Annotated in this window: 49 protein-coding genes and 7 pseudogenes (2 of these 56 cut by a window edge); 40 read left to right on the forward strand and 16 right to left on the reverse strand. The window is 40.4% G+C overall.

The features are described from left to right. From JEU79_RS12810 to JEU79_RS12855, 10 genes and pseudogenes are all read left to right on the forward strand, one after another. On the forward strand, positions 1 to 280 hold the final stretch of the coding sequence (locus JEU79_RS12810) for a hypothetical protein (protein WP_198264422.1). The gene continues 806 nt to the left of window position 1, outside the view; 280 of the gene's 1,086 nt are visible here — the last part of the coding sequence; its start codon lies beyond the left edge, outside the window; its stop codon occupies positions 278 to 280. A gap of 292 nt (positions 281 to 572) precedes the next feature. Continuing rightward, a complete protein-coding gene (locus JEU79_RS12815; RefSeq protein WP_198264423.1) occupies positions 573 to 1,175 on the forward strand; it encodes a methyl-accepting chemotaxis protein in 603 nt (200 codons plus the stop codon). Between the two features lie 87 nt (positions 1,176 to 1,262). Further along, entirely contained in the window at positions 1,263 to 2,807 is a 1,545-nt protein-coding gene (locus JEU79_RS12820) for a dynamin family protein (RefSeq protein WP_198264424.1), read from the forward strand. 339 nt (positions 2,808 to 3,146) lie between these two features. Next, positions 3,147 to 3,530, forward strand: a complete 384-nt coding sequence (locus tag JEU79_RS12825; protein WP_198264425.1) for a DUF6394 family protein — start codon at positions 3,147 to 3,149, stop codon at positions 3,528 to 3,530. A 44-nt stretch (positions 3,531 to 3,574) separates the two neighbouring features. Beyond that, a complete protein-coding gene (locus JEU79_RS12830) occupies positions 3,575 to 5,485 on the forward strand; it encodes a potassium channel family protein (RefSeq protein ID WP_198264426.1) in 1,911 nt (636 codons plus the stop codon). Positions 5,486 to 5,490: 5 nt separating this feature from the next. After that, a complete protein-coding gene (locus JEU79_RS12835; RefSeq protein ID WP_198264427.1) occupies positions 5,491 to 6,633 on the forward strand; it encodes a hypothetical protein in 1,143 nt (380 codons plus the stop codon). Positions 6,634 to 6,834: 201 nt separating this feature from the next. Further along, on the forward strand, positions 6,835 to 7,311 hold the full coding sequence (aprB, locus tag JEU79_RS12840; RefSeq protein ID WP_198264365.1) for an adenylyl-sulfate reductase subunit beta: 477 nt from the start codon (positions 6,835 to 6,837) through the stop codon (positions 7,309 to 7,311). Between the two features lie 134 nt (positions 7,312 to 7,445). After that, positions 7,446 to 9,368: pseudogene (aprA, locus tag JEU79_RS12845) on the forward strand (adenylyl-sulfate reductase subunit alpha). A 313-nt stretch (positions 9,369 to 9,681) separates the two neighbouring features. Further along, positions 9,682 to 10,662 carry a YkgJ family cysteine cluster protein gene (locus JEU79_RS12850; RefSeq protein WP_198264428.1) on the forward strand — a complete coding sequence of 327 codons (981 nt, stop codon included), beginning with the start codon at positions 9,682 to 9,684 and terminating at the stop codon, positions 10,660 to 10,662. 57 nt (positions 10,663 to 10,719) lie between these two features. Then, positions 10,720 to 11,235 carry a metallophosphoesterase family protein gene (locus tag JEU79_RS12855; RefSeq protein ID WP_198264429.1) on the forward strand — a complete coding sequence of 172 codons (516 nt, stop codon included), beginning with the start codon at positions 10,720 to 10,722 and terminating at the stop codon, positions 11,233 to 11,235. Positions 11,236 to 11,288: 53 nt separating this feature from the next. On the opposite strand, the gene JEU79_RS12860 is transcribed toward JEU79_RS12855, so the two are convergent. The 3 genes and pseudogenes from JEU79_RS12860 to nhaA form a co-directional block, all read right to left on the reverse strand. Next, on the reverse strand, positions 11,289 to 11,747 hold the full coding sequence (locus JEU79_RS12860; protein WP_198265996.1) for a Na+/H+ antiporter NhaA: 459 nt from the start codon (positions 11,745 to 11,747) through the stop codon (positions 11,289 to 11,291). 251 nt (positions 11,748 to 11,998) lie between these two features. Further along, positions 11,999 to 13,027, reverse strand: a pseudogene (locus JEU79_RS28615) (IS3 family transposase); the annotation flags it as partial. Positions 13,028 to 13,038: 11 nt separating this feature from the next. Further along, a pseudogene (nhaA, locus tag JEU79_RS28620) lies at positions 13,039 to 13,811 on the reverse strand (Na+/H+ antiporter NhaA); the annotation flags it as partial. Positions 13,812 to 13,944: 133 nt separating this feature from the next. Here nhaA and JEU79_RS28625 point away from each other — a divergent pair. The 11 genes and pseudogenes from JEU79_RS28625 to JEU79_RS12925 form a co-directional block, all read left to right on the forward strand. Next, positions 13,945 to 14,142: pseudogene (locus tag JEU79_RS28625) on the forward strand (transposase); the annotation flags it as partial. A gap of 58 nt (positions 14,143 to 14,200) precedes the next feature. After that, positions 14,201 to 14,503 carry a transposase gene (locus JEU79_RS26515; RefSeq protein WP_246540267.1) on the forward strand — a complete coding sequence of 101 codons (303 nt, stop codon included), beginning with the start codon at positions 14,201 to 14,203 and terminating at the stop codon, positions 14,501 to 14,503. Next, positions 14,500 to 15,363, forward strand: a complete 864-nt coding sequence (locus JEU79_RS12885) for an IS3 family transposase (RefSeq protein ID WP_198263029.1) — start codon at positions 14,500 to 14,502, stop codon at positions 15,361 to 15,363. The genes JEU79_RS26515 and JEU79_RS12885 overlap by 4 nt, the downstream gene beginning before the upstream one ends. A 383-nt stretch (positions 15,364 to 15,746) precedes the next feature. Then, positions 15,747 to 16,484 (forward strand): annotated as a pseudogene (locus JEU79_RS12890) (IS3 family transposase); the annotation flags it as partial. 334 nt (positions 16,485 to 16,818) lie between these two features. Next, a complete protein-coding gene (locus tag JEU79_RS12895) occupies positions 16,819 to 18,183 on the forward strand; it encodes a cyclic di-GMP phosphodiesterase (RefSeq protein WP_198264432.1) in 1,365 nt (454 codons plus the stop codon). A 133-nt stretch (positions 18,184 to 18,316) separates the two neighbouring features. Then, positions 18,317 to 18,823: a hypothetical protein gene (locus JEU79_RS12900; protein ID WP_214660564.1), complete on the forward strand. Its 507-nt coding sequence runs from the start codon at positions 18,317 to 18,319 to the stop codon at positions 18,821 to 18,823. 140 nt (positions 18,824 to 18,963) lie between these two features. Next, a complete protein-coding gene (locus JEU79_RS12905; protein WP_198264434.1) occupies positions 18,964 to 19,284 on the forward strand; it encodes a hypothetical protein in 321 nt (106 codons plus the stop codon). 12 nt (positions 19,285 to 19,296) lie between these two features. Then, complete coding sequence (locus JEU79_RS12910; protein ID WP_198264435.1) at positions 19,297 to 19,578, forward strand: hypothetical protein; 282 nt, start codon at positions 19,297 to 19,299, stop codon at positions 19,576 to 19,578. Positions 19,579 to 19,783: 205 nt separating this feature from the next. Next, entirely contained in the window at positions 19,784 to 20,455 is a 672-nt protein-coding gene (locus JEU79_RS12915) for a hypothetical protein (protein WP_198264436.1), read from the forward strand. Beyond that, positions 20,455 to 21,105 (forward strand): hypothetical protein, encoded by a 651-nt coding sequence (locus JEU79_RS12920; protein WP_198264437.1) that lies wholly within the window; start codon positions 20,455 to 20,457, stop codon positions 21,103 to 21,105. The genes JEU79_RS12915 and JEU79_RS12920 overlap by 1 nt, the downstream gene beginning before the upstream one ends. A 159-nt stretch (positions 21,106 to 21,264) precedes the next feature. After that, positions 21,265 to 21,747 carry a substrate-binding periplasmic protein gene (locus tag JEU79_RS12925; RefSeq protein WP_246540580.1) on the forward strand — a complete coding sequence of 161 codons (483 nt, stop codon included), beginning with the start codon at positions 21,265 to 21,267 and terminating at the stop codon, positions 21,745 to 21,747. Positions 21,748 to 22,137: 390 nt separating this feature from the next. Here the strand turns inward: JEU79_RS12925 and JEU79_RS12930 are convergent, their stop codons facing one another. The 4 genes and pseudogenes from JEU79_RS12930 to JEU79_RS12945 form a co-directional block, all read right to left on the reverse strand. Next, complete coding sequence (locus tag JEU79_RS12930) at positions 22,138 to 23,043, reverse strand: CoB--CoM heterodisulfide reductase iron-sulfur subunit B family protein (protein WP_198264439.1); 906 nt, start codon at positions 23,041 to 23,043, stop codon at positions 22,138 to 22,140. A 15-nt stretch (positions 23,044 to 23,058) separates the two neighbouring features. Beyond that, positions 23,059 to 23,685: a 4Fe-4S dicluster domain-containing protein gene (locus JEU79_RS12935; protein ID WP_198264371.1), complete on the reverse strand. Its 627-nt coding sequence runs from the start codon at positions 23,683 to 23,685 to the stop codon at positions 23,059 to 23,061. A 70-nt stretch (positions 23,686 to 23,755) separates the two neighbouring features. Beyond that, positions 23,756 to 26,040 (reverse strand): annotated as a pseudogene (locus JEU79_RS12940) (FAD-dependent oxidoreductase). A 2-nt stretch (positions 26,041 to 26,042) separates the two neighbouring features. Beyond that, positions 26,043 to 27,341 carry a CoB--CoM heterodisulfide reductase iron-sulfur subunit A family protein gene (locus tag JEU79_RS12945; protein ID WP_198264440.1) on the reverse strand — a complete coding sequence of 433 codons (1,299 nt, stop codon included), beginning with the start codon at positions 27,339 to 27,341 and terminating at the stop codon, positions 26,043 to 26,045. 461 nt (positions 27,342 to 27,802) lie between these two features. On the opposite strand from JEU79_RS12945, the gene JEU79_RS12950 reads away from it, so the two are divergent. The 4 genes from JEU79_RS12950 to JEU79_RS12965 all read left to right on the forward strand — a co-directional run bounded on the left by JEU79_RS12950 (position 27,803) and on the right by JEU79_RS12965 (position 34,312). Beyond that, on the forward strand, positions 27,803 to 28,621 hold the full coding sequence (locus JEU79_RS12950) for a CbbQ/NirQ/NorQ/GpvN family protein (RefSeq protein WP_198265998.1): 819 nt from the start codon (positions 27,803 to 27,805) through the stop codon (positions 28,619 to 28,621). Between the two features lie 47 nt (positions 28,622 to 28,668). Then, a complete protein-coding gene (locus tag JEU79_RS12955) occupies positions 28,669 to 30,867 on the forward strand; it encodes a nitric oxide reductase activation protein NorD (RefSeq protein ID WP_246540268.1) in 2,199 nt (732 codons plus the stop codon). A 384-nt stretch (positions 30,868 to 31,251) separates the two neighbouring features. Continuing rightward, complete coding sequence (locus tag JEU79_RS12960) at positions 31,252 to 32,208, forward strand: substrate-binding domain-containing protein (RefSeq protein ID WP_198264441.1); 957 nt, start codon at positions 31,252 to 31,254, stop codon at positions 32,206 to 32,208. A 166-nt stretch (positions 32,209 to 32,374) separates the two neighbouring features. Next, entirely contained in the window at positions 32,375 to 34,312 is a 1,938-nt protein-coding gene (locus JEU79_RS12965) for a methyl-accepting chemotaxis protein (RefSeq protein WP_198264442.1), read from the forward strand. A 114-nt stretch (positions 34,313 to 34,426) separates the two neighbouring features. Here JEU79_RS12965 and JEU79_RS29095 read toward each other — a convergent pair whose 3' ends face one another. After that, positions 34,427 to 35,338, reverse strand: coding sequence for a 5'-nucleotidase C-terminal domain-containing protein (locus tag JEU79_RS29095; RefSeq protein WP_484637464.1), 912 nt, complete (start codon positions 35,336 to 35,338; stop codon positions 34,427 to 34,429). 15 nt (positions 35,339 to 35,353) lie between these two features. Then, positions 35,354 to 36,340, reverse strand: a pseudogene (locus JEU79_RS29100) (thiosulfohydrolase SoxB family protein); the annotation flags it as partial. 217 nt (positions 36,341 to 36,557) lie between these two features. Between JEU79_RS29100 and JEU79_RS12975 the strand changes: the two are divergent. The 6 genes from JEU79_RS12975 (at position 36,558) to JEU79_RS13000 (ending at position 42,733) form a co-directional block, all read left to right on the forward strand. After that, positions 36,558 to 38,765, forward strand: a complete 2,208-nt coding sequence (locus JEU79_RS12975) for a PhnD/SsuA/transferrin family substrate-binding protein (protein WP_246540269.1) — start codon at positions 36,558 to 36,560, stop codon at positions 38,763 to 38,765. A gap of 4 nt (positions 38,766 to 38,769) precedes the next feature. After that, a complete protein-coding gene (locus tag JEU79_RS12980) occupies positions 38,770 to 39,384 on the forward strand; it encodes a response regulator transcription factor (protein ID WP_198264444.1) in 615 nt (204 codons plus the stop codon). A gap of 250 nt (positions 39,385 to 39,634) precedes the next feature. Beyond that, positions 39,635 to 40,408: a class I SAM-dependent methyltransferase gene (locus tag JEU79_RS12985; protein WP_198264445.1), complete on the forward strand. Its 774-nt coding sequence runs from the start codon at positions 39,635 to 39,637 to the stop codon at positions 40,406 to 40,408. Between the two features lie 32 nt (positions 40,409 to 40,440). Next, a complete protein-coding gene (locus tag JEU79_RS12990; protein ID WP_198264446.1) occupies positions 40,441 to 41,682 on the forward strand; it encodes an AMP-binding protein in 1,242 nt (413 codons plus the stop codon). A gap of 61 nt (positions 41,683 to 41,743) precedes the next feature. Further along, on the forward strand, positions 41,744 to 42,295 hold the full coding sequence (locus JEU79_RS12995) for a hypothetical protein (RefSeq protein ID WP_198264447.1): 552 nt from the start codon (positions 41,744 to 41,746) through the stop codon (positions 42,293 to 42,295). A gap of 240 nt (positions 42,296 to 42,535) precedes the next feature. Continuing rightward, on the forward strand, positions 42,536 to 42,733 hold the full coding sequence (locus JEU79_RS13000) for a hypothetical protein (RefSeq protein WP_198264448.1): 198 nt from the start codon (positions 42,536 to 42,538) through the stop codon (positions 42,731 to 42,733). 75 nt (positions 42,734 to 42,808) lie between these two features. Here JEU79_RS13000 and JEU79_RS13005 read toward each other — a convergent pair whose 3' ends face one another. The 3 genes from JEU79_RS13005 to JEU79_RS13015 are packed head-to-tail and all read right to left on the reverse strand — an operon-like array spanning position 42,809 to position 45,178. Beyond that, positions 42,809 to 43,252, reverse strand: a complete 444-nt coding sequence (locus JEU79_RS13005) for an acyl-CoA thioesterase (RefSeq protein WP_198264449.1) — start codon at positions 43,250 to 43,252, stop codon at positions 42,809 to 42,811. Further along, a complete protein-coding gene (gene menC / locus JEU79_RS13010) occupies positions 43,233 to 44,294 on the reverse strand; it encodes an o-succinylbenzoate synthase (protein ID WP_198264450.1) in 1,062 nt (353 codons plus the stop codon). Before menC ends, JEU79_RS13005 begins: the two co-directional genes overlap by 20 nt. Further along, positions 44,264 to 45,178, reverse strand: a complete 915-nt coding sequence (locus JEU79_RS13015; RefSeq protein ID WP_198264451.1) for a 1,4-dihydroxy-2-naphthoate polyprenyltransferase — start codon at positions 45,176 to 45,178, stop codon at positions 44,264 to 44,266. The genes menC and JEU79_RS13015 overlap by 31 nt, the downstream gene beginning before the upstream one ends. A 500-nt stretch (positions 45,179 to 45,678) precedes the next feature. Here JEU79_RS13015 and JEU79_RS13020 point away from each other — a divergent pair, with 500 nt between their 5' ends. After that, the gene (locus JEU79_RS13020; RefSeq protein ID WP_198264452.1) at positions 45,679 to 46,707 is read left to right on the forward strand and encodes a transposase; all 1,029 of its coding nucleotides are present in this window, start codon (positions 45,679 to 45,681) and stop codon (positions 46,705 to 46,707) included. 287 nt (positions 46,708 to 46,994) lie between these two features. On the opposite strand, the gene JEU79_RS13025 is transcribed toward JEU79_RS13020, so the two are convergent. Genes JEU79_RS13025 through JEU79_RS13040 form a run of 4 tightly spaced genes read right to left on the reverse strand, consistent with a single transcriptional unit; the run spans position 46,995 to position 48,630 of the window. Next, positions 46,995 to 47,858: an IS3 family transposase gene (locus JEU79_RS13025; RefSeq protein ID WP_198263029.1), complete on the reverse strand. Its 864-nt coding sequence runs from the start codon at positions 47,856 to 47,858 to the stop codon at positions 46,995 to 46,997. Continuing rightward, a complete protein-coding gene (locus JEU79_RS13030; RefSeq protein WP_198263364.1) occupies positions 47,836 to 47,991 on the reverse strand; it encodes a hypothetical protein in 156 nt (51 codons plus the stop codon). The genes JEU79_RS13025 and JEU79_RS13030 overlap by 23 nt, the downstream gene beginning before the upstream one ends. Then, positions 47,972 to 48,154, reverse strand: coding sequence for a transposase (locus JEU79_RS13035; RefSeq protein WP_198264453.1), 183 nt, complete (start codon positions 48,152 to 48,154; stop codon positions 47,972 to 47,974). Before JEU79_RS13035 ends, JEU79_RS13030 begins: the two co-directional genes overlap by 20 nt. Before the next feature lie 26 nt (positions 48,155 to 48,180). After that, entirely contained in the window at positions 48,181 to 48,630 is a 450-nt protein-coding gene (locus tag JEU79_RS13040) for a hypothetical protein (RefSeq protein WP_198264454.1), read from the reverse strand. Positions 48,631 to 49,008: 378 nt separating this feature from the next. Here JEU79_RS13040 and nosZ point away from each other — a divergent pair, with 378 nt between their 5' ends. From nosZ to JEU79_RS13080, 8 genes are all read left to right on the forward strand, one after another. Next, positions 49,009 to 51,318 (forward strand): Sec-dependent nitrous-oxide reductase, encoded by a 2,310-nt coding sequence (nosZ, locus tag JEU79_RS13045; protein WP_198264455.1) that lies wholly within the window; start codon positions 49,009 to 49,011, stop codon positions 51,316 to 51,318. 102 nt (positions 51,319 to 51,420) lie between these two features. Continuing rightward, complete coding sequence (locus JEU79_RS13050) at positions 51,421 to 51,750, forward strand: c-type cytochrome (RefSeq protein WP_246540271.1); 330 nt, start codon at positions 51,421 to 51,423, stop codon at positions 51,748 to 51,750. A 191-nt stretch (positions 51,751 to 51,941) separates the two neighbouring features. After that, positions 51,942 to 52,679 (forward strand): c-type cytochrome, encoded by a 738-nt coding sequence (locus JEU79_RS13055; RefSeq protein ID WP_198264456.1) that lies wholly within the window; start codon positions 51,942 to 51,944, stop codon positions 52,677 to 52,679. Between the two features lie 273 nt (positions 52,680 to 52,952). Next, positions 52,953 to 54,143 (forward strand): hypothetical protein, encoded by a 1,191-nt coding sequence (locus JEU79_RS13060; protein WP_198264457.1) that lies wholly within the window; start codon positions 52,953 to 52,955, stop codon positions 54,141 to 54,143. A 46-nt stretch (positions 54,144 to 54,189) separates the two neighbouring features. Beyond that, positions 54,190 to 55,494 (forward strand): nitrous oxide reductase family maturation protein NosD, encoded by a 1,305-nt coding sequence (gene nosD / locus JEU79_RS13065; RefSeq protein WP_198264458.1) that lies wholly within the window; start codon positions 54,190 to 54,192, stop codon positions 55,492 to 55,494. Next, the gene (locus JEU79_RS13070) at positions 55,491 to 56,384 is read left to right on the forward strand and encodes a 4Fe-4S dicluster domain-containing protein (RefSeq protein WP_198264459.1); all 894 of its coding nucleotides are present in this window, start codon (positions 55,491 to 55,493) and stop codon (positions 56,382 to 56,384) included. The genes nosD and JEU79_RS13070 overlap by 4 nt, the downstream gene beginning before the upstream one ends. Next, entirely contained in the window at positions 56,384 to 57,451 is a 1,068-nt protein-coding gene (locus JEU79_RS13075) for a NapH/MauN family ferredoxin-type protein (protein WP_198264460.1), read from the forward strand. The genes JEU79_RS13070 and JEU79_RS13075 overlap by 1 nt, the downstream gene beginning before the upstream one ends. Before the next feature lie 2 nt (positions 57,452 to 57,453). Continuing rightward, positions 57,454 to 57,671, forward strand: the beginning of a protein-coding gene (locus tag JEU79_RS13080; protein WP_198264461.1) for an ABC transporter ATP-binding protein. It continues 637 nt past the right edge of the window; only the first 218 of its 855 coding nucleotides appear in the window; it begins with the start codon at positions 57,454 to 57,456; its stop codon lies beyond the right edge, outside the window.

Below are 57,671 nucleotides of genomic sequence, written 5' to 3' on the forward strand. Positions count from 1 at the left end.
ACGTCAGGCTTTTGAAGAAAAAAAATATAAGCTGGCAGAAGACAGATATAACTTGTTGATAGAGCAACTACCAGAGTTGCCGGACATTGTTGGTGAATTAGCCAATGTGTATAAGGTACAGAATAAAAAACAGCACTATTTAACGACCAATACACAATTTGTGACACGTTTGGTCAATCACAATCGTTTTAATGAAGCTTGGCGGGTGGTTTTTAGTACCGACAAACTGGATAAAGCTATCGCTCAAGAACAACGTAATATTATTAAGAGGAAACAATAAATAGGTCTTTGCAATAATTTATACAATATCTGGCTGTAAGGAGGTCAGATGTTATCTACCTATAACACTTTAGCCTAAGTGTTATAGGTATAAAGAATGTAAGGACAACGTTATAGCAACATAATAATAATGAGCAATTTTAATTGCTTTATTCGAAGATTCTAATATACTAAAGATATAAGTACCCCTATTGTTAAATTTTTTTACAAATGGGGGTAAATAAAAAATGAATAAAGCCATTAACCGTTAAAAATAAATACAAAGGGGTGGTTAATGCTTAGGAGAGAGAGAAATGCCTATCAAAAGGTTATACCATAAATTAACTGCTGAGGCAGATGCAACTGGTTTTGATTCAGAAACATTGGACGAACGTAGAAAAGATTCTGATGTTAAAGGTCAACGTTTACAATTAATTGTTTACACTGCCTTGTTTGCATTTATCGTATTGGCTGCTTATGGTTATTATTTGATTTTTAATTTGACCCATGATGTGCATTCTTTATCCAATGATGTGCGTCAGATTACCCGTTCGGTTAATCAAATGGCTATGTCGGTGAATACTAATATGGAAATTATTTCCAGTAGTGTGGACCAAATGCAGCGTAGTACCCGTTTGATGTCTGAGACTGTGGCGCAAACTATGCCAGAAATGGCGGGTAATACGACAAAAATGACCAAAACAGCGCAAGATGTTGCTGATCGTATTGATGGTATTAGTACCAATATTCAAACCATGAGTGTAGGTCTGGTGGCAATGCAACGTGATATGTGGAGCATGAATAAAAGTGTTTCAAATCCTGCAGAAAGTATGTTCGATAGCATGACCCCATGGGGTGGTAGACGAACCAACCGTGGCTCACCTGGACCATTAGCTTTTCCACCGCCAGTACGGTAATATTAAGGGTCATATCCAGAATATTTGATACAAAATTATTTCTTATCGTGCTGAGCATCAGCACAATAGCAAGGAGCAGAAGTAGCAATGTTTGAAGGCCCGAGTACATTATTAAAATCAAGATTACAAAGTTTACAAGATAACCTGGCTACTGAAAATCCAATACTGATCGATGCGGTCGATTCTTTTAAAGAATTAGACATTGTTGCCTATCGTCTAGGTTTATTGACGCCAGAAGAGTCATTTGCCACCACGATTTCATGGTGGCCACTTATTTCCGTTCTGGGTACTTTTTCTGCTGGTAAATCCTCATTTCTCAATAGTTATCTCGATGTTAATTTACAATTGACGGGCAACCAGGCCGTTGATGATAAATTCACAGTGATTTGCTATAGCCAGGAAGAACAAATTCGAGTCTTACCCGGTTTAGCTCTGGATGCTGATCCACGCTTGCCTTTTTATCAAATTAGTGAAGAAATCGAAAAAGTGTCTGCCGGTGAAGGGAGTCGTATTGATACCTACCTGCAATTAAAAACCTGCAAGAGTGATGTCCTAAAAGGTAAGATATTAATTGATTCTCCAGGCTTTGATGCTGATGAGCAACGCAATGCCACACTTAAAATCACCGATCATATCATTGATTTAGCTGACCTTGTCTTGGTCTTTTTTGATGCCAGACATCCTGAACCCGGTGCGATGAAAGATACTCTTGAGCATTTGGTTGAAGGTACTATACGTCGTAATGATGCGGGTAAGTTTCTGTTTATACTAAATCAAATGGATTCTACTGCGAAGGAAGACAATGCCGAACAAGTCGTTGCCGCATGGCAACGTGCTGTGGTGCAAGCAGGACTGTCTACAGGGCGCTTTTATTGTGTTTATAATGAAAAAGTAGCTCCCGAAATCCCCGATGAACACCTGAGAAGACGCTATAAAGAAAAACTCGATATCGACATGGGTGAAATTGAACACCGTATGCAAGAGGTGAGTGTAGAACGCGTCTATCGCATTATCGGTGCTTTAGAAAATACCGCCAACCAGATAGAACAACATGCAGTGCCAAAAATAAAAGAAGCCATGGAGTCCTGGTATCGTTCAGTACTGATCACGGATGGCATTCTTTATGGTTTGTTAATTATCCTATTAGTCACACTATCAATTTATGCGGGTTATTGGCCTGATGGTTCATTTCAACCCTCTTGGTTGGAGTCAGTGAAAAATAGTCCGGTACTGCAAGGTATTATTGCCGGTGTATTTGTGGTGGTTTTTGGCGGTATTCATTTTTGGGTGCGCCGTTTCACTGCTCGAAGGATTGTGAAAAAATTACCTACAGCGAATGGCCCGGGCAATATCGCAACAGCGTTCTTAAAAAATACACACCCTCTGCGTAGTGTTTTTGCCTTTAAACCCGCAGGTTGGGGTAGAAGAGGGCACAAGGCCATCGAGCGAGTGCGTAATTCAGCCGATAATTTTGTTAAATCACTCAATGATAATTTTGCCGATCCCTTGGGACGCAAAGAGGCACAACGTCTGGCTGAAGCAGAAACTCTGAAAAACAAACTTGATGCTGAAACACCTGGTGCTGAAATCGTTGAGCAGGTCGAAACAAAGACTAATTCACCTGCACAATAAATTAGGGACAGATCAAATAAGTCCATTTATCTTTACACTTGTAGGATGTGGTGAGTGCAACGAACCGCATCAAAAACGTTTGTTTAAAGCCTTTGATACGGTTCGTTCCTCACCACATCCTACATTTGAAGTGTAAAGTAGGTTGATCGAACCCATAAATAGCCCCTTTCTCTTTCGCCTTCGGGCGTTTTCTTTAGGCTACAATTTTTTTCTTATATGAAGGGGTAAAGTATTGTTCTTCACTCCTTCTTGCATTCTTATATAAATCATATCATTATCTGCTATCTTTAAGGTAATAGTTTAAGGTAAGGGTTTAGATGTTTTTATGGAATTGACACTATGAATTTTGAAAAAGTTTCTTTTGCTTTTTTTGTGGTTTTTGCACTGACGATTAACTTTGGTTTCTTTATTGGCGATATTGATAACCCCGCGCATCATCATGTTTATGAATTATTCGCAGCAATTGTTATTAGTCTAATTGCGACGGTGATTAAGTTGGGTGATCGTTCACATATTGGTGCGGTGCTTTTGGCAACTAGTTTGGTGGCAGATATTCATTTGTTTGCAGCGGCGCTTATCTGGGGGATTGCTGATCATGTGACCGATACTGGTGTGACACCTGAAATTATGGCAACTATTGTCTCTGTTTCTGGCGGTGCTTTAATTGCTAACTTAACCTCAGTTGTGCTATTGGTGATAGAAACCGTGATCGTAAGACGTTAAGGCATTAGTCAGATGATTTTTCAAAACGAAATGATAGATATGCGATGAATAGTCTGCTTTTTTTATTGCTAAAACGTATTCGTTTACCCATCATGCTGTTGATCATCAGCTATGCGATTGTTATTTTGGGCTTTGTGTTGATCCCCGGGCAAGATGATCAGGGGAATGTCTGGCACATGAGTTTCTTTCATGCCTTCTATTTTGTCAGTTTTATGGGCTCAACCATTGGTTTTGGTGAAATTCCTTATGAATTCACCAATGCTCAGCGTATGTGGACGGTTTTGGGTATTTATATTACCGTCACTATTTGGTTATATAGCATCGGTGCTTTAATCAGTACCTTACAAAATCCGGCATTTAAAAAAGTCCTTAAAGAAAACGAGTTTCGACGTAAAATAAAGAAAATAAAAGAACCTTTTTATCTCATTTGTGGCTATGGTGATACGGGTAAGCTATTAGCACATGAATTATCGGCTAATCATTTTTTATCAGTGGTTATTGATCTTGATCCAGAGCGTATTGAAAGTTTGGAAATTGATGAGCCGAATATCGATATACCTGCTTTGGCTGCCAATGCCTCTTTTCCTCAGGTGCTTGAAACTGCGGGACTGACCCATGAATGTTGCCAGGGAGTGATAGCCTTAACCAATAAGGATGAAGTCAATCTTAAAATAGCAATTACGGCACGTCTGCTTAATAAGGAACGTATGCTTGATGATCATTTAATGGTAGTCTGTCGGGCAGAAACTGCCGAAGCTGAGTCAAATATGGCCTCATTTGGTACTTCGCACATCATTAACCCTTTTGATATTTATGCGCGTCGTTTGGCTTTATCCGTGCGCTCACCGAGTGCCTATTTAGTTTACGAGTGGTTGACTAATCCTTATCACAAAGTGAGAAATGAACCGATCAAGCCCCCTAAAGGCACGTGGGTGATTTGTGGTTATGGTCGTTTTGGTAAAGCAGTCTCACGACACTTAAATTACATTGGTATTAAAACGGTTATTGTTGAAGCTGACCCGGATATCACCCTTTCACCAGAGGGGACGATTAGCGGTAGGGGAACGGATGCTATCACCTTAAGAGAAGCTAAAATTACCGATGCTGTCGCAATTGTGGCTGGTACTGATAACGATGCCAATAATTTATCGATTGTTTTGACCGCACAGGATGAAGTGAAGCGTTATCAAGTGGGGGCAAAACGAAATGAAGATTATTACGAACGTTATGGTTTAAATGACTTAAATGAACACAAGCTCCATTCTGAAAATAGTCAGTTGCTAAAGCTAAAACGTCAGAGTGGCCGTTTATTTGCTATTGCCAGGCAAAATTTTAGTCGAAATGAAGCGGTGTTTGAAAAAGCAGAACTGGATTTTATTATGCAACCTGCCAGTATTGTTGCTGGAGAAATTCTGTCGATTATTAAAACACCATTATTATCAACCTTTTTATCCTTAGCCAGAAGGCAAAAAGATCAATGGGCTAATATTTTAATTAGTCGATTGAGCAGTTTTATTGATGATGCGGCAACGACCTGGATGATTGAAATATCCGAACAACAGACACCCGCGGTGATGCCTTTTCTAAAAAAAGACAAAATTACTACGGGAAATATTCTAACGCATCCAAGGAATAGGGATAAATTCCTTAATTGTGTGGTCTTATTAGTACATCGGAAGAAAAACAATAGTGATGCGCATCATCATAAGCATTACAATAGGCATGCACTCACGAAATACGATAATTTTTTATTACCGGAAAAAGACTTTCAAATCTTTGCAGGTGATCAACTATTACTTTGTGGTGACAAAGAAAGTATGGGGCTAATGTGTTGGTCAATTAGCAATATTAATATCTATAATTATACCCACACAGGATATGAACTAGCCGATGGATATATTTGGCGATGGTTGTATAAATATAAATTACTACAACAAGAGAAAAAAGTAGGATGAAGCCTTTGCTAAAAGTGGCCGTAAAAAAATATTGTAAATATACCAGACAATCCATGTTGTTAGGCTTTTCTGGTATCCTAGGTGTACTGTCGTGGCCTGCTTTTGCCGCAAATAACTTCCTTTTCCCCAGTGATATTGTTGATCAGGCAGAGCAATATGCGCATGAAGAAGCACGTAATTTTCGTTATATGAATCAAAGACAGGTTCGCTATCCTCAAATGTCTAATATGACGGGAAAAAGGCCAAGTTATATCGGGGATATTGGCTATAAGCCTGTGCCGTCGGGTTCACATTATTACCCCAATAGAGAGGCGCGAATTCAGCAGCGAGCACCTGACTTTCGTCGTGCGGATCAGGCAACTAACTGGAATGGTGACTCAGAACGCTTTAGCTCTGCTCGTTATAAGTCTGAACGCTATAATTCAGAGCGCTATAAATATGATGATTATCCACAAAAAACATCAGCCATGAATTCATCTCGATACAAATATCCTGAGCAATATGCATACCCACCGAGTCAAAACTCAAGCGCATCGCCATTCTATCCTATGAATATGCCTAACAATAGCTTTGCACCACCTATGATGAATTCGATGATGCCACGACAGGCATTTGATTCCTATTCCAATCTACTGTATCCCAGTGATATGGAGTCGAAGCGCTATAGTCGGGGAAATCAATCCTGGCAGGGACAGCGCTTAAATGGTCAAAACGGCTATGTTGAACATAATTCTCAGAGTGAGCAGCTTAGATATGTACCAGTCCCTGTTTATGGTGTGCCAGGTACACTCCCAGGTACTATTCCCGGGATAGTAACCCCTAGCGACATGGTGCCAGGCTATAGTCACCTCAGCCCCAGTTATCAATATAATAATCGCGCTATAACAGGCTTAGGGCAAAATTATGGACTTTTTAATCGAAATAAGAAGCATCAACGCACAAATCCTTTTTTAGGTGCGTATAATCCAATTAATAGTTTTAGTAATGGCTTAGATAATCCTTTAGGTGGTTTCCCAGGTTTATCTAATCCTTTTGATAGCTTCTATAAAAGTTATGCGCATGATGCCAATAAAACCAAACCCTTTGGTTCACCTGATTCAATGATTCCCAGTTTTTCTATGCCGGATATGTTCTCCCTGCAAAACTGATTACATGCTATTTATGGTATATTTTTAAGCAATTGCAAGACGTGAATTCAATAGTGCAATATTATTAAATACTTATAATGCAAGGTATCCTTAAAATAGTGTAGTTTTTCCCATTTTCCTTATGTATAATTGCCGAGTTTGCCAATAGGCAGTCTCAATTCAAGTTTACTAATATTTAGTAATATTTATAAGGAAAACAAAATGCCAACATTCGTACGCACAGAAAAGTGTGATGGCTGTAAAGGTCAGGACAGAACAGCATGTATGTATATCTGCCCACACGACTTAATGAAACTGGACAAAGACGGTTCAGAAACTGGCCACGCCATGAAATCATTTAACCAAGAGCCAGAGCAGTGCTGGGAATGTTATTCCTGCATTAAGATCTGTCCACAGAACGCCATCGAATGTCGTGCTTATGCCGATATCGTCCCTATGGGCGGTTCAGTACAGCCACTACGCGGAACTGATTCAATCATGTGGACCATCAAATTCAGAAACGGCACCATGAAGCGTTTCAAATTCCCGATACGTACCACGCCAGAAGGTTCAATTCAGCCGTATGAAGGCAAGCCTAAAGCAGATTACGCGAACATTGGTTCAGATAAAGGATTCTTCGTTAATGAAGGCAAATATCCTTATGAAGGTAACCCAGACGAATTGATTCTTCTTAAGTAATTACCTCGGTAATACGAAGCAAGAAGCACTCGCAAAAACAGAGAGCCAGTCCCTTGTCAGCCAGCGAACAAAAAGCTGAGCCAGACAACGTACATAGCTCAAACTATAGAACAATACAAACAGAGGTTATCCGAATGTCAGGAACATTTGAAAATCCAGAAGTCATCGAAGAAACGGTTGACATTCTACTTATCGGTGGTGGTATGGGCGCATGTGGCGCAGCATACGAACTAGGACCATGGATAGAAGCATCAGGCCAAGACATCTCAGTCAAGCTTGTCGATAAAGCTGCCATGGATCGCTCCGGCGCCGTTGCTCAAGGTTTATCAGCGATTAACACCTATATTGGTACCGAACAAGATCCCGCGGACTATGCTCGCATGGTTTCAAACGACTTAATGGGCATTACCCGTGATGATTTAGCGTATGACCTAGGTCGTCACGTCGATGATTCAGTTCACCTATTCGAAGAATGGGGTCTACCAATTTGGAAACAGCCTGGAGACGAAGGCAAATCATTAGCAGACGGCGGCATGCCCGTACGTTCTGGTAAATGGCAAATCATGATTAACGGTGAAAGCTACAAGTGGATTGTTGCAGAAGCGGCTAAAAAAGCCTTAGGCACAGAAAAAATCCAAGAACGCGTCTTCATCGTAAAACTCGTCAACGACAAAAACGACCCCAGTCGTATTGCCGGTGCTGTTGGTTTCTCTACTCGTGAAAACAAAATCTACGTTTACACCTTCAAAGCTTGCTTATTAGTGTGTGGTGGCGCAGTGAACATCTTCCGTCCCCGTTCTGTTGGAGAAGGTACAGGTCGTGCTTGGTATCCCGTCTGGAACTCAGGTTCAACTTACTCAATGGCAGCAGAAGCTGGCTGAATTAACCATGATGGAAAACCGCTTCGTCCCAGCCCGTTTCAAAGACGGCTACGGACCTGTTGGCGCATGGTTCCTACTATTCAAAGCCAAAGCAACTAATGCTTTCGGTGAAGTTTACATGGACAAAAATGCCGAGCTACTGAACGACTATCCTCCTTATGGACTCGCCAAAGTACCTGCTTCTTGCCTACGTAATCACCTAATGATGAAAGAAATGCGTGAAGGCCGTGGTCCCATCTATATGGACACCGTTACAGCACTAGGCAATTTAGCAGAAACCATGACACCCAAAGAAATCAAGCACCTGGAAGCAGAAGCTTGGGAAGATTTCCTAGACATGTGTATTGGTCAAGCAGGCGTATGGGCTGGTGAGAATATCGAACCAGAAAAACCAACTCCGAATTAATGCCTACCGAACCATACCTACTGGGTTCACACTCAGGTTGTTGTGGCATCTGGGTTTCAGGTCCTACCGATTTAGGCGCACCTGAAGCATGGTCATGGGGCTACCGCTCAATGACCACCATCAAAGGTTTATTCACCGCTGCTGATGGTGTTGGCGCATCCGGTCACAAATTCTCTTCAGGCTCTCACGCTGAAGGTCGTTTAGCCGCTAAAGCCATGGTTCAGTACTGTGTAGACAACAAAGATTGGACACCTGAATTAGACACTTCAGTAGAAGAGTTGACCTCAGATATCTATCAGCCAGTACGTACCTTCTTAGAGCACAAAGATTACTCTACAGCAATCGATATCAACCCTAACTACATCACACCAAAAATGCTTCAGTTCCGTTTACAGAAGATGATGGATGAGTACGTAGCCGGTGTTGCGACCATGTACCAGACCAATGCGAAGATGCTAGAAGTCGCAGAGCACAAGCTGGGTATGCTAAAAGAAGACGCGAAGAAAATGCGTGCTAAAGATTTACACGAGTTATTACGTGCGTGGGAAAACTATCACCGCATATTGACTGCTGAAGCACACATGAAGCACATCCAGTTCCGTGAAGAATCACGTTACCCTGGCTTCTACTATCGTATGGACTTCAACATTGTTGACGAAGAAAACTGGAAATGTTTTGTGAACTCAACCTATGACAAGAAGACACAAAAGTGGAACTGCTTTAAAGTAGAACACGTTGATGTTGTCGACAAGTCTGTCCTTATGAAGTAATGACTGCAACTGAGTGAAAGCTCAGGTACAGTAAGGCTTAATAAGCACCAAGAAGAGCCCGTTCAATGCAAGTTGAGCGGGCTTTTTTTGTTGTCTTTTCTTTCTTTATGGGCTCTGAATTCTGAAATATGCTTCATATTTCCCAACTTTTATCGCTCTCTTATAAGAACATACTGACAAAATGATTAGAATATAGTAAAATTCGTCATCCAAATTTAGAGTCGGCGAATAATTTGTTATTTTGCTAGCAGACTTAATAAAACGGTCTTAATAAACAATTATTCTACAACAGTAAACAAATCAGGTAATTATTATGGGTAAACCAGACGTCTCACATCTTCCTTATGAAAGCGCATTTGTTCCGGAGATTTTAACTGAAGAGCATAAGATTAAATTTGCTTGTCACCCTGGCGTGTCTTGCTTTAATGCTTGTTGTAAACAGGCTGATGTGATGCTTGCCCCTTATGATGTGATTCGTTTGAAGCAACATCTAGGCTTAACTTCTGAAGAGTTTCTTAAAGAATATACAGTACCATGGGAAATGGACAGTGATGGCATTGTTGGTGTTAAGTTAAAGACGAATGAAGACAAGCATTGTTTATTGATGAACGAGAAGGGGTGTATGGTTTATGATGATCGTCCTTCAGCTTGTCGTTATTATCCCTTTGGTTTGATGGGTGTAAAGCATACTGAAGCGAAAACGGATGAGCAGAATTATTTCCGTATCGAAGAAGAACATTGTAAAGGTCACGAAGCGCATAATTTCTTGCCTGAGACGAAAGAAATTACTTTAGGTGAATATAGAGAAACTCAGGGTGTTGAAGAATTCGATAAGAATAACCTGGATTGGATTCGCTTGATGCTTAAAAAGAAGTCGGCGGGTCCATCTGTGGGTACGCCTTCATCTGAAAGTTTACAAATTCTTTTCATGGCAACTTATGATTTGGACCGTTTTAAGCGTTTTGTTAGCAGCCCTAATTTTCAGGCGGTTTATGAGTTAGAGAGTGCATTTGTTGATGAGATAATGGCTGATGATGTTGCTTTGTTGACCTTTGGTTATCGCTTTTTACGTCAGGTGTTATTTGGTGAAAAAACCATTGAGACTAAAGAAGTTGCGGTGACTGAGCGTTCTGAAGAACGTAAGGAATTCTGGAAGGCACGTCATAATGCTGAAATGGAATATGCAAATCTGAATGATCCACGCTATGATCCTGAGGTAATGGGTGATGAAGTGATGCGTGATGATATGCTAAAAGCGCAGGATGCGGAAAAAAAGAACGATAAAAGTAAATAAGTCGATCTAAACCCTATGCTTCTTAATCAGAAAACTGACTTTTCAAATTCTTCAAGGATGAAGATAGGTATTCTCTCTGATACTCATGAAGAGTTGGATGAGCAGATCGTTCAAGTCATTGAAGATTGTGATATTGCTATTCATGCTGGTGATATTGGTGATAGTAGTGTTTTACGGACTTTAAAACCTAAGGCTGAGCATGTTATTGCTGTTGCGGGCAATAATGATAAGCCATATCTATGGGATTTTAAAGACTGGAATCTGGTGAAAAACTTACCACATGTGATGGAGTTGGTGGTGCCTGGGGGTACGATTACTGTTGAGCATGGTCATGAGCATGATATGCATATGCCGAGTCATCAGGATATGAGAAGTGCGCATCCTGACTCGCGTTTGATTATTTATGGTCATACGCATATTCAGGTGATTGATGAAGATAGGCCGGGACAGCATATCATTAACCCTGGCGCTGCGGGTTTTACTCGCAATAAGGGTGGTCCATCCTGTATTGTTTTGACGATTGATAATGATTGTTGGGATTATGCAGTGTTTAAATTTGCAGATAAGATTTAACTTAGCTCTTCATGCTAAGCGATTCACTAACAACCTCCCTTTCTTTCTAGCATTTATTTAGCCTCATTCTTAGGCAATACTTTATTTAAATACAAGTAGCCTGCGATGGCTGATATTGTTGAACCGACCAAAATACCTAAACGGTCATTCATTAAATTAGCTTCTGTGCCGCCTTGTTCAAAGGCGAGTGAGCCAATGAATAGGCTCATTGTAAAACCCACCCCACATAAAAAAGCCACGCCATAAAGTTGTTTCCAATTAACGTTGTCAGGTAATGATGCAATGCCTAGTTTGACTGCTATAAAACTAAAGAGCATGACGCCAATCTGCTTGCCGAAAAATAAACCTAGAATAATACCTAATGGAATGGGCTCTAAAAGGGAGTTAAAACTCAAGCCTGTGAGTGGAATGCCGGCATTGGCAAAGGCAAAAATGGGGATGATCAAAAATGAAACTGTGCCATGAAGATCATGTTCCAGTGTTTTTGATAGTGAACGTTCATTGTCTGTGATGTGTCAACACTTTTCCGGACAGTTTTCTAAATATTTTTTTGGCTGTTTCAAGTGATTTTTGTCATTTTGTATTTCCTATCATTTTAGTTTCTCATGTTAACTTTAAACAGATGAAGAGAAAGGGCTTTGCCCTCTGGAACGATAGAGCCGTTCCATTCACCCAAGGTATTTTCACAACGGTAATGATCCTGTTACAATATCTTCACGGCACAGGCTGAGGAGCCGATGGCCGTCAACGGTAATGGGCGGCATTTATGTCGCCTTTTACCCCTTTTCAAACTATGAAAGAAGCTCTCTGATACAGCATTGTCCCAGCAATTTCCTTTGCGGCTCATAGACTGAATTATGTTATGATCCGACAATATTTTTCTATGACTATCAGAGGCATATTGGCTACCTCGGTCAGTATGCCAAAGCAATCCATCCATTGGTTTACGCTTCCATATGGCCATCAGTAAAGCATCATTGACTAGCTTGGCTTTCATTCGCTCATCCATCGACCAGCCAACAATTTGCCTAGAGAATAAGTCAATGACAACCGCTAAATATAACCAGCCTTCCTTGGTGGCAATATAGGTAATATCACCCACATAGTAGCGATCAGGTTGAGAGACAGTAAACTCTCTTTCCAGTAAATTTGGAGATATACGCTTATTATGCTTGGAATTAGTCGTCGCTTTAAAGCGTCTCTTCGTTTTACAAAACAAACCGGCTTTTTTCATTAATCGACCAATTCTCCGGCGGCTTATATGAACGCCTTTTTCAGCCAGTTTCTTTTAAGACGACGGGTTCCATAAGTCTTGCGACTGTCTTCAAACAGTTTTTTAGCTGCTCAGTAAGCGCTTCATTTTTTTTTCTCTCTATCCGTTTTAGGAGAGCTAACCCAATCATAATAGCAACTACGGGAAACATCCATAAAACGGCACAGAATCGTTACCGGGTAATCTTTAGCCTGATCAGTTATCCATGCGTACTTCACAAAGTTTCCCTTGCAAAGTACGCTGTGGCCTTTTTAATAAATCACGCTCCTGAATCACTTTTGCCAATTCTTTTTTCAGACGTTTTACTTCATCATAAATGTGTTCATCACTTCTATTGGCTACCGTCTTCACCGGTTTGGAATATTTACTGATCCAGGTATGTAGAGTATTTACATTAACACCTAGCTCCCTGGCAGTCTGAGAAACGGGTTGATCCGTCTCATTAGCTAATTTGACAGCTGATTCTTTAAATTCTGATGTATAGCTTTTATTCGGTTTTTTTTTTGTTTGATTAGCCACATTACTGAGTCGGTTTTTAGAGGAATAAAGAACGCAAGCAAAACACCCGCGAGTGTTGCATGTACCCCTGATTTTAAAACTGCAACCCATAAAATAATTCCCATCAGCATATAAGGGGTGAGAGTTTTAAATTTATAGATATTAAAACCGGTTAAGAAGATCAGGGAAAGTAAAGCTACAGACAAACTGATTATGGATAAGTCACTGGTGTAGAACAGCGCGATGATTATGATTGCTCCCATATCGTCCATGATGGCGAGAGAGACGAGGAAAACCTTCAGGGCAATGGGAACCCGTTTACCAAATACGGCTAAAATACCTAAAGCGAATGCGATATCGGTGGCAGCAGGGGATTGCCCAACCCTTCAATGCAACGGATCATGCCAGTTAAATGCAGCGTATATTAAAGCTGGGAAGAGCATACCGCCAACGGCGCGGCTGTTGGTAATACCAGTTTTTTGGATCGGACAATTCACCTTCTAAAAGTTCTCTTTTCAGTTCCAAGCCAATTAAAAAAAAAGAAAATTGCCATTAGACCGTCATTAATCCATAAGATTAAAGGCTTGGCGATATGTAAAGCACCAATTCTTATTTCAACGGGGATATCGAGCAATTCACCGTAGAAGCTAGAGAGTGGGGAGTTAGCAACAATGATCGCAAGTATTGCTGCGCTTATTAAGAGAATACTACTAGCACTTTCTTTCTTAAAGAAACGTTGCAAGAAACTTATGCTGTTGTTTTGTACACTTTGTGAGTCAATTGGACGTTTGTTTGAGGAATGCATGCTAGTTGAAAAAATCCATATTAAACAAAAAAACCTTGGTAGTTAAATTATAATGTGGCTATACTTAACCGGACACACAACTTAAAATAACTAAAAGATAAAAAGTGTGACCTAAAATGAATGATCAAACAAAAAAAGCTATACATCAGAATTTAAAGAATCAGCTGTCAAATTAGCTAATGAGACGGATCAACCCGTTTCTCAGACTGCCAGGGAGCTAGGTGTTAATGTAAATACTCTACATACCTGGATCAGTAAATATTCCAAACCGGTGAAGACGGTAGCCAATAGAAGTGATGAACACATTTATGATGAAGTAAAACTAATGCGGCTATACTTAACCGGACACACAACTTAAAATAACTAAAAGATAAAAAGTGTGACCTAAAATGAATGATCAAACAAAAAAACCGAATAAAAGCTATACATCAGAATTTAAAGAATCAGCTGTCAAATTAGCTAATGAGACGGATCAACCTGTTTCTCAGACTGCCAGGGAGCTAGGTGTTAATGTAAATACTCTACATACCTGGATCAGTAAATATTCCAAACCGGTGAAGACGGTAGCCAATAGAAGTGATGAACACATTTATGATGAAGTAAAACGTCTGAAAAAAGAATTGGCAAAAGTGATTCAGGAGCGTGATTTATTAAAAGGCCACAGCGTACTTTTTGCAAGGGAAACTTTGTGAAGTACGCATGGATAACTGATCAGGCTAAAGATTACCCGGTAACGATTCTGTGCCGTTTTATGGATGTTTCCCGTAGTTGCTATTATGATTGGGTTAGCTCTCCTAAAACGGATAGAGAGAAAGAAAATGAAGCGCTTACTGAGCAGCTAAAAAACTGTTTGAAGACAGTCGCAAGACTTATGGAACCCGTCGTCTTAAAAAGAAAACTGGCTGAAAAAGGCGTTCATATAAGCCGCCGGAGAATTGGTCGATTAATGAAAAAAGCCGGTTTGTTTTGTAAAACGAAGAGACGCTTTAAAGCGACGACTAATTCCAAGCATAATAAGCGTATATCTCCAAATTTACTGGAAAGAGAGTTTACTGTCTCTCAACCTGATCGCTACTATGTGGGTGATATTACCTATATTGCCACCAAGGAAGGCTGGTTATATTTAGCGGTTGTCATTGACTTATTCTCTAGGCAAATTGTTGGCTGGTCGATGGATGAGCGAATGAAAGCCAAGCTAGTCAATGATGCTTTACTGATGGCCATATGGAAGCGTAAACCAATGGATGGATTGCTTTGGCATACTGACCGAGGTAGCCAATATGCCTCTGATAGTCATAGAAAAATATTGTCGGATCATAACATAATTCAGTCTATGAGCCGCAAAGGAAATTGCTGGGACAATGCTGTATCAGAGAGCTTCTTTCATAGTTTGAAAACTGAATTGACGCACCATTGTCGATTCAAAACCAGAGTAGAAGCAAAGCAGGCAATATTTGAATATATTGAGGTATTTTATAATCGGGAGCGACTTCATTCGGCTAATGATTATTTGTCACCAGTCGATTATGAAATACAGCAGGAAATAGCTTAAATCGATTGATTGAAGAGGGGTAAAAGGCGACATAAATGCCGCCCATTACCGTTGACGGCCATCGGCTCCTCAGCCTGTGCCGTGAAGATATTGTAACAGGATCATTACCGTTGTGAAAATACCTTGGGTGAATGGAACGGCTCTATCGTTCCAGAGGGCAAAGCCCTTTCTCTTCATCTGTTTAAAGTTAACATGAGAAACTAAAATGATAGGAAATACAAAATGACAAAAATCACTTGAAACAGCCAAAAAAATATTTAGAAAACTGTCCGGAAAAGTGTTGACACATCAGAAGTAAAACGTCTGAAAAAAGAATTGGCAAAAGTGATTCAGGAGCGTGATTTATTAAAAAAGGCCACAGCGTACTTTGCAAGGGAAACTTTGTGAAGTACGCATGGATAACTGATCAGGCTAAAGATTACCCGGTAACGATTCTGTGCCGTTTTATGGATGTTTCCCGTAGTTGCTATTATGATTGGGTTAGCTCTCCTAAAACGGATAGAGAGAAAGAAAATGAAGCGCTTACTGAGCAGCTAAAAAACTGTTTGAAGACAGTCGCAAGACTTATGGAACCCGTCGTCTTAAAAAGAAAACTGGCTGAAAAAGGCGTTCATATAAGCCGCCGGAGAATTGGTCGATTAATGAAAAAAGCCGGTTTGTTTTGTAAAACGAAGAGACGCTTTAAAGCGACGACTAATTCCAAGCATAATAAGCGTATATCTCCAAATTTACTGGAAAGAGAGTTTACTGTCTCTCAACCTGATCGCTACTATGTGGGTGATATTACCTATATTGCCACCAAGGAAGGCTGGTTATATTTAGCGGTTGTCATTGACTTATTCTCTAGGCAAATTGTTGGCTGGTCGATGGATGAGCGAATGAAAGCCAAGCTAGTCAATGATGCTTTACTGATGGCCATATGGAAGCGTAAACCAATGGATGGATTGCTTTGGCATACTGACCGAGGTAGCCAATATGCCTCTGATAGTCATAGAAAAATATTGTCGGATCATAACATAATTCAGTCTATGAGCCGCAAAGGAAATTGCTGGGACAATGCTGTATCAGAGAGCTTCTTTCATAGTTTGAAAACTGAATTGACGCACCATTGTCGATTGAAGAGGGGTAAAAGGCGACATAAATGCCGCCCATTACCGTTGACGGCCATCGGCTCCGCTCAAAATGACACATCATTACAGAAAAACATAAGGCAAAAATTGTACTGGCTAATATGCTAAATTTCATATCTAATTCCTTTAGTGGTAATAATAAGTGTGGTAATAATAGTACATAAATATTTTTTATTTAATACTTAATAATACAGGAAAAGTAGTTGACGTAAAATAAGTTTTTTAAATAAATATTTTTTGTGCTATAAACTTTTGTTGCAATGGCGTGTGCTATAATTGCGATAAAAATTAATGATGTAATCAGTGGGATGTTTTATGGGGAAATATGGCAGTTCAAAGTAAGAAAATATTGGCACAAAACATCATGATCGGTATGTATGTGTCTGAGCTGGATCGCCCATGGATTGAAACAGATTTTCTTCTGGAAGGTTTTTATGTTGAAAATGCTAATGATATTGTCAGACTGCAAAGGCTTTGTGCATTTGTTTATATTGATATAGAACTGACAAAAGAACGCCTTAATATTAACCTTATTGAACCCTCTTTACTGACAAAAATAAAAATAATTGCTAATACAGACGTGAAGGATATACGCTTTGGCCGTCCTGTTCCAAAACCGATATCAAAAGGCTTACCAAAAGCTGAAACAAGCTATAATAAGACCTCATCTTTTGCTTCAGAATTTCGAACCGCTAATCATCTCTATAAAGAAATTACTAAAACGGCCTCACAGATTTTTTCTGATGTCAGTGCGGGAAATGAAATTAATTTAACAATTGTGAAACGTTCGGCAACAGCGATTGTTGATAGTGTGGTACGAAACCCAGATGCTTTTTTATGGCTGACTCGCTTACACGAAAAAGATACTCATACCCATGCCCGTTCTTTGCGTACGTCAATTTGGGCGATTGCCTTTGCCCGTTACCTTGGGCTTGAGAAAGCAAAGTTAAACAACTTATCCTCGGCATTATTATTATGTAATATTGGTAAAGCTAAGTTACCCATAGAATTACTAGAAAATGAAGATGATTTGTCTAAAGACGAACAGTTGGAATACCAGCAACATGTCGATCATACTCTAGATGCCCTTAAAATTATGGGACGCACGCCTCAGGCGATTATCACTATTATTCGGGCACATTGTGAGCGTTTTGATGGTTCGGGTTATCCAATGCAATTAATGGGTGATGAGATTCCTTTACTAGCGCAAATTGCCGGGATGGTCAGTTACTATGAAGAGATAACCAATCGTAGAAATCATGATGACTCTTTGGATCCCACACGTGCTGTAGAGCACCTATATCACTTGCGTGACAAAAAGTTTATGTCTGAATTGGTGCAAGAATTTATCTGTTCCATTGGTATTTATCCTGTGGGTTCGATTGTTGAGCTGAACTCACAAGAAGTTGCGATTATCGTTGAACAAAACAACAAAAATCAATTATTACCTAAAGTGCTTATTTTGCGTGATGATAAACGCGATCCGGTGAGTATTTTTAAATTACTCGATTTATATGAGATTAATGAAAGTAGTGAAATCACCCCTAAAATCATCAATACTTATCCTTTAGGCACTTTTGGCATCGATGTCGAAGAAGTGACTAAGGGTTTGGAGAGGGTGACAAACATCGGTGCTGAAAGAACTCAAAAGTGGAATGTTAAAAGCTTGTTAAAAAAAGTGGTTTCTTAATTTTTTATTTAAACTCTCTATTTAAAACTGTTCAGTACAAAATGTTATGATGAAAATAATTAGCCTTTTATTGCTGTCAATGTTATTACTCCTTCTTTCTGCCTGTCAGTCAGCCTTGATTAAATCTGACAATATGTATACGGAAATCTCCCATCAAGCCACGATTGAAATAACGCAAGTTATTGATGTTGCGCCTAATTCAGCGCGGGCTTTTTTTCAAAATGGAGAGCTTATCCGCTACGGACAATTAAATTTATACGATGTTAATTGTGAAATTGAGATCAATACAGTAGCAGAAAAAATCCAACAGATTTCACCTGGTATTTATGATGTCATTGCCATCCGTCAGGAGCAAAGCCCCATTGTCAATAGAGTAAATACCAAGCCTGTCATGGTGGCCTCTTTGTCCTCATCCTGGCCAACGGAACTGGCTTTTTCTAGCTCATCAGACTCACCCGTTGATATTAAACTCTATTATCATTTTAGACTGGCTGCGAAGAAGCCAGCGGAAAATACTGGACAGACACAGGTAAGAGCTGTTATTTGTCGAGGCGCTCAATCAGAGCCCTTTGATGCTAGATTGCCAACTTACGAAGAAATAAAAGCGGCTAGCGGTCAATATATGATCTTTAATTTATGAATTTGAATTTATAATAGGGGCTATCTGCTTTCTATAAAAAATATTGTTATACTAATACTTATTATTACGTTAAACATGGAATGAAAATGCGATAAAAAAAAACTATAGCCACCAGCACTCTATTTCTGGTGCTATGCAGTTTGTTTTTACTGTTCAGCAATGCTTCTGCGGTAAATATGCAGTACCTTAAGTATAGTCCAGTTGCTTCATTTGAACCCGAAGATTTTGAAATGTTGCAAACAGTAGGTAGAAAAGCCCTTGATGAAAATAAAGATGGTGTGACCAGTGAATGGGCTAATACTGAGACTGGTAATTCAGGCTCTATTACGCCTTTAGATTCGTCAACAATTGATGAAATGCATTGCCGAAAAACCAAACTATTTAATAAGGCTAAAGACAAATCAGGTCAAGCTGTTTTTACATTTTGTAAAGTCGGTGATCGTTGGAAGGCTTTGAAGTAATTTAGGATGGATATGAAAAAAATTAAATTGATTTTCTTGCTGATGTTTTGCTTGTTAGCACTTCAGGTGCAAGCTCAAGATGTTTCTCTGGTGGTGAATATTTGGCCGCCCTATGTTGACTCGTCGCTACCGGATGATGGTCTGGCAATGAAAATTGTTAAAACGGCTTTTAAACGTGCTGGCTATACCCCGACCATAAGAATTGAAAAATGGGAAAAAGCCTTAGCGGGTTCAAAGTTAGGCGTTTATGATGTGGTGGGGGCTGTGTGGAAGCAGCAATTATCGGCGTCGTGAACAATGTAAGCACAGCAGCATCTAACAAAGACTCAAAATAATACTTTTCGCACTGTTCTTCCACCCAAACTAAAAAAGTGAAAAAAATTGAATTATTTTTGAACTTTTTCACGATCTATCGATCAGATCAGTATACTCACAATAAATTGAGAAACTGATATGCTCAAGCCACGACCACAATTGACAAAAAAGGCTGATTAAACCATTGGCCTCCTTAACTAAAACCAAAAAGCACTTGGGCTTTACCGCATTACGAATGGCTGTTACTTCTCATTTTCTGGCAATCAAAGACAATCGCCAACAAAACAAATGTGACTACAGCCAAACAGAGGCATTGATGAGTGCATTTGCCTGTATGTATTTTCAAGAGCCTTCCCTTGCACAGTTTCAGTTGCGAATGGAAGAAGAGCTTCATAAAAATAATTTACGAACCCTCTTTGGTGTTGAGAATATACCTCAAAACAGTCAACTGCGAAAGATACTTGATGCTGTGCCCAGTGAAGGGTTCGCCCCCATTTTTAAAGATTTGTTTGAACGTCTGAGACGGCACAAACATTTAGAAGATTATGCTATTTTTCCCAATATATTACTGTGCGTAATTGATGGCACCCAGTATCACAGTTCAAAAGACATTCATTGTGAACAATGCCTGCATAAAGAACATAAAAGCGGTGAAATCACTTACAGTCATGCCGTATTACAAGGTGCCATCATGCACCCAGATAAAAAACAAGTGTTACCAGTCATGCCTGAAGCCATCCAAAATAAAGATGGTACAGAGAAACAAGACTGTGAGATCAATGCCAGCAAACGCTTCATTGCTCAATTGAAAAAGACCACCCTCGCCAAGGCTTTGTTATCTGTGGTGATGGACTGATGTCACACCAACCGATGATTGAAACCATTAAAGATAATAAAATGCATTATCTTCTGGTGACCAAACCAGGTGATCATAAATATCTTTTCGAATGGCTCAATGACTTTACTGAATTGTCCTCATTTGAAACCATCGATGAGAAAGGTCGTACCCATCAGTATCGTTGGAAAAATGCAGTTCCATTACATGGTGAAGCTGATGCCGTCACCGTTAACTTCCTTGAGTATCATCTCATCAATTCAGAAGGAAAGATCACCTATCGTAATAGCTGGGTGACTGACTTTCAAGTCAGTGAGCACAATATTATCCAACTGGTTCAGGCTGGGCGTTGTAGATGGAAGATTGAGAATGAGTGTTTTAACACGCTGAAAAATCAGGGCTATTCTATAGAACATAATTATGGTCATGGTAAACAACATCTCAGCTATAACATGTACCTACTTACCTTGCTGGCCTTTTACTTTCATCAAATATTTGAGCTGACCGATGGGGCTTATCAGGCCTGTCGAACTAAAGCAGGTTCTAAGCGGTATTTGTGGGAAATGTTCAGAGGGACTATTCAGTTTCTTGTCATGGATTCATGGGAGGAAATGATGGATTTGTATTTAAATCCAGATGACTACGAGGTAACGAAAACGAAAAAATCTTAAACCCAACCGTTTGAAGGAATGCACTTGAGTGTGTAGCTCGACCCATGCCTGCCATTTAGTGGTGCAAACGTGAGCCACTCAAAGAAAGTGCCATAAATTTTTAAAAAGCATGAACTTGGCTAATTGATGAGGTTTAAGTGGGTTCACCGATTTTTGCTGGTGTGGAAGACGGATGCTCGACAAAAGAAGTTACTTTATAGTAATGCTTATCTGACCAATAATATTGTCTTAGTCGCACATGCCAATAGTCACATGAAATTTGATTCGCTAGCTGATTTGCAAGGGCTTTTAGTCGGCGTGTTAAAAGACTATGAGTATGATGAGAAATTCATGAAAAATCCACGCATTCTAAAGTTTCAGGCTAATCGTCTGACACAGAATTTAATTGCGGTGCAGCAGGGTAAATTGGATGTTGCTGTAGCAGACAAGCGTTTAGCGCTTTATGAGTTAAAACATTTTATGGGTAATAATCGTGCTGATTTTCAGTTTTTACCAAATCCTTTGAGTTCTCGTAAGCTATACATCGCTGCGCCTAAAGAAAATTCCGGTAGTAAGGCTTTGATCAGTAAGTTCAATAAAGGCCTGGCTGCTATTAAGAAGGATGGTACATATCAAAAGATCATTAATGGGTATACGTTTTAGAGGAATAGATCAAATAAGCCAATTTATTTTTACATTTGTAGGATGCGGTGAGGAACGAACCGCATCAAAGACGTAAATTTAAAGCCATTGATGCGGTTCGTTCCTCATCACATCCTACATCTGAAGTGTAAATCAAATTTTATCTGTGCCCGTTTTAGTATTGAATTTAAACCTAAAATAATCAGTTGAATCGTAGCGAGAGCGACTTAGGTGCTGAAGATTAAGGGTTTTACAGGTTATTTTGGCTTTATTCGTAGTCACCCTACGGGTGAAGTCAAAATGTTCTGAAAAATCCTTAAGATTCAGTGCATAAGGCGGTCGCAGTAGGTTCAACTGATTATTTTAGGTTAAAGCTAAAAACACTTTTTTAATGGCTAGCATTATTTCTTTTTAGCTATTAGCAATCTTATTCAATTTTTCCGCCTGAATAATCTGACCATTCAAAGCCGCATCCTTAGCCGAACGTCCAAAGGCAACCGACATCAACGTTGAATAATACACCACAGGAATATTAAACTTAGTGCCGAACTTCTCATTGATTTTATCCTGATACACTTCAGTATTCATCTGACACACAGGGCAGGGCGTGACAATCATGTCAGCGCCATTGTCCATAGCCGATTCCAGAATCGGCTTAATCAGATTAAAGCTTTTCTCTGGCTCAGAGAAGGCTAAAGCACCACCACAACAAGAGACTTTCTTCTCATAAGTGCGGATGGGCTCAGCGCCACAGGCTTCGACCATATTATTATCCAGATAAGCTGGATTTTCAAATGACTCACCATCAATACCAAAGGGGCGATTGGTCTGACAACCGACATAGCCGGCAATCTTAATGCCTTCGAGCGGCTTCTTCACCTTATCCGAAATGGCCTGCATACCGATATCTTCGACCAGTACTTCCACCATGTGACGGATGTTCTTATCGTTCTTCATTTCCAGACCGGCTTCTTTAAGGGCTAAGCCCGTGCCTTCTTTGATTTTAGTGCTCTGCGCAATGCGCTCAGAGGCTTCACGCGTGGCCAACCAACAGGCCGCACAGGTGGCAACAATATCCTGCTTAGGATGCTGCTTTTCTGACAGGGCAATGTTACGTGCGGATAAAGACACACGCGGTAGTTCACCACCCCCGGCATAACCGATAGAAGCGGCACAACAGTTCCAGTCTTCAATGGTGTTGAGCTTAATGTCCAGCTCTTCACACATGGAATTCACCGAAGTCAAATAGTTAGACGATGATGCCCCGGATTGCGAGGAGCAGCCCGGGTAAAATGAGTACTCTTTCTTTTCAGACATAATAATTCCTATCCTCTACTTACTATTGGCTTCAATGGCATCGTTTTCAATCTGTGCCGCTTTTTTCAACATGGCCTGAAATCCAGACTTGTCCTTCACTCCGTGACCACCCCAGGCTTCATTAATCGCCATGCGCTTAGTCTTTAACATGTTCAGACCGAGCTTCTGGTTCGCCATGGCGGTTTTCACGCCTTCACCAAAGCCATTCATGAAATACAAGCTTAGACCCAGCTTCAATTCATTAACCCGACCTTTCTTAGTGAGGTTATCCCAGAATAACTGGCCAAACTTAGCCGTCGGCTGTGTCTTAGGTTGCAAGTTCAAACGCTTGGCATAAGATGCTAAGCCGTGCATGATGTGGGTAATCGGTAACTCACGCGGACAACGGGCAATACAGTTGTAACAAGACGTACACATCCACACCGAATCACTGGCTAGGACTGCTTCACGCTTATTAGCCCGAATCATCATAAAGATTTTTTGTGGCGTATGCTCCCAATGATCGCCCATGGGGCAAGAACCCGCACAGACACCACATTGCATACACATTTGCACCATATCGCCTTCTTCGACGTTATCGATGACTTCTTTTAAGAAGTTGCCCTCGTACTTCGTGGCCAGGGCTTGATTTAAATCACTCATTGTTACTATCTCCTTGGGGAGTCGGGTGGCTGTTAGCGTTTAGGCTAACACCACCCGAATCCCTGGCTGTTTAGAACTTGAAGGGGCTCATGCCGATTTCATCAATGGTCTTGGCCATATCATTAATCAACTCAGGCACACGATGAATGTCCGTAATAGCGACTTCATGTACCACCACACGCTCGGCTTCCAGATTCAATGTCTGTAAAGTATCGGCAATCTTGCTCATGCGCATATGCGCCATTTCAGAGCCTTTGACGAAGTGACACTGATAATCATCACCTTTCTTACAACCCATCAAGACCACACCATCATAGCCACTATTGAGCGCATCGGTGATCCAAATGGTATTCACCGAGCCTAAACAACGTACTGGAATGACACGAACAAAGGCCGAGTATTCAAAACGGTTTTGCGCCGCCATATCCAAAGCAGGGTAGGCATCGTTTTCACAGGCCAATACTAATAAACGTGGCTTCTCATCAAACTCATCAGGAATATCACAGGCCTTAATTTGCTGGCCGACTGAATCAATGGAATAGTTCTCAAAGGAGATAACCCGTACTGGACAAGCACCCATACAGGTACCACAACGACGACAACGGGCTTCATTGTATTCAGGGAAACCCTTGTCATCAAAGCCGATGGCACCAAAGGGACATTCCATCATACAGCGTTTACACTGCGTACAGCCTTCCTTACGGAAGGTAGGGTAAGACAAATCACCGGCACGGGGTGCGCGGCCATGCCCTTACCGGCATTTTCAATGGACTGAATGGCTTTCATCGCCGCCCCAGTTGCATCTTCTTGTGCCTGTTGGGTGTCCATAGGACGTCGAGTAGGTCCTGCGGCATAAATGCCGGTACGACGGGTTTCATAAGGGAAACAAATGAAGTGTGAGTCGTTAAAGCCGGAGACTAATTGCGGTAAGTCAGAGCCTTGACGGTATTTCAGGTTCAGAATCGATTCCACTGGAATGGCAATTTCATCAAGCACTTCCTGAGGCACTTCTTTCTTTTCGGCTTCAAACTGAACCTTCAGAGCGCTGAGCTCATCTTCACGTTCGTTGTTACGACCGGAGTTAGGTATCATGCCTGTGGCTAAGACCACTAAGTCCGCATCAATGGTGTCATCTTCATCGAGGATTAAATCCTTGAGTGAGACTTTACCATCGGCAGCAACAGCCGAAACCGTGGCTTTGCGGAAGGTGACGCCTTTGTTCTGACCACTGCGATAGAAATCTTCACCGCCCGCACCTGGGGTACGCAAGTCGGTGAATAAAATCGTGGTTTGAATATCAATACTACTGCCTTGTGCGGCTTTTTCAGCATTGTCTTTCAAATACATGGCTTGCTTGATACTGGTATTACAACAGTGACCGGAGCAATAAGACAAATGCCCGGCTTTGTCACTGCGCTGACCGGCACATTGCACAAAGACTACGTTCTTGACTGCTTTGCCGTCTGATGGACGTTTAATCGCACCACCATCAGCCGCTTTGGCTAAGGCTTCCATTTCTAATTGGGTAATGACGTCAGGTGCATCGGCATAACTGAATTCAGTCAGCTTGTTAGCATCAAATTCAGTCTGACCACTGGCCTGAATGATAGAGCCGCAGGACAGGGTTTGGGTGCTGTCATTGCTGGTGTCGGTAATTTCGATATCAAAGCGACCGGGAGCACCGTCTGAACTGCTTAAAAATGAGTTCAGGTAAATCGTCACTTTGTCATCGTCTTCGAGCATTGTCGCTAGGGCATCAACACCGGTGTCTTCGGGATCAGCATAAGGCGCACGCGTCGGTGCACGCTTATACTGACCTGTCGTGCCGCCTAAGGCTGCACTCTTTTCAATGAGAGATACCTGATAACCGGCACGCGCCGCTTCAATGGCAGCCGTCATACCGGTAATACCACCACCGACCACTAATACGTGGCGGTTAGTGCCTTGCTCTTCAGAAGCTTTAGGGGGTGACATGAATTTGATTTCAGCACAGCCCATACGGACATAATCTTCGGCCATCTCTTGGGTGGTTTCTTGTGCTTCTTCTTCATCCGGGCGCACCCAGATAACACCTTCACGTAAGTTAACCCGTGACATCGGCACGCCAGAGAAATTAAAGGCATCGGTTTTAGCACGACGTGAACAGGCTGCAATCACCACACGATTGGTGTCACCTGAATCCAGATCGTCCTGAATCATTTTGACGCCTTCAGCGCCACAGAGGAAATCGTGAGTCTTGGCGACGGCGACACGGCCTTCGCGGGTGGCTATCATTTCCAGTTGGTCTGTGTTCAGGCGATTGCCTAGGTCACAGCCTTTGCATATATAGGCACCTGTTTTTACTTCATCAGCCATGATTACTTAGCTCCTACTTTCTGTTGGCTGACGGCTCCAACTTGATTAATCACTTGAATCGCACGCAAGGCGCTCGCCGTGGCACTTTGTACTGCACGGTTAACATCCAGGGCGTCGGAACTACAGCCAGCGGCGAACACGCCGCCGTTCTTTGCGTCCATTTCGATAAAGCCTTCTTCGTTCATGACGATTTCCACTGGGAAGTCGCTCTGATTGACGCTAGGCTCCATACCGGTAGCCAAGACGACCAGGTCGTATTCATTGGCATAGCGGTGATAACCTTCAGTGTCCACACCATTAAGGATAGGATTGTTATTATCGCCTTCGGTGACTAGGGCCACTTTGGATTTGATGAACTTCACGGTGCTATCATTTTGTACGTCACGGTAGAAGTCTTCAAAACGGTCAATGGCACGGATATCAATGTAGTAGATGTCCGAGGTGCCTTCGCTGAGGTTTTCACGTACATAGTGGGTTTGCTTCAATGAGGCCATACAGCAGATGCGTGAGCAATGCTTGAGGTAGTTACGGTCACGTGAACCGGCACATTGAATGAAGGCTATCTTCTTGGGCTCTGCGCCATCAGAAGGGCGTTGGATTTTACCGCCAGTAGGACCCATGAGGTCATTCATGCGTTCAAATTCAACATTGGTGATGACATTGGGGTAACGGTCATAGCCATAAGGTTGGATTTTGTTGGCATCATACGGACGCCAGCCAGTGGCCCAAATCACGGCACCGGCTTTAAGATCAATGGTTTCTTCGCTCATGTCCAAGTCAATGGCATTGGCTGGACAGGCGTCTTTGGCTTTGGTGGCATCTTCAGTACCGATGATGCGCGGGTCAAGGACATAGGTCTGAGGGTAGGCATTGTTATAGGCGAGATAAGCGCCTTTGCGTTGGTTCAGACCATAGTTGAATTCGTTGTCAAATTCTGCCTCGACGACTTCGCCACATTTGCCACAAGCAGTACAGTCATTGGTGACGTAGCGCGGCTTGAGGTTCACTTTGATGCTGTAGTCACCCTTGTCGCCACTGATGTCAGTGACTTCGGCCATGGTTAGAATGGTCAGATTCGGGTTGCTTTTAGCGCGACGCTGATTGATTTCCATGCCACAGGTGGGGTGACATAGTTTAGGGAAGTATTTATGCAATTGGGTGACACGACCGCCTATATAGGCGTTCTTCTCAACTAATATCACTTGCTTGCCTGCTTCAGCAGTTTCTAGGGCAGCACTGATACCGCTGATACCGCCACCGACGACCAAGATGGTCTCGTTGGTTGCTACAATATCCGACATCGAATTTCCTCCACGGAACGGATTGGTAAAAAAGAATTTCTGGAAATTCATCTGAAATCACTAAAACTTTTACTTGTTAAGTGCAAGAAAAAGGCGAACTTTAGTGGATGATTTTCCAGAAATTCCTTATACGTAATTTATTAATTTTTTATAGATGGCCTGATGAAATGCTTGTAATGAGCGTCATGCCATAAATAGACAGGAATGTTACCTTTTTTTTTCTTAATATTCTATGAAAATGAGAGAAAAATGACAGTTTTATGATGTATATCAGTAAGTGCTAATTGGCTTTTCGGGAGTAATGAGAAGCGTTATTATTTACAGGTGTTTTTGGCTGAAAATAGACCCTATTTGGGTGTGTTGATTTAAAGAATTCCCCTTTATATACAAGGTTTTTTAAAATAAAACTATCCCCACATATCGAGTATAATATGAGTATACGAAAAACTGCCGGAGCAATTATGGATTTATTATCTCAAGAAATTTTACCAGAAGAATATTTTATAACGGACGAACCCTATTATGAGCCGGTAGGGGAAGAAATTGAGATATTTGAATCAGCCTATAAAAATAAATTACCGGTTTTGCTTAAAGGGCCAACGGGCTGTGGTAAAACACGTTTTATGGAACACATGGCCTGGCGTTTAAAACGTCCACTGATCACTGTGTCATGTCATGATGATCTAACGGCCTCTGATCTAGTGGGGCGATATCTAATCACAGGCGGTGAAACCGTTTGGGTGGATGGTCCTCTGGCCAAGTCTGTACGCTCTGGTGCGATTTGCTACTTAGATGAAGTGGTTGAGGCGAGAAAAGATACTACGGTGGTGATTCATCCTTTGGCGGATGACAGAAGAGTCTTGCCCATGGAAAAACGCGGCGTGGTACTTGAGGCCAATGCTGAATTTTGTTTGGCCATGTCTTATAACCCTGGTTATCAGAGTGTATTAAAAGATCTCAAACAAAGTACTCGTCAGCGCTTTGTCGCCCTTGAATTTGATTATCCTGATAGTAAAACGGAACAAAAAATTCTCGAAAATGAGGCTAATATTGAGACTGAGCTGGCTAGAAGTCTGGTTAAGTTTGCTCACATGACCCGTAATTTAAAAGGCAGTGGCTTGGATGAAGGCGCTAGCACCCGATTATTGGTGCATGCGGCCTTGTTAATTAAGGATGGTATTAACCCTGTGACCGCTTGTCGAGGGGCGATTGCTCAGGCTTTGACCGATGATCCTGAAATGCTTTCAGCAATCAATGAACTCAGTGCATCTTTGTTTTAATTGTTTTATAAGATAAAGATGACTAATTTGAACACGAATGTGAAGAGATGAGTGTTGAAGAGATGAGCGTTAAAGAGACAAGTGTTAAAGAAACGAATGCCGAAGTAATGGAAGAGCGACTGGATAAATTCCTTGACCCGGTTTTATCATTTCGTCGCTCTGCTGCTGAACCTGCCAAACAAATTACGGCCCTAGAATATAGTGAGCAACAATTTGCTCTACACTGGATAGAAATCATTGCTTCTACGAATGCTGAAATGGCTTTTCAATATGCGGCTCATTTTTCCGATGCGGTGACATTTTTACAGCATGATTTGAATGCGGTTGAGACCTGGACTTTTGAGGCCATGTCGTTATTTGATGAAAGAGGCTTACAGCATTGTATTAAGGTATTGCATAATTCAGAAGCTTTTGCTGATAACTACTTTAAGAAACAGCATGGTATCGTTCTGGATGATATTAAAAAGCTTTTGGCTGCTTTTGTTTGTGGTTTAAATGGCCGGGCGTTGAAAATTGATTCTTTATCACAGAGCAATACAGTACAAGCTTACACTGATACAGAAAGTATTTTTTTGCCCGAAATGATCAGTGATTTCTCTTCTAAAGAGGAAAATTTCTTTTATTATAAATTATTAACAGTTTATCAATGGTCTCAAAACTGGTATGGCACCTGGCGTTATGATTTGAACGAACACTTTGACCGTTTTGATGATCCGCAAAAAGCACAACAACTTTTCCATTGTTTAGAAACTATTCGTTTATTACATTGCATTGCTGCCGAGTTACCGGGTTTTTTCCGTCAGGCAAACACTTTTTTAGCTGGTTTTAACTCGCTACAGGCACAAGAAAAGTGGCAAGCAGTATTTACTGTGTTATCAAGCTCTACGGCTAAAATTGATGATACATTAGCCATTTTAGAACAATATTATGGCCAATTGGATGCTGTTGAATTTTCTTTTCAGGGCGTTTTAGCGCCTAATACCGTGCAGCAAATCAAACAACGTCGTTTAAAAGAAGAGAAAACATTCTTTCGCAATGCCCTGGCACGAATTGCTGAGGAAAAACGGCAGTCCCAAACTGAAGATGAACAGACCCAGCTTGAACCCGCAGAGGAAAAAGCTGCGCCTGTTTTTGATTTACGTGCGAAGGATGAGAATGAGCATGAAGATGGCGCCAGCTTTGACTTGCTACTTGATGGACAGGTGATTGCACCGCCGGACGATGTACAAAGCCTGATGAGCAGCATTATTCAAGATATAGGTGAGATCCCTGAAGAATATCTCGTTGCCGCTGGGCCAGGAAAGTACGTGGTTGAGAATAATACGCAAAAAAAGAAATCTGATGATGTCTGGTCAGGTGTTTATCATGAGGAAGGGGCGTATTTTTATGATGAGTGGGATCATGTGCGCCAACATCATAAAAAGAATTGGTGTGTTGTGCGTGAGGTGAGAGTGACACCGGTTTATGATGACTTTGTGCAGCAAACACTGGCCAACAATATGGGGCTGGTCAAGTCCTTAAGGCGTAATTTTGAAGCACTCAAAGGGGAAGAAAAGCTCTTAAAACGTCAAACTAATGGCGATGATATTGATATAGATGCACTGGTGGAAAGTTATGCCGACCTCAGTATGGGCATGGAACTCAGTGATCGAGTCTTTACCCAAGTGCAGCGAGTGGATCGCAATATTGCTGTGATGTTTATGGTGGATATGAGTGGTTCGACCAAAGGCTGGATTAATCAGGCTGAAAGGGAAGCACTGGTTTTATTGTGTGAGTCACTGGAAATGCTGGGGGATCGGTATGCCATTTATGGTTTCTCTGGAACCACACGCAAACGCTGTGAAATCTATCATATCAAGCACTTAGATGAAGAATACAATGATAAGGTGAAGGCTAGAATCAGTGGTATCACAGCAAAAGATTATACCCGAATGGGTTTTGCTATACGTCATCTCAGTGCCTTATTAGAAGAAGTTGAAGCAAAGACCAAGCTTTTAATTAGCTTGTCTGATGGTAAACCGGAAGATTACGATGGTCAATATCGGGGCGAATACGGTATAGAGGATACTCGTCAGTCTTTATTTGAAGCGAGACAAAAGGGCATTCATCCATATTGTATTACCATTGATAAGGAAGCGGGGGATTATTTACCGCATATGTATGGCGCAGCTAATTATGTATTGATTGAAGACATTAATAAATTACCACTTAAGGTTTCAGATATATATCGTAAGCTAACGGGCTGATGCTGACTTAAATTATGGTAGCTAACTTATCTATTATGGAGCATTAAACTGAAAGTTGAGTTTTATTCCATTTTTTTTTCATATTTTTTATTTGGCTTGACATTCTTGACAGTGGGTTTCGGTTTATACTACTATCAAGAAATAGAGGAGAATTAATGATATATCTAGCCATGGAATGGAGTAGGTGTATTCTTGTTCAGAAATGTCATTGTTAAATTTTCAATAGATACATCACTAGAATATATTGATACATGGGGTGTGATATCAATCTTGTTTTTCGGTGCTATTGTAGTTTCAAGGGGGTTTCTACTTATCAAAGAATGAAAATTGCCTCAAGTTATCAGTTTTAACTCAATAATAATAATTAATATACGGTAATCCATAATGAAAACCCCAAGCTATAAACTTCTTGTTCCTGCTTTTTTTATTCTTTTTACATCCAATCTTTATGCTAAGACAGCGCTGGTTACTGAAAATCCAGCAACGGCTACTAAAAAAGTGGCAGAGGATGTGCCGGTCAAAAAAATTATCTGGACCGGTTGTGGTATTACCAAAAAGGCCTTTATGGCTGAAATTGCTAAAGCCTATGAAAAAAAATATGGCGTTACCATTGAACTCAAAGGCGGTGGTGCGACGAATGGAATAAGGAAAACCAAAGCGGGTGAATCGCATTTGGGCGGTACCTGTCGTTTGCCCTTACACAATCGTGCCGAAGAAAGTCAATTACTCAAACTAATACTTGTTGCCTGGGATGCATTGGTAGTCATTGTCCATAAAGATGCACCGATTGATGATATAAAACAGCAGGAATTAATTGATGTTTTAGAAGGTAAAATTGCCTATTGGAACGAATTGTCAGGCTGGAAGGGCAAGTCGGATGATATGGTTAAAATTGATATATTTACTCGTGGTTCAAAAATATCCGGAGTGGGCTATACACTGCGTAAGATACTATTTAATGATACCGATAAAGTCTTTAGCTCTACCAAGGAATTTCCTTCTTCAGGGCCATTAGAAAAAGGCATAGAAAAAAATATTAATTCCTTTGGGGTGACGGGAATTTCAAGTGCTAGAAAAAGAAATGTTAAAGTCCTTAACCTGAATGGTATTAAGCCTGATTATGAAACGATTAAAACAGGTAATTATGTGATGTATCGCCCCTTATATTTAACTTACTCATCTATTTATCGCTTGCCTAAAAATGAAAAAAAAGAGGTCAGACGTTTTCTAGAGTTTATTAAAAGTGATGAGGCAGCGAAAATTATCAAAGCAAATGGCGTTGTTCCTTTTAAAGACGGTTTCCATTTGGTTAGAAAGCGTAAAGATATATTTGGTAATTAGGCTTTGGCTGTATTTCTCTCTAATTCCCATCTCGGTAAAATCGCTTTATTAGCTTATTGAAATTACCCCATTATTTTTTCAATAAGCTCCATTTCTTTTTTTCAAACATGATCTATACTTGTTTTTATAAGCTTTGTTTAGCATTTACATAAAAATAGGTTTTATTATGTCAATTAGCAAAAAAATCCACATTCCACTTATTTCAGTCCTTATTATCGGTTTGATTATCATTTTTTATGTATCGGTTGGTGGCCTAAATAAAATTGAAGAGGATATTTATAATAAAGAAGAATCGCGCTTACTGAATTTTTATGACAGTAAATATCAGTCAAAAATGGATGTTGCGATCTCTAATGCCATCAATATTGCTCAAAACTACTATGTCATCTCATCACTCAAAGAAAATAATCGTCAAATAGCGATTGATGGCCTAGCAAGCATTATTTCTGATTTCAAAAACAATACTAAATTTAAAAACATAAAAATTCATATTCATGACCAGAATGTCCATAGTTTTGTGCGTTTATGGAAACCGAAAAAATTTGGTGATGATCTTAATGGTTTTAGAAATACCATTGTTGAAGTGAAAAAAACCAAAAAGCCTTTAGCTGCGATAGAAATTGGACGTGCTGGATTAGTGCTTCGTGGTCTGTCGCCAATCATAGCTGAAGGGCAATACCTTGGTAGTGTCGAATTCATGCAAGGACTCAACTCAATTATTCGAGATGGAAAAAAGACTGGCATTAATATCATTATTGCCATGAAAAAGCAGTACTTAAGTGTTGCAACCAAGTTAGAAAAAATGCCCCTCGTTAATAATGACTACGTACTGGCATCAAGAAAAGATGAATTGAACCAAGATTTTTTTAATGAGTTAAAGGATGCTGATATTACTCGTACGGGTCTAACCGATAACTATTATTTCACCAGTACTGCAATTAAAGATTTCAAGGGTAACATTGTTGCCTATGCGATTGTAGGAAAAAATATCGCTCAGGTGAATGAAATTATTTCAGAAGCAAAATCTACTTTATTCAATCAAGTGATTCTTATGGTGTTGTTGGATATCTTTATTTTAATCTTTTTGATTTTTATTATTAACAAAACGGTTGTCACACCCATTAAGCAATTGGAAAGCATTGCCAAGGATCTGTCTGAGGGTGATGGCGATCTCAGTAAGCGTTTACACATAGAGACCGAAGATGAAATATCAGATGTGGCTATTTATTTTAATAAATTTATTGAGACTGTACAGACGATAGTCAAAGAAGTTCAGGAGGGTAGTCGTAATACGCAAATGACAATCAATGAGCTCAATTCTACTTCTCAGACCATTGGTAAGGATTCGGTGCAAACTAACCAACATTTACATTCCAGCAGCCAGGAAATGAGCGAAGTAACGTTGATGACTGAGCGTTTTTCTGAAGGGATTAATGGCACATTAACACAAATCAGAGAATCAAATCAGTTGATGGGGCGGGCTAATGACTCGATGCAAAAGCTGAAAATAAAAATACAGGAAAATGTAGATGCTGAATCACAGGTTAGTGCTAAATTAAATGATTTGGCCAATGATATTGAAAAGGTCAATGGGGTGTTAGATGTTATAAAATCAGTGGCAGAACAGACTAATCTATTGGCTTTAAATGCTGCGATTGAAGCGGCGCGATCCGGTGAACAAGGTCGTGGATTTGCCGTGGTTGCTGATGAAGTGCGTAGTCTTGCCGTGAGAACACAGGAGTCATTAGATGAGATTAATACCACAGTAACGGATGTCATTAGCCAGATACATGGCATTAATACTGAAATGAAGACAGGGGTAGAAAATCTGTCTAAATTAATTGAAACGTCTAATGCGGTGACCGATCAAATTACCAGTAATTCCCAAACACTGGACAATTCGACTCAATCCTTTGAAGAAAATATGGGCACGATTAATCAAGTAATGAGCAAAATTAATACCGTAAATGGCTATATTAATTCCAGTGAAAGCCTGAGTAATAATAATGTGGAATTGATTAATACAATGGTTAAACGTCTTGATACTACTTCCGAAGAAGTAAGCACCTTGAGCAAAATAATTAATCGATTTAAAGTCGTTTGAGATATTTTATTTATATAGATGTAGGATGTGGTGAGGAACGAACCGCATCAAAGGTACTTATTTAAACCTAAAAAAGTCATTGATGCGGTTCGTTGCGCTCTTCGTATTACAAATTTAAGCCAACTCACCTGGATAATCAGCAATACCTGGATTTTTACTTACACCAATCAGTTTAGGATGGTTGATTTTAGGTAAACGCAATATTTTGTCTTTGCTGCGTTGAGTTAAGATGTAGTCATGCACGATATCCCACATGAGGCGACCATCAGGCGCTCGATTTACAGAAGCCCAGCCCGCTACTTTATAGGTGGTATTAGGCTCAATTAAATGACCATTATCAAGACGTGCATCGGTGATACGTTCATAAATAGGCTTAGTAGGGTCTATAGTATAATCCAAACCACCAACACGAACCATATCGCCACCAGACTGTAAATAGGGATCCGGATCAAATAGGTTATCTGCAACGCCTTCCAGAACATTCAGTAAATCATGGCCACTCATTTCGCTAACATAGGTTTCACCATAAGTGATTGCACATTGTGTCATCACGTCTTCCATGGTGATCCAATCGCCTTTTAAAGTAGTTGTACCCCAGCGAACACCCGCTGACATAGCAACATCGGCTTTATATTCATGTCTTAAGGCATTACACAGGACCTGATCCCAAGTGCCCATGAAGTTACCACGACGGTATAGTAATCTATCAGTAATGGCTAATTTTTCACTGAGAATTTCTTCAAAGGTCTTACCTACACGAGATTTGTTATAGGAGAATTTTTTAGTACGGCTTTCAACAATTTTGTCTGAGTACTTGGTTTGACGCATTTGCTTAATGTATGCATCCATTTCTTTGTCAGCGGGTAACCAGTCAGTAATGATTGGCAGCATTTTATAACTTAAAGATTTGAGTTTGCCATCTTGAACATCAAAATCCATTACGCCAATATATTTACCATTCGAGCCGGCATTCGTTACCAAGCACGTACCACCTTCAACATTTTTAACTTCTATTGGCTTTGGCATGCCGTCATGAGTATGACCGCCAAATACAGCATTTAGCCCGGGTACATTTTCAGCCATTTTGATATCGACATCCATACCATTATGTGACAATAGCACAATGGCATCAGGTTTTTCGTTTTTACGTATTTCTTTAACGAGGTCAATCATGTCATCTTCACGTAAACCAAATGACCAATCAGGGAAAAATTCTTGAGGATTCGCATTGCCTGTACGTGGGAATGCCTGACCGACAATGCAAATACGAGCGCCGTTAATTTCTTTAATGACATAAGGGCGAAAAGCATAGCCTACATCTTCATCATATAAACCACTACCATCAAAACGCTCAACCATGGCAGGATATTCATCACCCATGATAGCTTCTTCTTTAACGCGCACATTCTGGCCGATAAAATCACCTTTGAATAAGGCAACATTACTGAGCACTTCTTCTTCTTTGTAGGTGAATTCCCAGTGACCAACCATTACATCGACGCCAAGAATATTGGATGCTTCAACCATATCGACACCACGAGTCCATAATGCGGTACCGGAACCTTGCCATAAATCACCACCATCCAGAGTTAATGTGTTTTTCTGGCCACCCGCTTGTTGACGCAGACGGTCTAAAAGTGTCTTAATGTGAGCATAACCACCAGTACGGCCGTATATCTTGGCAACATTTTCAAAGTTCAAGTAAGTGTAAGCATAGGCTTCAGGTGAATTTTGTTTTAGCCCCATGCGTTTGAGTAACTTTTTACCAACGACATGCGGTGGGCGACCATAAGCATCACCAACACCCAGATTAACATTAGGTTCACGGAAATAGACAGGGTTCAGCTGACCGTGTACATCGGTAATATGTAAAATACGCGCATTACCTTTCATAGGTACGCTGTAAAAATCTTCAGGTTTAACGTCTTTGGATTTGCTCATGGCATGGGCTGGAATTAGAGCGGGCACGGTTGTTGCCGTACCAGCAACGCCCATGATTTTTACAAAATTACGTCTGGAAACTGTCATTGTATATTCTCTGTATTATTTCTATTTTAAGAACGGAATTGATTCATTTTTAATGAGGCCTTATTATCTAATATATTGAGCAAAAAGGCCATCATCGTAAATAAGATGGCAAATGGTGGTTTTCCTTAACTTATTTGTGGAAAACCTAAGAAAATTAGTAGTTTAAAGTATTCTTAAATATGGTTTTCAATTGATTATACAAAAATATCTTTTCTTAATGTTGCTTAGCCTTATAGTCTCTACGGGTTTTTCTGGCTCAGTGTTTGCTGACAAGGGCAAAGAATTAATTCGTATTGGTGTGCTGAGTCATCGTGGTGACGAGGTGACTAGGGAAACCTGGTCGCCTACTGCACGCTATCTTACAAAAACGTTACAAGCGTACCGCTTTGAAATAGTCCCCTTGGATTTTACTGAAATAGACACTGTCGTCAGTGAAGGAGCAGTTGATTTTTTGCTTGTGAACTCAGGCATTTATGTCACCATGGAAGTACGCTATCGAGTGTCACGAATCGTCACATTGAACAATCGCATTGGTGATATTCCTTTGAATGTCTTTGCTGGTGTTCTATTTACCCGCAAAGTTCGCAATGACATACAGGGTTTGAGCAGTTTGCGGGGCAAGAAGTTTATGGGGGTGGATGAAACTTCGTTGGGTGGTTTTCAAATGGCCTGGGGACTTATGCAAAGTGAAGGGATAAATCCCTATAAAGACTTTTCCTCGATTTCATTTGGTGGTACCCATGATGAAGTCGTCATGGCAGTAAAAAATGGCTTTGTAGACTTTGGTACCGTACGCAGTGGTATTTTAGAGAAAATGGCTGCTGATGGCGATATTCGCCTGGATGAATTTAAAATTATTTCACCCATAATTTATGATGGTTTCCCCTATATACATAGTACCTCCTTGTATCCGGAATGGCCTTTTAGCAAGTTAAAACATACCTCTAATGAACTCGCGCAAAAAGTGGCGGTGGCATTATTAAAAATGAGCAATACTGATGCCTCTAAAATGAAGCATTATGCCGGTTGGACGGTACCTTTGGATTACCAACAGGTACATGACTTATTCAAAACACTGAATCTGCCACCCTATGAAAAAAGTAGTCGTTTTACCTTGCTGGATGCGCTTAAACGCTATTGGCAGGGGATTGCAATCGTGATAGTTTTTTTACTCACTTTGACGATCATGAGTACCTGGATTACACGCTTGAATACCCAATTGAAAAAATCTAAACGTCTATTGGAAAAGCAACATGATCTGATTTTAAATTCTGTGTGTGATGGTATTTATGGGGTTGATTTAGAAGGTAATTGTATTTTTATGAATCGTTCGATGAAAGAAACCACTGGCTGGGATATTAGTGATTTTCAACAGGCAAGACAGCATGATTTGTTACATCATACGCATGCGGATGGTCGTTATCATGCACCAGAAGATTGTCCTGTTTATTTGACCTTTAAAGATAAGCAAGCTCGTTTCATCGAAGATGATCTGTTCTGGAAAAAAGATGGGAGTAGCTTCCCCGTTGAATATAGCAGTACTCCCATGCTGGATCATAAGGGTGATACTATTGGCAGTGTTGTTGTCTATCGTGACATCAGTGAACGCAAATTAGCCGATGAAGAAAAACGTCGTCATCAAACTGAAATAGCGCACATGTCGCGTTTAAATACCATGGGCGAAATGGCATCCGGCATTGCCCATGAATTGAATCAGCCATTGACTGCCATTGCAACTAACTCTTTTGCCTGCATACAAATGCTGGAAAGTGGGGGGATCAAAAAAGATAAATTAGTTGATGTATTAGAAATAATAGGATTGCAAGCGGAACACTCAGGTGTCATTATTAAGCAATTGCGTCAGTTTGTGCGTAAGGAACAACCAGAACGTTCCATGATCAATATTAATGACCTCATTAATGAAGTGCTATTATTTATTGAGCCAGAAGCACGAAAGTCCAGTGTCAAACTGGTCCGCAAGTTGGATAAGAACCTCTATAAAGTACTGGTTCAGCCTATTCAAATTGAACAAGTGCTATTAAATTTGCTAAAAAATGCTATTGAAGCATTACAAAGCATGAGTAAGGATAATCGAATTTTGATTATTAAAACAGAGGTTGCGGGAGGTAACGCAGTGGTTGTTACGGTAGAAGACAATGGGCCTGGTATTGAAGATCATATTAAAGAAGGCTTGTTTGATCCCTTTATTACCAGTAAAAATAATGGCCTGGGTCTCGGTTTATCCATTAGTCAGGGGATTATTGAGTCCCATCATGGTAAATTATATTTGCATTCTGATGGTGGAGGCGGTACGGTATTTCGCTTTACCTTGCCCGTTGCCAGTCAAGTTAATGAGATGAATGAAAAGCTCTCGTCAAAAAAACTGTTGTCAGAAAATCTGTCATCAAAAAAATTAGTGGAGTGAGTAAATGAGTAATGAACCCTGTGTGTATATTGTTGATGATGATGAACAGGTGCGCGATGCGTTGACCTTGTTAATGGAATCGGTGGGCCTTAATTCTGCTAGCTTTGCTTCGGCTCAAGATTACTTGGATCAGTTTGATGCAACAAAATCAGGCTGTCTTATTCTAGATGTTAGAATGCCGGGCTTAAGTGGCTTGGATTTACAAGCTCGTTTAACTGCTGAAAAAATCTGTCCGCCAATCATTATTATTACCGGACATGGTGATGTGCCGATGGCAGTACGAGCGGTGACTGCCGGGGCTGTTGATTTTATTGAAAAACCCTTCAATAACCAATCAATGCTGGATAATGTACATCGTGCTATTGAGCAGGATGCCAAGCAAAGAGGAGAGTCTTCTCGCTTGCAGGATATAGAACAGCGCTATAATGATCTGACCCCTAGAGAAAAAGAAGTACTGCAATGTGTTATCGAAGGTAAGCGAAATAAAATTATTGCTGCTGAAATGAGTATTAGTCAGTCAACGGTAGAAGCACACCGCTCAAAAGTGATGGAAAAAATGACCGCCAATACTTTATCCGATTTAATGCGTATGTCTCTGCTACTGAAATTAATTGATTAGTAAATATGTATATGCTGATATTTTGTTGTTTAATGGAAAACCGCTATAAGACCTAATATAAGTTCTAATATTACTTTTTCTATAATTTGCCATAATGGCATCTTGGCTTGCATGCACGCCATCAAAAATAAAAAAATGATGCTCCTTTAATTTGGGTTTCGATTGTGAAACTCGGTTGTGCAAGCCCTTTCAATTCTAGTTTTAGCCGTCTGATTACCTATCAGCACTCGTCTCAGGTATAATCCTGACTATGAACGATCAAAACCATAGCTTAAATAAAAGCTCAAACAACAACTTAGACAACAGCCTAGACAAAAGTTTCGGTCAGCAGAGTGTATCGCCTTCTCAACGCGATCAGAAAATCCGTAGTGTTTTTCAATTAGTCGCCCCTCGATATGATTTGATGAATGATTTTATGAGTTTTGGTACTCATCGGATCTGGAAACGCGTCTTTGTCAATAGTATTCCCTTTAAGGCCTCTGACATCATTGTTGATTTAGCCGGTGGTACGGGTGATATTGCCCGCAAGTTACAGCACAAAGGTGCTAATGTTGTGGTGGTTGACCCCAGTATTGAAATGATGTCTGCTGGAAAAAAGACGCATTCCCTGGCGGTGAGCAATATTGCTGCATTGGGTGAAAGACTGCCATTCACTGATGCTTCTATTGATAAGCTGACCATTTCCTTTGGTATTAGAAATATGACCAGCATGACAGCGGCCTTGCAAGAAATTTATCGTGTGCTTAAGCCGGGAGGACAATACTATTGTTTGGAATTTTCCCGTCCTATGATGCCTATTCGTCCTTTTTATAATTTATACAATCAATACATTATTCCTCGTCTGGGTGCTTTAGTGGCAGGACAGCCAGAGGCCTACCAATATTTAATTGAGTCGATCCAACGCTTTCCCGATCAGGAAACCATGAAGGCGTTGTTAGAAGATGCGGGATTTTCAGATGTGAGCTATCGCAATTTATTTTTTGGAATTGCTTGCATTCATGTAGGTACAAAAAAGCACTCATAACGATAGGATGTGTTTTTATGCTTGGCGATTCAATGACTGACAGATCAACGAAGAATAAACTTAAACTTTATCATCAGGGGCAGCTTTATAATTGGTCCGACTTATTGCAACGTATTGAGTTGATTTCTCCTTGCATCTCACCAGTCACAATTACTCCTCAAGACAGATTTAATACTCTCATTTATTTGCTCTATGGCTTCATCAATAAAGTACTGATTGCGCCAATAAACACGACATTAAAAACAAATATAACTATTCAATCATTGTCTCAAAATGATGCGCTAGCAATAGCGACCAGTGGCACACAGTCTGAGCCAAAAATAATATTACTTAGTCGGGACAATATTCGCTCACATTGCTATTATTTTAACCAAATTGTTCCATTGGATAGGTCATCGCTATGGCTTAATTGTATGCCCTTAAACCATATAGCGGGTGTGATGATTGTTTATCGCTGCTGGTTTCAAGATGCCAGTATGATATTACATGATGAATTTAATGCCCAACAAGTTTGGTCTGATTTACAGCGTTATGCTGTGACCCATATTTCTCTCGTGCCTAGAATGTTACAACGTTTATTAGAATGTAGTCAAAATACGAGGCCACCTGAGAGCTTAAAATCGGTCATCGTGGGTGGGGACAAACTTGCAGATGCTTTATTAGAAAAAGCAATATTTTCCGGCTGGCCTATTATACTCAGCTATGGCATGACAGAGGCTTGTTCAACTATAGCCCTTGGAAAAAGCACTGAGCAACTCATACCGCTTGATGGCTTTAAGCTGCAAATCGATAAGAAAAACACCTTACAAATTGCCGGAGCAATGATCGCTAAAAAATTTGTCTCACATAATAATGAAGTGAATTCTGAGCATCTTGTTGATGGCTGGTTTAGCACTCATGATCAGGTTCATTGGGATGGACAATGCCTGTCTTTTATTGCCCGTAATGATGATATGATTATTTCCGGCGGGGAAAATATTAGCCCACAATATCTTGAGGACTTATTATTAAAATCACCTTTTATTGATGATATTGCTATTGGCAAAATTAATGACGAGAAGTGGGGCGATACTATAGTGGCTTTAGTTTGTGGTGATTTGAATGCTTTTAAAGCATGGATAAAATTAACCATACAATCGATGTATCGCCCTCGCTATTTTCTTGCAGTGAATGAAATCCCCCGGAATGCTCTGGGGAAAATTGATCGCTTAAGAATCAAAAAAATGATTGCAGACAGCTTCAATAATGACAGCATTGAAATGGTTTGCTATTGAAATGGATAATGTTAGGATGTGGCTATTAATAATAAATAGATTATGATTCAAGGAAAATAAAATGGAAGGTAAAAAGAATATTGTTTTTGGTTTTTTATTCTTAGTGATAACGGCTAGTCTAGGGCCTTATATGATTGTTGAAATGTTGCCCGATGTTGAACAGGCAGCTTTGAATAAACAAAAAGTGTTATCTGCTTTGCAATTGGCGGTGAGTTCTGATTTTGAAAATCAGGAAACATTGGACACGATGACAGCTGAGGAAATTGCTAAAGCAAATTCAGTGGCGATTATGTCATTGAATACCAATCAAAATGCCCGATTAGCATTAGATACAATGAAAGGTGGCCCTCATGCTCATGGTAACCTAGAAGCGGTACTGAACATATTGGTAGGCATTGTTTTGGGGTTATTAACACTCCCTGCCTTATTTAAACAAATTCTAAGTTGGATTTTTATTGTTGGTACAATCATGCATGCGGGGATGATATTTCTAGCTGTTTTTGGTTTTTCATGGGCAGGCACTCTTTTAGCAACGGGCATCGGTCCGGTATTAATTTTATTAGGCTTATTTTTGATGGGCGTGGCAACTTTTATTGGCTATAAAAAAGTTTAAATTTTTGGTTTATTTTAGGAATGTATATTTAGCTTTGGAAGGGTGGGCACGCTTTTTGTGCCCACGCTGAAAGTGTGAATACAAGGCTTTGAGTCAGCGTGGGCAGATAAAGCCATGCCCACCCTACGGGTGAAGTTAAAATATTTCGTTTTTGTCATCCGCTTGTCACATCTCTTTTTTATATTGGCTACTATCAAATATAAAAAACAAATATAAAAAAGAGAAAATAAAGAGAGCAATATGAAAAGTAAGCAAGAAGATACTCATCATTCGCATTTGGGCGATGTTGAAAAAAACAAATTACTGGCTGAAATTAATTATTTAAATAGCCGTTTAAAGACTATAGGTTATACGGGTGATTGTGCCTATGAAAAGAAATTATCCAGCTTTTATCAAAACACCATTTCCAACTGCCAACAAAAACTCCTGCAATACTAATCCCTAATCCCTAACCCCTAATAACCCCTAACCCCTAACCCCTAATCCCTAACCCCTAACCCCTAACCCCTAACTTCATCGTTCCAGTAGATTGCAAATAGACTCAGGTAATTGAGTTCTCTGCCAGGACGCTTTGTTCAGACAAACATGACGCGTTAAATCTGTTGACGTGATGACCTCATCCGTATTAATAAACTGGTAATAAAGTGTAAATTCAGTATCTTGCTTATCGGCTAGAAATAATTCAATCCTCAACATATCATTGAGAAAAATAGGTGCTGTAAAATCAGCCTCAGTATGCCGAATTGGCAAACTGTAGTCACTTTTAAGTATGTCTGCGATAGACTGTTGATGGTGACTTAAAAAAGCTTCATAGGCATCGTGAGCGTGATATAAATTGCGGGCAAAGAACATGACTCCAGCGGCATCAATATCATGTATTCGTGTCGTAAAGCAATAGCTAAAGAGTGCTTCGTTTGAGTGCGTTGATTGTGACTTTTCATAGGGTAATGAGACCATGTTTTATCTCAGGCGGTTCAATTAAAGTATCTTCAAGCCAGGATGCTGTTGCAAGGCCGTGATATTGTTGATTATCAAGTAGCGCACATAAATGGCTGATAGGCCAAAGGCCATAAGCAGTTTCAATGCTGCTGGTGATAACGACTTCTATTTTATCTTTTTGTGCCTGTCTTGCAAGCATTAAAGTTTTGACCAGACTACCCTGAATCATGGGCTTTAGTACCAGTCGTTTGAGCGGATAGGCGGTGAGTTGCCCATCAAATGATTCATCAAGTGCGAGGGGGATAGTTGTTTGTTGCTGTAGCTTTTGATAGTCATTGTGTGAATAATGCTTTAACGGCTCTTCTATACTGTCGATTTGACTGGAAAAAGCCCTGAGTGAATCCAGTAATTGCTCGGTTTCACTGACAGACCAGCTTTTATTAGCATCCAGTCGAATTAAGGTAGAGGCTGATACTTGTTGTAGTAAGATTTTTAATTGTTTAATCTCATTGTTGAGACTCGTCAGACCTATCTTGAATTTTAAACAAGTAAACCCCTCTGCTTCAGCTTGTTTGACGCGTGTAAGCACCGCAAAATCAAGTGTACCAAGCATTGCATTGACTCTTATTCTTTTATGTTCAGATAAAGGCTGTAATTTTTGTGGGTGTTTGCCTTCAAGATCGGCCAAACATTGTGTAAAGCTGAGGTGTTGACTGTGTGCTAATAAGGACAAATAAGCACTTTCCAGGGCGAAATGAGAGGCGGGGTAGTCATCCATATCGTTCAAACTGATGTCAGTCAATGCCTGACCGACTAAACTAGCCAGTTTTTGCTCAAGGAACTGCTGTGCACGGGAGAGTGATTCAGTGCCTATTTCAGGCATGGGCGCACATTCACCAATAGCGATGTGTGAATGTTGATCAACAAGTTTGACTAAAATTCCCTGACGAAAGTGCAAGCAAGACGAAGCTGTTTCCCAGGGTGTGCTGAGTTTGATTTTATAGGGCATCAGCTCATAGTGTATTAATTTTATGATGGCCATAAGCTCGGAGGTAGCCATAAGCCTTGAGATAGCCATAAGCCTAGTGATAGTAATAGGGTATAAAGCAACTGCAATTGTGCCGTATAGGCGAGTACTTTATTCAGCTCAGAAGTAATTTCCATGCGGAGAAAATAGCCTATGAGCATGATCGCCAGGGGCAAACTGAAGAGTGCTAACAAGATAGTCCATGGATACTGAGGCAGTAGCACAAGGAGTAATAAGTAGGGGTAGCTCATCATGAACACATAAAGTTTTCGTGCCATAGGACGACCAATATAATGCACCAGTGTGAGTTTTTTTACCTTTCGATCACCCTCTAAATCGCGATAATTATTAACGAGTAAGATAGCTGCCGCCATAGAACCAATACCGGTAGCTAAGATAAGTACGGAATAATTTATAGTATGGCTTTGTAAATAAAAGCTGCCGCCAACGGCAGCAAAACCAAAGAAAACAATAACAAATAATTCACCCAAGGGAGTATAGGCAATCGCCTTTGGCCCGCCGGTATAAGCATAACCACAAAGGATTGAAATCAACCCCAGAATGATAATTGCCATGCCTCCCAGATAGGCTAGATAAATACCGGCAAGAAATGCCATGAAAAAACTGATCAAAGCACCACGTTTGATCTGTCCAGCGTTCAACCAGCCTTGTTGTGCCGCTCGTTTAGGACCTAGTCTTTCGGGCGTATCTGCACCTTTTTCAAAATCCGCCGCATCATTGTATAGGTTGGTGCCAATTTGAATGCACAGGGCAGAGATCAGGATAATGATAAATGTGAGCAAGGAAAAGGCCGCCTGTGAATGCCAGGATAAAGCCGAACCCAGTAGCACAGGGCTAAGGGCGATAGACAGGGTTTTAGGACGAATTGCCAGCCACCAGATGGAAAAATAATTCATGACTTTCTGTTTGTTAGTCCTATTTGTCTATACATTTTATTTTTAATCTATAGAAATCAATGAATGATGTCAATTTTGCGATGTTTTACCAATTCGATTTCTTTGATTTTAACTTGATTTACTCTTATTTGTTGCCTATAAGTTAATTATCCTCGAATAATCGCTTTACAGGTTTAATTGATTATTTCAGGCTAACCTAAAAAACATATCAACTCTGTGGTTTGAATGAAGAATATATGTAACTTCTCAATAAGTCTGTGCAAAACTTGAAATAAAAACAAAAAAAGTCTTGACAGCATTTTAGAGGACAAAAATTGCATTTTCACTGCCCCATGTAATTTATCCCTATAAATGATCCTGTCGATCTGTCTCAGATCGAAATAGAATATTTTTGAATATTATCTTAACTGAGAGGGAGTTTGATCAACACAGGGCAAACTAAAGAGCCTTAAAAAGCCATGATACAATTGTTTTATTGAAAACAACCTGTATTGATTATAGTGAAAAAATTACCTCCAATTCCAGAGATACCTGAAGAAGAAAAGACACCGGTAGTCCGATTACTCCTTGCTTTCATGGAGCAACAACAGGAAATCATTCAAAACCAACAGGTTGAAATCGATGCCCTTAAAACAGAAGTTGCTAAGCTTAAAAAGCTACCTCCAAAGCCTAAAATAAGAGCCAGTAAATTGCCAAAGGATGATGACAATGATAATCCGACAGGTCATTCAGGAAGCAAGAAAAACAACTCAGGAAATGGGACTAGTAAAAGTCGTAAACGAAAGAAGAAATTGGCTATTCATAAAACCACCGTTATCAAACCAGATAACCTGCCAGAACATTCACGTTTTTTAGGGTATCAGGATTATTTTGTTCAGGAGCTGCTGATTAAGCCTTTCAATACTCGTTATCGATTGGCTCGCTATAAAACACCCGATGGTGATACCTGTATAGGAAAATTGAGCTTTGATACACATATAGGACATTTTGGCCATACATTACAGAGTTATATCGTTTATCAATATTATCACCAGAGAGTGACTCAGCCATTGATAATACAACAATTAACAGAATTAGGTTTTGATATTTCAACGGGTCAGATCAATGAGATTTTAATCCATGACAAAGACCATTTTCATACTGAAAAAAATACATTGCTAACTGCCGGTATCAACAATAGTACTTATATCCATGTTGATGATACGGGTAGTCGTCATGATGGAAAGAATGGTTATTGTACTCACGTTGGCAATGAAACCTTTGCCTGGTTTTCAAGTACTCGATATAAGAGCCGGATTAATTTTCTACAATTGTTACGAGGTGCTGCTGTTGATTATACGCTCAACGATGCAGCACTTGATTATATGAGAGCAGAAAAATTACCTCACAAGCCATTGAGCGTTATTGAACAAAGTCATCAGACTTGCTTTGATAATGAAGAAGCCTGGAAATACTATCTGCAGAACAATAGTATCATAACACAACGGCATGTTCGCATTGCCACAGAAGGCGCTTTACTGGGGGCATGATGTGTCAACACTTTTCCGGACAGTTTTCTAAATATTTTTTGGCTGTTTCAAGTGATTTTTGTCATTTTGTATTTCCTATCATTTTAGTTTCTCATGTTAACTTTAAACAGATGAAGAGAAAGGGCTTTGCCCTCTGGAACGATAGAGCCGTTCCATTCACCCAAGGTATTTTCACAACGGTAATGATCCTGTTACAATATCTTCACGGCACAGGCTGAGGAGCCGATGGCCGTCAACGGTAATGGGCGGCATTTATGTCGCCTTTTACCCCTCTTCAATCAATCGATTTAAGCTATTTCCTGCTGTATTTCATAATCGACTGGTGACAAATAATCATTAGCCGAATGAAGTCGCTCCCGATTATAAAATACCTCAATATATTCAAATATTGCCTGCTTTGCTTCTACTCTGGTTTTGAATCGACAATGGTGCGTCAATTCAGTTTTCAAACTATGAAAGAAGCTCTCTGATACAGCATTGTCCCAGCAATTTCCTTTGCGGCTCATAGACTGAATTATGTTATGATCCGACAATATTTTTCTATGACTATCAGAGGCATATTGGCTACCTCGGTCAGTATGCCAAAGCAATCCATCCATTGGTTTACGCTTCCATATGGCCATCAGTAAAGCATCATTGACTAGCTTGGCTTTCATTCGCTCATCCATCGACCAGCCAACAATTTGCCTAGAGAATAAGTCAATGACAACCGCTAAATATAACCAGCCTTCCTTGGTGGCAATATAGGTAATATCACCCACATAGTAGCGATCAGGTTGAGAGACAGTAAACTCTCTTTCCAGTAAATTTGGAGATATACGCTTATTATGCTTGGAATTAGTCGTCGCTTTAAAGCGTCTCTTCGTTTTACAAAACAAACCGGCTTTTTTCATTAATCGACCAATTCTCCGGCGGCTTATATGAACGCCTTTTTCAGCCAGTTTTCTTTTTAAGACGACGGGTTCCATAAGTCTTGCGACTGTCTTCAAACAGTTTTTTAGCTGCTCAGTAAGCGCTTCATTTTCTTTCTCTCTATCCGTTTTAGGAGAGCTAACCCAATCATAATAGCAACTACGGGAAACATCCATAAAACGGCACAGAATCGTTACCGGGTAATCTTTAGCCTGATCAGTTATCCATGCGTACTTCACAAAGTTTCCCTTGCAAAGTACGCTGTGGCCTTTTTAATAAATCACGCTCCTGAATCACTTTTGCCAATTCTTTTTTCAGACGTTTTACTTCATCATAAATGTGTTCATCACTTCTATTGGCTACCGTCTTCACCGGTTTGGAATTTACTGATCCAGGTATGTAGAGTATTTACATTAACACCTAGCTCCCTGGCAGTCTGAGAAACGGGTTGATCCGTCTCATTAGCTAATTTGACAGCTGATTCTTTAAATTCTGATGTATAGCTTTTATTCGGTTTTTTTGTTTGATCATTCATTTTAGGTCACACTTTTTATCTTTTAGTTATTTTAAGTTGTGTGTCCGGTTAAGTATAGCCACATTACCATGCCAATGTGCTGTCATGGGATCATTGGCATCAAAGGCAAAACTTAAAAAAGCGAAAGGAGAGAAATTTGTTGCCTCTTGTGGTAATTCTGCTTGCTTAGTATGTGAGTGCCACTGAGCTCTAAGCTGAGAAAATCTTGTTTTAAGGGTGCTGAAGCGTTGCTCACCTTTGGCCTCAATGGTGATAAATGAACCCAGGCCAAGCAGGCTCTGTCCGGAATCGGGCTGTGATAAAAAAATACAATCATTTATTACCGGAGGCAGTAATGCTTCTGGTAATGCGAGTGTTGACTCCAATGGAATTTCAAGACTGGTATAGGCGGGGCGTTTTTCCCCCAGTCTCGATGGTAGTGATTCCTCAATTTGAGCAAGTTGTGATTTAAGATCCTTGATTAAAGTTGAAATCATTGTAAAAACATCTGTAATGCAACCATTAAATTGAAAGATATCTGATAGTATAGCCGATTCATACTTGCTTGTTCTTAATCTTGATCAAAGCATGATAAAACCCTGAAGGAGCCCCAAGCTAAGCCCGTTACAAACGATGTTTTTTAATCAGAATTGCTTTTTTTAAGCTAAAAAACTCCGTTTGATTTAGATCAATGTTATTAAATGCTAATGGATTTATATTCGTACCAACAAAAACTGTGTTATATGACACACTTTGTGTTGAATATAACCGATTATGTTGATTTTTGTGGTTGACTTCGACAGAAAGTGTACTAAAGTTATGACACATAATTTCTTTATAAAAAGAATCGATTTAAAACAAAAAAGGGTGCAAATATGAAAATAGTAAGCAAGAGCGTCGTCTCATTGCTAGCTGGTGTCAGTATTGCCATGGGAGCCATGTCCAGTGCTTCCGCTACATCATCACTTGAAGATGTAATGAAGGCTAGAGGACTGACTCAGAAGGATTTGTTGGCAGCAGCAAAGACTTATACACCAACGGGTGGACGAGACGAATATCTGGCATTCAGCTCAGGTGGTCAAAGTGGACATGTGCTTGTTTATGGCATTCCGTCCATGCGTATTTTAAAATACATCGCTGTTTTTACGCCTGAACCGTGGCAGGGCTATGGTTTTGATGATGAGTCAAAGGCTGTTTTAGCTCAGGGACAAAAGCAGGCGGGTGAAATTACCTTCGGTGACACTCACCACCCGGCTTTTTCTGAAACCAAGGGTGAATATGATGGTCAATATCTATTCATTAATGACAAGGCTAACCCAAGAATCGCAGTCATAGACCTACATGATTTTGAAACCAAACAGATTGTTATTAACCCAGTCTTTAAATCATCACATGGTGGCGCTTTCGTTTCTCCAAATACTGACTACGTGATCGAAGCAGCACAATATCCTGCACCTTTTGAAAACTTATACGTTCCTTTGGAAGAATTCAATGAAAAATACCGTGGTGGTATGACTTATTGGAAGTTTGATCGTAAAAAAGGTCGTTTAGATCCTAAGCAGTCATTTACTGTAATGGCACCTCCTTATAGTCAGGATTTATCTGATTTTGGTAAAAATGCCAGTGACGGTTGGTCTTTTACTAACTCGTTCTGTTCTGAGCGTTATGTCGGTGGTATCGAAAAAGGACGTCCTCCGTATGAGGCGGGTTGTTCGCAAAAAGATACTGACTTCATGCACGTGGTTAACTGGAAAAAAGCGGCTGAGCTAGTTAAAGCCGGTAAAGCAACCAAAATCAATGGTCATGATGTCTTAGGTATGGACGTGATGGTTAAGAATGATGCTTTATTCCTGATCCCCGAGCCTAAGAGTCCTCATGGTGTTGATGTTTCTCCTGATGGTAAATACATCATTGTTTCCGGTAAGCTGGATAGTCATGGTTATGTTTACAGCTTTGAGAAAATTAAAAAAGCCATTGATAATAAAAAGTTTGAAGGTAAAGACCCTTATGGTATCCCTATTATTGGTATGAAGGATGCGTTACATAAGCAGGTTGAACTTGGTCTTGGTCCTTTGCATACACAGTATGATTCTAAAGAATGTATCGTTTATACTTCTTTATATGTAGATTCTATGGTGGGTAAGTGGAACTACTGTACTGGTAAAGTGTTGGATAAATTGTCTATTCACTATAACATCGGTCACTTAGTGACAATGGAAGGTGATTCGGTTTCTCCCGATGGAAAATATTTGGTGGCATTAAACAAACTGGCTATTGACCGTTTCAATCCTGTAGGTCCTTTGCACCCACAAAATCATCAGTTGATTGATATCAGTGGTGACAAAATGGAACTGCTCTATGATATGGCTATACCTTTGGGTGAACCACATTATGTGGTCGCAATTAAGGCAGATAAGCTGAAGCCAGCAGTACGTTATAAGTCAGGCTGGAACTCGCGTGAAGACAAACGTTCCAAGTATAAGACCCGTGCAGGTCGTGAAAAAACTACCCGTACTTGTGATGCCAGTGGAAATTGCGTTGTCACTGTTAAAGGTACTACGATTCGCTCACACATCACACCAGAAACAATTGAAGCAGAAGTGGGTGATACCATTAAGCTACATTTGACTAATCTGGAACGTGCACAAGATGAAACTCACGGTTTCGCAGTTTATGGCCACAATGTCAATCTATCGCTAGAGCCTGGTAAGACTGTTAGCGCAACTTTCAAAGTTGAGCGTGAAGGTGTTTATCCATATTACTGTACTGAATTTTGTTCAGCACTGCATCTGGAAATGGAAGGCTATTTATTAGTTAAACCTAAGGGCTATAAATCTACTGGAGGTACTGTTGTCGCAGGTCAGAGCTATACTAAGGCTGACTATGAGAAGCAGGTCAAAACCAATAACGACACACAGGCAATCATTAACTCAGTTGTGGGCTTCATTACCAGCCATAACTATAAGGATTTCCCTTCTGTTGTAGCATTGGTTGAAGATGCAACTGACCAATTAGGTTTCGCTGACGAAGCGAAGAAGAAGTCTGAAGCAGCAGCTGCTAAGAAAGATTGGCAGAATGCAACACTTTGGGCTGGTCAGTGGTGGCAGTATCAGGTTAAGACTGCGGACATTGGTCTGAGAGCTAAAACTCACCTGGAACAAAATGGTGCTAAGAAAGTTAAATAACTTTTATTAACAACCATTTGTAAGTCAAATGAGGGGGGAGCAATGATTTGTTCCCCCTCATTTTTTAGCCAACTTATTTATTTAATACGATTAGGAATAATTATGAAAAAATTAACTCAGCTAACAGTTGCTGCTATGTGTTTTGCAGGTATTTCTTATACCTCAAATGTCATGGCATTGGATGGCGGTGCTTTATATCTGGATGCGACAAAGGGCGGTTGTTCTGCTTGTCATGGTAAAGATGCCAAAACACCGATGATGGCAACATTCCCTAAATTGGCAGGTCAGAATGCTGATTATGCTTATAATCAAATGAAAGACATTCAAAGTGGTGCGCGTGCCAATGGCCAAACAGCCATGATGAAAGGCATTATTCATATGACCACGGATGAAGAAAAGAAAGCCATTGCTAAGTGGTTGTCAGAGCAGTAACTTTTAGTCTCAAAGGTGGATAAGCTTGCTTGTCCACCCTACAATGTCTGTCGTTGTTGGGCTTTAGAATATTAGCAGGCGTTGATGTTTATCAAGGTATATCAGTCTAGGGTATGAAAAAATACCTCTAAATTGAGTACAACCTTTGTACTACTTGAAATATTTTTACATAATTGGGGAGTTCACCAAACATGAAATTAAAATCAGCAATTAGCATGCTGGCTTTCACAACAGCCATTGCAGTTAGCGGCCTTACTTTTGCTTCTGAATCAGATGCACATGCAAAAGCAGCGGGTTGGAATAAGGGTGGCGGTGAACAGGATGCCGCATTACATTTAACACCTAATCACGAAAATGGCATGGAAGTTTTTGAAGTTTGTTCCGCTTGTCACTTGCCAGAAGGCTGGGGTACTAAAGAAGGTACTTTCCCACAACTAGCAGGTCAGCATAGAAAAGTATTGATCAAGCAATTGGCTGATATTCGTGCCTTGAATCGTGACAACCCAACTATGTATCCTTTTGCTTTGCCTGAGTCTATTGGTGATGAGCAGGCGATTGCTGATGTGGCAGAATATATCCAACGTCTGAAAATGAATCCAGATAATGGTAAGGGACCTGCTACTGCTGATTTAGCTAAGGGTAAAAAATTGTATGCTGATAACTGTGTGAAGTGTCATGGTGACATTGGACAGGGTGATGCTGATAAATATTATCCTCGCCTTGCGGGTCAGCATTATAATTATATGTTGAGACAGTTCGAATGGATCAGAGATGGCAAACGTCGTAATGCAAATCCCGATATGGTTGAACAAATTAATGGTTTCACCAATGAAGATATGGTAAATGTGATCAGCTATGTTGCCAGTATTCCTGTGCCTAAGGAAGATTTGGCACCATCGAAAGATTATATGAATCCTGATTTTGATTAATGCTTGAGTTTCTCCTTCTTTAGAAGGGGGGATTGAAGGGGGGGGGCTTTAGATTGTGATATTTTTAAGATTAACAGTTACCCCCCCCCCACACTCAGTCATTTTTTGCCGAAGCAAAAAAATTATGGATAGACTTAATTCAATGTTTTACTGAGTGCTATTACTAAATAAGTTTTGTGCCTTGAATTTTATTTCGTAAACGTACTAAAAAATGTGCATAGTAGGTGCTTGGGGAGGCAAATGCTGGTGCTATAATTTAAGGATCTTCTGTCAATGAAAGCTAATAAAAACCCTCTTATCATTACCTCGTTATCAATTGCCTCCGTCCTCCTAATGATTGCCGTTTATTTCACTCCTATCTGGTGGGTGGCTTTGACTGCCCCTAATTATCCCGAAGCCGCTTTTCCCGATGGTGTACGCATTAATTTCCACATGAACGGCGTGTTTAATGGCTGTAGATTAGTGGTCAAAGATGAAATTATAGAGGAAGAAGCGCTTGATTGTGTGCATGAAATGGACACCATTAACCACTATGTCGGCATGTATCCCATTGCTGCTGGTGGGCCAATTGAACGTGGCTTTTCACCCTTTTTAATTACTTTGCTGATTCTTATGGTCATAGGCTTTGCGATTTCCGATCCTAAAAAGCGGCGCATATTTCTTGGAGTCACTTTTGCGGTGAATGCGGTCTGGATGACGATGACGGTTTACAAAGAAGATGGTTTGAATTTTCAAAATGAAGGCTATTTATACGCCTTGATGAACCAACTGGATCAAGATGCCAATGATAAAAGTTTAGATGCAGTTAAGGTTGATTCGGACATAGCATTGAGGCAATTAAGAGATTCTTTGGCTGGCAGAGAAGTTGAAGGCTTGGATGATGAACAAACTCAGAGTGAAAAAGAGTCAGCCAAAGCTGAAAACGATGAAGGTATTGATAAACAAAGATTAATTCTACAATTGAAAGAAACCTATGATAATGACCTCGCTAATAATCGAGTTTCTGATGACTGGGTAGGCAATGGCTATCAAATCATGGCATGGCATTATGGCAAGGTGTTAGGGCGTTATTTTAATAACCAGGATGAAATCCAGCCCATGGTGAAAACACTGAGAATAGCGACTCATGTGGTATTTTTTGGCTTAATTGCTGCAATGTTACTGCTTTTAATTGTTGGGACTCAGGCCACCAAAAACCTATTTTACTGGCTGATGATTTTAGTCCCTATGGCTTTGCCGGTATTTTTTATCATCGATTACGCCTCTTGGTTATGGTGGTATGGTCATACTCTGAATGATATGGGGGCATTTGCTGTTAAGCCTTTCATGCCTACGGTTTTCGGTGAGGGTAAGGTCGCACAATTTGCCACATTCTCTTATCCAAGCCTTGGTTTTGGTTTAATGATGTTAAATTCTGCATTATTGCTCACGATAGCTTTAATACGTCGTAAAGAATCTTTATAATTGGTATCTTCCTCATAAACCGCTTAAACGCAGAAAGATTGTAACGATGATAATACGACTTATTGGCTTTATGCTTTTCTTTATCAGTGCCTTAAGCCATGCTGATTTTCCACCTTTGCAGCCACTGGTTGATAAAATGGAGCAAGGTGATGTGCTTATCATCCCTCCAGGCACCTATTCAGGGCCAGTTATTATTCAAGAAGCCATTACTCTGGATGGTCAGGGTAAGGTGACAATTGATTCCGGTGGTAAAGGCTCGGTTATTATTATTGATACCGATGGCGCGGTGATAAAAAACCTGCATTTGACCAATTCTGGCGAACACCACAATGACTTAGACTCTGGTGTGCAAGTGCGTGGCAACTTCAATGTGGTTAAAGACAATGTAATTGATGATTGTCTATTTGGTATTGACTTACAACAATCTGAAAATAATGTTATTAAACGCAATTCCATTCGTTCTAAGGATGAAGAGTTGGGTATGCGAGGTGACGCAATACGTCTCTGGTATAGCTTTAATAATAAAATAATTGGCAATACCATTAATGATACCCGCGATATGGTGGTCTGGTATTCTAAAAACAATCTCATAAAAGATAATACTACTCGTGGTGGACGTTATGGTTTGCATTTTATGTATTCACAATATAATCAAGTGATCGGTAACGAATACTATGATACCTCGGTGGGTATTTTTTTGATGTATAGCGATGGTGTCATTATTCGTAATAATACCATTTCCCATGCCACAGGTGCTGCGGGTGTGGGTATCGGCTTTAAAGAAACATCCGATATTATCGTTGAAGACAATAGGATTCTTTTTAGTTCCGTGGGTCTTTCCATTGACGTCTCTCCGTATCAACCCGGTACAAAAAACTATTTTACGAATAATTTAGTGGCTTTTAATGGCATCGGTATTCGCTTTCTTGCTGACTGGAAAGATAATATCTTTAAAAATAATCACTTTAAAGCCAACATAAGTCAAATCATCGTAGCAGGGGGGAGATCTGCGAAACGTAATGAATGGGATGGCAATTATTGGGATGACTACGAAGGCTTTGATTTGAATCATGACAATATTGGTGACACCCCACATGATATTTACGCTTATGCGGATCGTATCTGGCGAGATGTACCCGGTGCTCAGTTTTACAAGGGTTCTGCCATGTTGGAGTTGTTAGATTTTCTGGAACGCTTAGCACCTTTTAGTGAACCGGAGTTAATTTTACGCGATAGCGCTCCCATCATGGATGTGAGTTTGAATGCGACGAGTGATAATGTCACTCCAGCAGACGATAAACATCCTGGTGAAACCGCACTGGAAAAAAGACTGAGAGGCTATTTGCAATGAAAGACTCAGAAAAAAAACTCTCTGTAAAAACTAAGACAATTACCAAAGGGCCGGGCAAAAGAGCACAACAAGCACGACGTCAGTTTTTACGTTCAGTGGCTCTGACTGCAGGCGTAACCAGTATTTCCATGTTAGGTTTTATACCCTTACCGGCAGAGGGTAAGCGCCAGCGTTTACGTCCACCGGGAGCCTTACCTGAAGCGCAGTATTTGTCGTCCTGCATAAAATGTGGTCAATGTGTGCAAGTTTGTCCAGTCAATGCCGTTAAGCTGGATGATATTGATAGTGGCTATGGTTTGGGGACCGCTTATATTGATGCCCGTGAACAAGCCTGTGATTTTTCCTGTGATGGCCTGCAATGTGTATTGGCCTGTCCCACGGGTTCGCTGACTCATACCTTGGATTATAGTCATGACACACGCATGGGCTTTGCTGTTTTTGATAAGCCTAAACTATGTTTGGCCGTCGCAGGCAAAGGCTTTAAAGGTCAGGCTAGAGGGCCAGACTATGAAGGCTTATTGCGTTATGAAGAAATCGACCGTTGGAATCCTATTCCCTTAAAAGATAATCCTTATGATGTTGAAATCTGTGATCTTTGTGTTCAAGCCTGTCCTATAGAACAGCGTTACAATCAATGTCAGGAGGGTAAATATCCTTCGGGTGATGAAAACCAATGTCCCCCTCAACGCGCTATCGGTCTAGAATTAATCACCGAAAGCAATGGCGTCAAACACATGAAGCCGGTTATTTATGATGGTTGTGTGGGCTGTGGTGTGTGTGAAATGATTTGCCCAACGGCCGTGCCATCGATCATTATTGACTATGATAAGCTGACTAAAATACCCTTGAGCGAGCACTATATGCTCAAGAGCAAAAAAGGAGGCCACTGATGAATCGCTACATAGAATCCCTAGCACAACTCTTTGGTCGCACTCCCAGAAAGCCTCGTAAAAATGAAATTTCATCCGATGCCCAGAAAATTTATTTTTATAAAAAAGGCGTAAAAGTGACCAAGGCAGAATTAGTGGCCTTACATGATGAGCATCATAAAAATTCAAAAAACAAATGGCGTAAACGTCGCTGGCTGACTTTAGTGCTGGTTAATTTACTATTTGTGTTGTCCTTTTCCCTTGATATTCAGCTCTTAGAAGGGGCGTTAACCGCATCACGCTTTGCCGGATTTCACATGGCTGACCTAAATTCTGCGCTACAAGTTATGTTGGCGCATAAAACGGTTTTAATCAATTTACTGATTGGTATTGTAACCATTTTTATTATGTGGTTTCTGCTCGGGGGACGTACTTTTTGTTCCTGGGTTTGCCCGTATCATCTCGTTGCCGAATGGGCTGAAATGTTGCACTTGTGGTTTGCAAAACGAGGCTGGGCAAAGGACTATACTTTTCACCGTGGTGTAAGGGCTGTTTTTTATGTCCTCTTTGCCTTAATGGCTATCATTACGGGCTACACGGTTTATGAATTCATTTCACCGACGGGGATTTTGAGTCGAGCCATTATTTATGGTCCTACTTTAGCCCTAGTCTGGGTAGCATTATTGTTATTATTTGAAATTTTTCTCTCCCGTCGAGCCTGGTGTCGTTATGTCTGTCCGATAGGTATTACTTATGGTATCGTGGGTGTTTTTTCACCCCTCAGAGTGACTTATGATCTAACGGATTGTAAACATGAGGGGGATTGCCGAAATGTGTGCTTAGTACCTCACGTATTGGATTTGACGATTAAAAATCGTAGCACAGAAATTGAAGTGGGCTTGGGTGCTGATTGCACTCGCTGTGGTTTATGTATTGATGCCTGCCCAACCAGTTCGCTAAACTTTGAGTTTGTCGGGCTGACACATAAGCCCGAAAAAGATCTCTCACTTTATGAAGAAAAAAGTTTGATGCCACCGAAGAAGACTACTAGTGAGCCATCGACTGAAAAGGCTGTTAGCGAGAAGTAAAGATGATTAAATTTAATAATGTAAAAAAGTCCTTTCGTCGTACTGAAGTGTTAAAAGGTATGAATCTGGACATTAAAACCGGTGATAGAATTGCCTTAGTGGGTTCTAATGGTGCCGGTAAAACCACCATGATCCGCTGCCTTTTGGGTGAGTATACCTGTGAAGGGGAAGTGCGTGTTAATGGTCTTGATCCACGAGAAGAACGTAAACTCGTGCTCAA

The sequence above is a fragment of the sulfur-oxidizing endosymbiont of Gigantopelta aegis genome (assembly GCF_016097415.1).
In the GTDB taxonomy this organism is placed as follows: domain Bacteria; phylum Pseudomonadota; class Gammaproteobacteria; order GRL18; family GRL18; genus GRL18.

Bases quoted from the DNA above. Each gene is read 5' to 3' on its own strand.
- JEU79_RS13055 (WP_198264456.1), top strand. From the start codon at position 51,942: ATGAAATTAAAATCAGCAATTAGCATGCTGGCTTTCACAACAGCCATT.
- JEU79_RS12960 (WP_198264441.1), top strand. From the start codon at position 31,252: ATGAAAACCCCAAGCTATAAACTTCTTGTTCCTGCTTTTTTTATTCTT.
- JEU79_RS12815 (WP_198264423.1), top strand. From the start codon at position 573: ATGCCTATCAAAAGGTTATACCATAAATTAACTGCTGAGGCAGATGCA.
- JEU79_RS12975 (WP_246540269.1), top strand. From the start codon at position 36,558: ATGTTGCTTAGCCTTATAGTCTCTACGGGTTTTTCTGGCTCAGTGTTT.
- nosZ (WP_198264455.1), top strand. From the start codon at position 49,009: ATGAAAATAGTAAGCAAGAGCGTCGTCTCATTGCTAGCTGGTGTCAGT.
- JEU79_RS12895 (WP_198264432.1), top strand. From the start codon at position 16,819: ATGGCAGTTCAAAGTAAGAAAATATTGGCACAAAACATCATGATCGGT.
- JEU79_RS29095 (WP_484637464.1), bottom strand. From the start codon at position 35,338: ATGCCAAAGCCAATAGAAGTTAAAAATGTTGAAGGTGGTACGTGCTTG.
- JEU79_RS13075 (WP_198264460.1), top strand. From the start codon at position 56,384: ATGAATCGCTACATAGAATCCCTAGCACAACTCTTTGGTCGCACTCCC.
- JEU79_RS13040 (WP_198264454.1), bottom strand. From the start codon at position 48,630: ATGATTTCAACTTTAATCAAGGATCTTAAATCACAACTTGCTCAAATT.
- JEU79_RS13050 (WP_246540271.1), top strand. From the start codon at position 51,421: ATGAAAAAATTAACTCAGCTAACAGTTGCTGCTATGTGTTTTGCAGGT.
- JEU79_RS12985 (WP_198264445.1), top strand. From the start codon at position 39,635: ATGAACGATCAAAACCATAGCTTAAATAAAAGCTCAAACAACAACTTA.
- JEU79_RS13000 (WP_198264448.1), top strand. From the start codon at position 42,536: ATGAAAAGTAAGCAAGAAGATACTCATCATTCGCATTTGGGCGATGTT.
- JEU79_RS12935 (WP_198264371.1), bottom strand. From the start codon at position 23,685: ATGAGTGATTTAAATCAAGCCCTGGCCACGAAGTACGAGGGCAACTTC.
- JEU79_RS13035 (WP_198264453.1), bottom strand. From the start codon at position 48,154: ATGAATGATCAAACAAAAAAACCGAATAAAAGCTATACATCAGAATTT.
- JEU79_RS12820 (WP_198264424.1), top strand. From the start codon at position 1,263: ATGTTTGAAGGCCCGAGTACATTATTAAAATCAAGATTACAAAGTTTA.
- JEU79_RS12855 (WP_198264429.1), top strand. From the start codon at position 10,720: ATGAAGATAGGTATTCTCTCTGATACTCATGAAGAGTTGGATGAGCAG.
- menC (WP_198264450.1), bottom strand. From the start codon at position 44,294: ATGGCTACCTCCGAGCTTATGGCCATCATAAAATTAATACACTATGAG.
- JEU79_RS12900 (WP_214660564.1), top strand. From the start codon at position 18,317: ATGTATACGGAAATCTCCCATCAAGCCACGATTGAAATAACGCAAGTT.
- JEU79_RS12830 (WP_198264426.1), top strand. From the start codon at position 3,575: ATGAATAGTCTGCTTTTTTTATTGCTAAAACGTATTCGTTTACCCATC.
- JEU79_RS12980 (WP_198264444.1), top strand. From the start codon at position 38,770: ATGAGTAATGAACCCTGTGTGTATATTGTTGATGATGATGAACAGGTG.
- JEU79_RS13015 (WP_198264451.1), bottom strand. From the start codon at position 45,178: ATGAATTATTTTTCCATCTGGTGGCTGGCAATTCGTCCTAAAACCCTG.
- JEU79_RS12945 (WP_198264440.1), bottom strand. From the start codon at position 27,341: ATGTCGGATATTGTAGCAACCAACGAGACCATCTTGGTCGTCGGTGGC.
- JEU79_RS12910 (WP_198264435.1), top strand. From the start codon at position 19,297: ATGAAAAAAATTAAATTGATTTTCTTGCTGATGTTTTGCTTGTTAGCA.
- JEU79_RS12930 (WP_198264439.1), bottom strand. From the start codon at position 23,043: ATGTCTGAAAAGAAAGAGTACTCATTTTACCCGGGCTGCTCCTCGCAA.
- JEU79_RS13060 (WP_198264457.1), top strand. From the start codon at position 52,953: ATGAAAGCTAATAAAAACCCTCTTATCATTACCTCGTTATCAATTGCC.
- JEU79_RS12825 (WP_198264425.1), top strand. From the start codon at position 3,147: ATGAATTTTGAAAAAGTTTCTTTTGCTTTTTTTGTGGTTTTTGCACTG.
- JEU79_RS12950 (WP_198265998.1), top strand. From the start codon at position 27,803: ATGGATTTATTATCTCAAGAAATTTTACCAGAAGAATATTTTATAACG.
- JEU79_RS26515 (WP_246540267.1), top strand. From the start codon at position 14,201: ATGAATGATCAAACAAAAAAACCGAATAAAAGCTATACATCAGAATTT.
- JEU79_RS12850 (WP_198264428.1), top strand. From the start codon at position 9,682: ATGGGTAAACCAGACGTCTCACATCTTCCTTATGAAAGCGCATTTGTT.
- JEU79_RS12955 (WP_246540268.1), top strand. From the start codon at position 28,669: ATGAGTGTTGAAGAGATGAGCGTTAAAGAGACAAGTGTTAAAGAAACG.
- JEU79_RS13005 (WP_198264449.1), bottom strand. From the start codon at position 43,252: ATGGTCTCATTACCCTATGAAAAGTCACAATCAACGCACTCAAACGAA.
- JEU79_RS12995 (WP_198264447.1), top strand. From the start codon at position 41,744: ATGGAAGGTAAAAAGAATATTGTTTTTGGTTTTTTATTCTTAGTGATA.
- nosD (WP_198264458.1), top strand. From the start codon at position 54,190: ATGATAATACGACTTATTGGCTTTATGCTTTTCTTTATCAGTGCCTTA.
- JEU79_RS12920 (WP_198264437.1), top strand. From the start codon at position 20,455: ATGTCACACCAACCGATGATTGAAACCATTAAAGATAATAAAATGCAT.
- JEU79_RS12990 (WP_198264446.1), top strand. From the start codon at position 40,441: ATGACTGACAGATCAACGAAGAATAAACTTAAACTTTATCATCAGGGG.
- aprB (WP_198264365.1), top strand. From the start codon at position 6,835: ATGCCAACATTCGTACGCACAGAAAAGTGTGATGGCTGTAAAGGTCAG.
- JEU79_RS12965 (WP_198264442.1), top strand. From the start codon at position 32,375: ATGTCAATTAGCAAAAAAATCCACATTCCACTTATTTCAGTCCTTATT.
- JEU79_RS13070 (WP_198264459.1), top strand. From the start codon at position 55,491: ATGAAAGACTCAGAAAAAAAACTCTCTGTAAAAACTAAGACAATTACC.